Source organism: Pseudomonas sp. QD4 (assembly GCF_049199125.1).
Classification (GTDB): Bacteria; Pseudomonadota; Gammaproteobacteria; order Pseudomonadales; family Pseudomonadaceae; genus Aquipseudomonas.
In genome coordinates, this window is record NZ_JBLZOM010000013.1 from 1 (window position 1) to 57671 (window position 57671).

General features: G+C 61.8%; 51 protein-coding genes (1 of these 51 running past the window's edge). 20 read left to right on the forward strand and 31 right to left on the reverse strand.

What is annotated here, in order from left to right; all coding sequences use genetic code 11:
* From ACOZJV_RS33945 to ACOZJV_RS33960, 4 genes are all read left to right on the forward strand, one after another.
* Nucleotides 1-1850: T6SS effector BTH_I2691 family protein (locus tag ACOZJV_RS33945; RefSeq protein WP_421549542.1), on the forward strand; the 1850-nt coding region annotated here is incomplete at its 5' end.
* The gene (locus tag ACOZJV_RS33950) at nt 1847-2623 is read left to right on the forward strand and encodes a DUF6708 domain-containing protein (protein ID WP_421549543.1); all 777 of its coding nucleotides are present in this window, start codon (nt 1847-1849) and stop codon (nt 2621-2623) included. The genes ACOZJV_RS33945 and ACOZJV_RS33950, both read left to right, overlap by 4 nt.
* A 354-nt stretch (nt 2624-2977) precedes the next feature.
* The gene (locus tag ACOZJV_RS33955) at nt 2978-3466 is read left to right on the forward strand and encodes a DUF6708 domain-containing protein (protein WP_421549544.1); all 489 of its coding nucleotides are present in this window, start codon (nt 2978-2980) and stop codon (nt 3464-3466) included.
* Nucleotides 3467-3933: 467 nt separating this feature from the next.
* Nucleotides 3934-4428, forward strand: coding sequence for a DUF6708 domain-containing protein (locus ACOZJV_RS33960; RefSeq protein WP_421549567.1), 495 nt, complete (start codon nt 3934-3936; stop codon nt 4426-4428).
* A 324-nt stretch (nt 4429-4752) separates the two neighbouring features.
* On the opposite strand, the gene ACOZJV_RS33965 is transcribed toward ACOZJV_RS33960, so the two are convergent.
* The gene (locus ACOZJV_RS33965) at nt 4753-5706 is read right to left on the reverse strand and encodes a GlxA family transcriptional regulator (RefSeq protein WP_421549545.1); all 954 of its coding nucleotides are present in this window, start codon (nt 5704-5706) and stop codon (nt 4753-4755) included.
* A gap of 98 nt (nt 5707-5804) precedes the next feature.
* Here ACOZJV_RS33965 and ACOZJV_RS33970 point away from each other — a divergent pair, with 98 nt between their 5' ends.
* From ACOZJV_RS33970 to ACOZJV_RS33990, 5 genes are all read left to right on the forward strand, one after another.
* Nucleotides 5805-6599 carry an MBL fold metallo-hydrolase gene (locus ACOZJV_RS33970; protein ID WP_421549546.1) on the forward strand — a complete coding sequence of 265 codons (795 nt, stop codon included), beginning with the start codon at nt 5805-5807 and terminating at the stop codon, nt 6597-6599.
* A 78-nt stretch (nt 6600-6677) separates the two neighbouring features.
* Nucleotides 6678-7187: a sigma-70 family RNA polymerase sigma factor gene (locus ACOZJV_RS33975; RefSeq protein ID WP_421549547.1), complete on the forward strand. Its 510-nt coding sequence runs from the start codon at nt 6678-6680 to the stop codon at nt 7185-7187.
* Nucleotides 7184-8167 carry a DUF4880 domain-containing protein gene (locus tag ACOZJV_RS33980; RefSeq protein WP_421549548.1) on the forward strand — a complete coding sequence of 328 codons (984 nt, stop codon included), beginning with the start codon at nt 7184-7186 and terminating at the stop codon, nt 8165-8167. The genes ACOZJV_RS33975 and ACOZJV_RS33980 overlap by 4 nt, the downstream gene beginning before the upstream one ends.
* A 134-nt stretch (nt 8168-8301) precedes the next feature.
* On the forward strand, nt 8302-10719 hold the full coding sequence (locus ACOZJV_RS33985) for a TonB-dependent siderophore receptor (RefSeq protein WP_421549549.1): 2418 nt from the start codon (nt 8302-8304) through the stop codon (nt 10717-10719).
* A gap of 182 nt (nt 10720-10901) precedes the next feature.
* Entirely contained in the window at nt 10902-12137 is a 1236-nt protein-coding gene (locus tag ACOZJV_RS33990; protein ID WP_421549550.1) for a dienelactone hydrolase family protein, read from the forward strand.
* Between the two features lie 25 nt (nt 12138-12162).
* Here the strand turns inward: ACOZJV_RS33990 and ACOZJV_RS33995 are convergent, their stop codons facing one another.
* The 22 genes from ACOZJV_RS33995 to ACOZJV_RS34100 all read right to left on the reverse strand — a co-directional run bounded on the left by ACOZJV_RS33995 (nt 12163) and on the right by ACOZJV_RS34100 (nt 34192).
* Nucleotides 12163-13167 carry an AraC family transcriptional regulator gene (locus tag ACOZJV_RS33995; RefSeq protein ID WP_421549551.1) on the reverse strand — a complete coding sequence of 335 codons (1005 nt, stop codon included), beginning with the start codon at nt 13165-13167 and terminating at the stop codon, nt 12163-12165.
* A gap of 584 nt (nt 13168-13751) precedes the next feature.
* Complete coding sequence (locus ACOZJV_RS34000) at nt 13752-14462, reverse strand: hypothetical protein (RefSeq protein ID WP_153050297.1); 711 nt, start codon at nt 14460-14462, stop codon at nt 13752-13754.
* Nucleotides 14463-14723: 261 nt separating this feature from the next.
* Nucleotides 14724-15257, reverse strand: a complete 534-nt coding sequence (locus tag ACOZJV_RS34005) for a fimbrial protein (RefSeq protein ID WP_078474001.1) — start codon at nt 15255-15257, stop codon at nt 14724-14726.
* A complete protein-coding gene (locus ACOZJV_RS34010; protein ID WP_078474000.1) occupies nt 15254-15739 on the reverse strand; it encodes a fimbrial protein in 486 nt (161 codons plus the stop codon). Before ACOZJV_RS34010 ends, ACOZJV_RS34005 begins: the two co-directional genes overlap by 4 nt.
* Nucleotides 15740-15753: 14 nt before the next feature.
* Nucleotides 15754-16284, reverse strand: coding sequence for a fimbrial protein (locus ACOZJV_RS34015; protein ID WP_238596252.1), 531 nt, complete (start codon nt 16282-16284; stop codon nt 15754-15756).
* A gap of 22 nt (nt 16285-16306) precedes the next feature.
* Entirely contained in the window at nt 16307-17059 is a 753-nt protein-coding gene (locus ACOZJV_RS34020) for a fimbria/pilus periplasmic chaperone (RefSeq protein ID WP_078473999.1), read from the reverse strand.
* 102 nt (nt 17060-17161) lie between these two features.
* Nucleotides 17162-19708, reverse strand: coding sequence for an outer membrane usher protein (locus ACOZJV_RS34025; protein WP_102047972.1), 2547 nt, complete (start codon nt 19706-19708; stop codon nt 17162-17164).
* 385 nt (nt 19709-20093) lie between these two features.
* Complete coding sequence (locus ACOZJV_RS34030) at nt 20094-20621, reverse strand: fimbrial protein (RefSeq protein WP_078473998.1); 528 nt, start codon at nt 20619-20621, stop codon at nt 20094-20096.
* Between the two features lie 437 nt (nt 20622-21058).
* Nucleotides 21059-21682: an NIPSNAP family protein gene (locus ACOZJV_RS34035; protein WP_201131767.1), complete on the reverse strand. Its 624-nt coding sequence runs from the start codon at nt 21680-21682 to the stop codon at nt 21059-21061.
* Between the two features lie 96 nt (nt 21683-21778).
* Nucleotides 21779-22771 (reverse strand): 3-hydroxybutyryl-CoA dehydrogenase, encoded by a 993-nt coding sequence (locus ACOZJV_RS34040; RefSeq protein ID WP_421549552.1) that lies wholly within the window; start codon nt 22769-22771, stop codon nt 21779-21781.
* Nucleotides 22768-23886 carry an NAD/NADP octopine/nopaline dehydrogenase family protein gene (locus tag ACOZJV_RS34045; RefSeq protein WP_421549553.1) on the reverse strand — a complete coding sequence of 373 codons (1119 nt, stop codon included), beginning with the start codon at nt 23884-23886 and terminating at the stop codon, nt 22768-22770. The genes ACOZJV_RS34040 and ACOZJV_RS34045 overlap by 4 nt, the downstream gene beginning before the upstream one ends.
* 102 nt (nt 23887-23988) lie before the next feature.
* Nucleotides 23989-25176: an alpha-hydroxy acid oxidase gene (locus ACOZJV_RS34050; RefSeq protein WP_421549554.1), complete on the reverse strand. Its 1188-nt coding sequence runs from the start codon at nt 25174-25176 to the stop codon at nt 23989-23991.
* A 104-nt stretch (nt 25177-25280) separates the two neighbouring features.
* Entirely contained in the window at nt 25281-26558 is a 1278-nt protein-coding gene (locus tag ACOZJV_RS34055) for an OprD family porin (protein WP_201131770.1), read from the reverse strand.
* A gap of 277 nt (nt 26559-26835) precedes the next feature.
* On the reverse strand, nt 26836-27327 hold the full coding sequence (locus tag ACOZJV_RS34060) for a flavin reductase (protein ID WP_078473992.1): 492 nt from the start codon (nt 27325-27327) through the stop codon (nt 26836-26838).
* A gap of 19 nt (nt 27328-27346) precedes the next feature.
* Nucleotides 27347-28306: a PDR/VanB family oxidoreductase gene (locus ACOZJV_RS34065; protein WP_201131771.1), complete on the reverse strand. Its 960-nt coding sequence runs from the start codon at nt 28304-28306 to the stop codon at nt 27347-27349.
* 76 nt (nt 28307-28382) lie between these two features.
* Nucleotides 28383-29123, reverse strand: coding sequence for an SDR family NAD(P)-dependent oxidoreductase (locus ACOZJV_RS34070; protein ID WP_201131772.1), 741 nt, complete (start codon nt 29121-29123; stop codon nt 28383-28385).
* 10 nt (nt 29124-29133) lie between these two features.
* On the reverse strand, nt 29134-29610 hold the full coding sequence (locus tag ACOZJV_RS34075) for an aromatic-ring-hydroxylating dioxygenase subunit beta (RefSeq protein WP_078474010.1): 477 nt from the start codon (nt 29608-29610) through the stop codon (nt 29134-29136).
* 19 nt (nt 29611-29629) lie between these two features.
* The gene (locus ACOZJV_RS34080) at nt 29630-30904 is read right to left on the reverse strand and encodes an aromatic ring-hydroxylating oxygenase subunit alpha (RefSeq protein WP_078473989.1); all 1275 of its coding nucleotides are present in this window, start codon (nt 30902-30904) and stop codon (nt 29630-29632) included.
* Nucleotides 30905-30956: 52 nt separating this feature from the next.
* Nucleotides 30957-31475, reverse strand: coding sequence for a nuclear transport factor 2 family protein (locus tag ACOZJV_RS34085; protein ID WP_421549555.1), 519 nt, complete (start codon nt 31473-31475; stop codon nt 30957-30959).
* Nucleotides 31476-31490: 15 nt separating this feature from the next.
* Nucleotides 31491-31850, reverse strand: a complete 360-nt coding sequence (locus ACOZJV_RS34090) for an IacB protein (protein ID WP_078473987.1) — start codon at nt 31848-31850, stop codon at nt 31491-31493.
* Nucleotides 31851-31880: 30 nt separating this feature from the next.
* Nucleotides 31881-33053: an acyl-CoA dehydrogenase family protein gene (locus tag ACOZJV_RS34095; protein ID WP_078473986.1), complete on the reverse strand. Its 1173-nt coding sequence runs from the start codon at nt 33051-33053 to the stop codon at nt 31881-31883.
* A 26-nt stretch (nt 33054-33079) separates the two neighbouring features.
* The gene (locus ACOZJV_RS34100) at nt 33080-34192 is read right to left on the reverse strand and encodes an amidase (RefSeq protein WP_078473985.1); all 1113 of its coding nucleotides are present in this window, start codon (nt 34190-34192) and stop codon (nt 33080-33082) included.
* Nucleotides 34193-34984: 792 nt separating this feature from the next.
* Between ACOZJV_RS34100 and ACOZJV_RS34105 the strand changes: the two genes are divergently transcribed.
* From ACOZJV_RS34105 to ACOZJV_RS34135, 7 genes are all read left to right on the forward strand, one after another.
* Nucleotides 34985-36136: an ABC transporter substrate-binding protein gene (locus ACOZJV_RS34105; RefSeq protein ID WP_201131774.1), complete on the forward strand. Its 1152-nt coding sequence runs from the start codon at nt 34985-34987 to the stop codon at nt 36134-36136.
* A gap of 107 nt (nt 36137-36243) precedes the next feature.
* The gene (locus ACOZJV_RS34110; RefSeq protein ID WP_201131775.1) at nt 36244-37281 is read left to right on the forward strand and encodes a branched-chain amino acid ABC transporter permease; all 1038 of its coding nucleotides are present in this window, start codon (nt 36244-36246) and stop codon (nt 37279-37281) included.
* Nucleotides 37278-39080 (forward strand): ABC transporter permease subunit, encoded by a 1803-nt coding sequence (locus tag ACOZJV_RS34115; RefSeq protein WP_421549556.1) that lies wholly within the window; start codon nt 37278-37280, stop codon nt 39078-39080. Before ACOZJV_RS34110 ends, ACOZJV_RS34115 begins: the two co-directional genes overlap by 4 nt.
* Nucleotides 39081-39103: 23 nt before the next feature.
* Nucleotides 39104-39907 (forward strand): ABC transporter ATP-binding protein, encoded by an 804-nt coding sequence (locus tag ACOZJV_RS34120; RefSeq protein WP_078474009.1) that lies wholly within the window; start codon nt 39104-39106, stop codon nt 39905-39907.
* Nucleotides 39908-39989: 82 nt separating this feature from the next.
* Complete coding sequence (locus ACOZJV_RS34125) at nt 39990-40976, forward strand: ketopantoate reductase family protein (protein ID WP_421549557.1); 987 nt, start codon at nt 39990-39992, stop codon at nt 40974-40976.
* Nucleotides 40977-41001: 25 nt separating this feature from the next.
* Nucleotides 41002-41778, forward strand: a complete 777-nt coding sequence (locus ACOZJV_RS34130; protein ID WP_201131777.1) for a class II aldolase/adducin family protein — start codon at nt 41002-41004, stop codon at nt 41776-41778.
* Nucleotides 41779-41791: 13 nt separating this feature from the next.
* Nucleotides 41792-43363 (forward strand): methyl-accepting chemotaxis protein, encoded by a 1572-nt coding sequence (locus ACOZJV_RS34135; protein WP_421549558.1) that lies wholly within the window; start codon nt 41792-41794, stop codon nt 43361-43363.
* A gap of 20 nt (nt 43364-43383) precedes the next feature.
* Here the strand turns inward: ACOZJV_RS34135 and ACOZJV_RS34140 are convergent, their stop codons facing one another.
* Nucleotides 43384-44364 (reverse strand): AraC family transcriptional regulator, encoded by a 981-nt coding sequence (locus ACOZJV_RS34140; protein WP_078474008.1) that lies wholly within the window; start codon nt 44362-44364, stop codon nt 43384-43386.
* 321 nt (nt 44365-44685) lie between these two features.
* On the opposite strand from ACOZJV_RS34140, the gene ACOZJV_RS34145 reads away from it, so the two are divergent.
* Both ACOZJV_RS34145 and ACOZJV_RS34150 read left to right on the forward strand, forming a co-directional pair.
* Entirely contained in the window at nt 44686-46029 is a 1344-nt protein-coding gene (locus ACOZJV_RS34145) for a spinster family MFS transporter (RefSeq protein WP_078473978.1), read from the forward strand.
* A 177-nt stretch (nt 46030-46206) separates the two neighbouring features.
* Nucleotides 46207-46683: a MarR family winged helix-turn-helix transcriptional regulator gene (locus ACOZJV_RS34150; RefSeq protein ID WP_078473977.1), complete on the forward strand. Its 477-nt coding sequence runs from the start codon at nt 46207-46209 to the stop codon at nt 46681-46683.
* Between the two features lie 12 nt (nt 46684-46695).
* On the opposite strand, the gene ACOZJV_RS34155 is transcribed toward ACOZJV_RS34150, so the two are convergent.
* On the reverse strand, nt 46696-47481 hold the full coding sequence (locus tag ACOZJV_RS34155) for a sulfite exporter TauE/SafE family protein (protein WP_078473976.1): 786 nt from the start codon (nt 47479-47481) through the stop codon (nt 46696-46698).
* A 365-nt stretch (nt 47482-47846) separates the two neighbouring features.
* Between ACOZJV_RS34155 and ACOZJV_RS34160 the strand changes: the two genes are divergently transcribed.
* Nucleotides 47847-49106 (forward strand): MFS transporter, encoded by a 1260-nt coding sequence (locus tag ACOZJV_RS34160; protein WP_421549559.1) that lies wholly within the window; start codon nt 47847-47849, stop codon nt 49104-49106.
* A gap of 61 nt (nt 49107-49167) precedes the next feature.
* Here ACOZJV_RS34160 and ACOZJV_RS34165 read toward each other — a convergent pair whose 3' ends face one another.
* From ACOZJV_RS34165 to ACOZJV_RS34185, 5 genes are read right to left on the reverse strand one after another with little or no spacing between them, the layout of a single operon-like run.
* The gene (locus tag ACOZJV_RS34165) at nt 49168-50094 is read right to left on the reverse strand and encodes a DUF6708 domain-containing protein (RefSeq protein ID WP_421549560.1); all 927 of its coding nucleotides are present in this window, start codon (nt 50092-50094) and stop codon (nt 49168-49170) included.
* Between the two features lie 59 nt (nt 50095-50153).
* Nucleotides 50154-51146: a DUF6708 domain-containing protein gene (locus ACOZJV_RS34170; RefSeq protein ID WP_078473973.1), complete on the reverse strand. Its 993-nt coding sequence runs from the start codon at nt 51144-51146 to the stop codon at nt 50154-50156.
* Nucleotides 51146-53719, reverse strand: coding sequence for a T6SS effector BTH_I2691 family protein (locus ACOZJV_RS34175; protein WP_421549561.1), 2574 nt, complete (start codon nt 53717-53719; stop codon nt 51146-51148). Before ACOZJV_RS34175 ends, ACOZJV_RS34170 begins: the two co-directional genes overlap by 1 nt.
* An 8-nt stretch (nt 53720-53727) precedes the next feature.
* Nucleotides 53728-54600, reverse strand: a complete 873-nt coding sequence (locus ACOZJV_RS34180; RefSeq protein WP_421549562.1) for a DUF4123 domain-containing protein — start codon at nt 54598-54600, stop codon at nt 53728-53730.
* Nucleotides 54597-56717: a type VI secretion system Vgr family protein gene (locus ACOZJV_RS34185; RefSeq protein ID WP_201131783.1), complete on the reverse strand. Its 2121-nt coding sequence runs from the start codon at nt 56715-56717 to the stop codon at nt 54597-54599. Before ACOZJV_RS34185 ends, ACOZJV_RS34180 begins: the two co-directional genes overlap by 4 nt.
* A gap of 393 nt (nt 56718-57110) precedes the next feature.
* Here ACOZJV_RS34185 and ACOZJV_RS34190 point away from each other — a divergent pair, with 393 nt between their 5' ends.
* Nucleotides 57111-57371, forward strand: a complete 261-nt coding sequence (locus ACOZJV_RS34190; RefSeq protein ID WP_078474112.1) for a hypothetical protein — start codon at nt 57111-57113, stop codon at nt 57369-57371.
* 15 nt (nt 57372-57386) lie between these two features.
* On the opposite strand, the gene ACOZJV_RS34195 is transcribed toward ACOZJV_RS34190, so the two are convergent.
* On the reverse strand, nt 57387-57671 hold the 3' portion of the coding sequence (locus ACOZJV_RS34195; RefSeq protein WP_078474113.1) for a DUF3087 family protein. Its footprint extends 249 nt past the window's final position; 285 of the gene's 534 nt are visible here — the last part of the coding sequence; its start codon lies off the right edge, out of view — the gene reads right to left on this strand; its stop codon occupies nt 57387-57389.

Genomic DNA, 57671 nt, shown 5'->3' on the forward strand with positions numbered 1-57671 from the left:
TTTATCAGGCCTTGCTGGCCAAGGACCAGGCACTGTTCGACCAATTGAAAACAGCGCTGGCGGGCGATGATCTGGGCAAGCTCTACGACACCCTGAAAAGCATCATTGCCACCCACGAAGGCAAGGATCTGATGATCGCGCCGGTCAAGCACGCCATCGGCCAGATACTGGCGGCCACCACCAACGCCAGTAATGCCCTGATGCAACAGCTGTCGGCACAGACCCAGACGCTGATCGGCCATGTGCACAGCGCGGCCTTTCTGCGCTACGCCGGCCAGCAGGTGACCCAGGTTGTGGTGTCCCTGAGGCTTGGCGAATACCTGTCCCTGCTCAACGAGGCGATGCAAGAGCGCACCGATCAATTCATCACCCAACTCGACCAGAAGTTTCGCAAACCCGCAGAGCGAAAGATCCGCGCCATGGTGGTGAGCGGCGCCATTGCCATCGCCGTGTCCGGCAACCACGGCAAATTGGTCGACGTCATGCTCTGGTCCCTGGAAAGCGCCCAAGACCTGCAAGCCCGCCTGGAAAAACTGCGGGCCAATGCCAGCACCAACGTTACAGAGGCGCTGCGCAGCGTCAGCATCGGCGCCGCCACGCTCCACAGCGGCAGCACCCGGCTGCTGCATACGCTGGCTATCAGCATGGACGACGCCCAAGCGCTGGCTAGAGGCGCCATGCAACGGATGCGCAATACCGCTATCTCCGCAGCCCCTGCCGGCGCCAACCTGCTGCTGGGCCTGGGCAGCCTCTGGTTCCAGCAAGACAGTCTGCGCAAAAACTTTGAGACCTTCCTCAACACCCCGGGCAGCGGCAATCCCGAAGCGCTGGCGGCGGTGTGGTCGTCGTCCATCGGGGTAATGGGAGTGGGAGTCGAGATTGCGGGTGTAGGGACTCAGCTATTGCGGCCGGGGCTGACGACCACGGTGCGGGTGGCAGGTCAGGTGCAGACGGTGATGATGGGGGCGCGAATTGCGCAGTATGGGGGGGCGATTGCTGCGATTGCGGGGGTGATGGATGGAGTTCAGTACTCATTTGCTGCTACTCGCGCTAGAACACAAGGCGATCATGACGCTGCGACTAAATACACATACGCGACATTTTTATCCCTAGGCGGAGCCGTTGCAGGGGCATGGGGAGCGCTCGCTATCGAATCTATTTTGTTAGGACCAATAGGCGTGGCAATTATATGTGGTTTGGCTGCATACGCCGTCGCAACATATGCCAAAAAAAACGAATCATCGCCACTAGAACTATGGGCGCGCCACTCTAAATGGGGAAAGCCATTTGAATTTTCTCGCTGGAAATCATCTTTAGACTTCAATACTGCCGTTGGCGAGCTTAATGCTTCTGTATTGGGAGTGACAGCGGATCTATCTATTAATCTTCGACCAGTGCGTGAATCAGACATTAGGGCGTCTGGCGAAGATTACGCGGCTTACGCCGAAATTAGACCTGTACCATATGGTTATTTCTTGGAGTATAAATTTTCTCTTCCGGGATACGACTCGGCTTCATCTAGTTATGCGTGGAGTATGAAGGTATATCGCCCCGGGCTAGATGAGCAGATTATCGTTTCAGGTAATAACGGTAGTCCAGCGGCGGCGACCGAATCACGACATTCTTTAAAGCGAACTGACTACAAAACTGAGACGACAAGACCGTCAATTAGTTTCAGCGAGGTCACTTCCACCCTAGTAGTAAGCGGCGCCATCTGGCTTTACGATATTCATGGCATACATGCAGCGGACCTTGAAGTGTCATTTTGGCCTGACAGGAACGATGAGTCCGGAGTGGCACGCATATTGGCACTAGAGGATAAAGTTGATTGCAAAAGGAATAAACAGTGAAACTAAATACCCCCAATCTTGTACCTCCTTGTTCAGGATGGCAGGAGGACTTGCCAAGGCCAGATGTTCATCCCGCCGCCGAACCAACTCTGACAATTGGCGTTGTAAACTTCCAAAATGAAAATCTTCTAGAGATATCAAGAAGTCCATCTCGCATGAGAGGACTTATGTTTTTTTTCGGCGTTGTAATCATGCTTTGGACATGCAAAATGACCTTAGATACGATTTATTATTTTAAGTACCTAGACGTAAGCACGATACTAATAGGCATCGGATGCATAATATTGTCCATTTGGATAGTCTCATTCACAATCCGAGTAGACATATCTCAACCGCGAGATCTTCCCATACGCTTCAACCGCTCCCGCCAACGCATCTACGCCTACAACTTCAAATACCGCTGGTGGAACCCTTTCGAACGTTGGCGAGTTATCCCCGTAGCCTACGATTGGTCACAAGTCCGCGCCGAACGCTGGAAAAAGCGCGGCGCCACTGCCCAAGGCGCGCTCATCATCAAATGGGGCGTGGTCCTGTCCATCGTCGAGCCCGGCACCAATAAAGTCATCGACCGCTTTCCCCTGAGTACCATGGGCGCCGATGAGTTTGCCTGGGCTTATATCTGCACTTACATGCAGCAAGGCCCTTCAGCCCTGCCACCGCAAGGACCACCGCGCGACCATAACGATGTGCCCTGGTACAACTTGACCCTGCGCCTGGCACCGAAGGTGAAGTGGCCTGCCGACATGGATCGTGAGTCGCGGACGGAGCCATGAGCAGAAACCATCAGGTGGCGTTGCCACCCTGCAAAATAAAAAATTTAGACGATAAGGCAGAGAGTTTTTGAATATGGAAAAACCAGAACTTGAACCTCCTTGTTCAGGATGGCAGGAAGACTTGCCAAGACCAGATGTTCACCCTCTCGCCGAACTAACTTTTACAATTGGTATTGTGAACTCCCAAGATGACAGCTTTCTAGAGATATCAAGAAGTCCATCTCGCATGAGAGGGTTCATGTTTTTTTCGGCGTTGTAATCATGCTTTGGACATGCAAAATGGCCTTAGATACGATTTATTATTTTAAGTACCTAGACGTAAGCACGATACTAATAGGCATCGGATGCATAATATTGTCCATTTGGATAGTCTCATTCACAATCCGAGTAGACATATCTCAACCGCGAGATCTTCCCATACGCTTCAACCGCTCCCGCCAACGCATCTACGCCTACAACTTCAAATACCGCTGGTGGAACCCTTTCGAACGTTGGCGAGTTATCCCCGTAGCCTACGATTGGTCACAAGTCCGCGCCGAACGCTGGAAAAAGCGCGGCGCCACTGCCCAAGGCGCGCTCATCATCAAATGGGGCGTGGTCCTGTCCATCGTCGAGCCCGGCACAAATAAGGTCATTGATCGCTTTCCCCTGAGCACCATGGGCGCCGACGAGTTTGCCTGGGCTTATATCTGCACTTACATGCAGCAAGGTCCTTCAGCCCTGCCGCCACCGGGGCCACCGCACGATCATAACGATGTGCCCTGGTACAACTTGGCCCTGCGCCTGGCACCGAAGGTGAAGTGGCCGGCCGAGATGGATCGTGAGTCGCGGACGGCGCCGTGAGAAGAAGTTCATACCTTAAAGAAGATGCCAAGTCACACACGTTGAGCATCAGTGGCTCCATTGCTGAAAACCCAACTCATAACATCTATGCCATTGAACTACAGGTCTCATTTTTGCCGAATGTAAGATATGAATCCAGTGTGGCGCGCCTAGTAGCCAAAGAAGATAAAAAATATAATTAAACCAAGGATAACAGAGTGACATTCCCTCGACTAAAACCACCTTGCTCTGGATGGCAAGAAGACCTTCCCGAGCCAAGCGAGCCATCTACCGCAATGATCTATCTTGATACTCCAAACCATCAGAATGATATTTATTTGGAAGTTAGTCGAAACTCTTTAGCTAAACGAGGAGTTGTCACTATAGCTTGCTTGCCAGCAATGATTTGGTTCTTAACCACTCCCACCCTAATCATAGATACATTAGCTCTTGGCAATATAGAACTGATAGTTATCGGAATAACAAGCATGGCTGCCGCTATTTGGACGATTACGCTAGGACTACGGATGGACATCTCTCCCCCACGTGATGAACCAATTCGCTTCAACCGAGCCCGCCAACGCATCTACGCCTACAACTTCAACTACCGCTGGTGGAACCCCTTCGAACGTTGGCGTGTTATCCCCGTAGCCTACGACTGGTCACAAGTCCGCGCCGAACGCTGGAAAAAACGCGGCGCCACTGCCCAAGGCGCGCTCATCATCAAATGGGGCGTGGTCCTGTCCATCGTCGAGCCCGGTACCAATAAAGTTATCGATCGCTTTCCCTTGAGTACCATGGGTGCCGATGAGTTTGCCTGGGCTTATATCTGCACTTACATGCAGCAAGGTCCTTCAGCCCTGCCACCGCCAGGGCCACCGCGCGACCACAACAACGTGCCCTGGTACAACTTGGCCCTGCGCCTGGCACCGAAGGTGAAGTGGCCGGCCGATATGGACCGTGAGTCGCGGACGGCGCCATGAATTGAAGGTCATGACGGTATCGGACAGGCGTTAGTCGGGGCGGTGGTTTCCTGTAGTTCGATGGAGTCTGGCAAAAGCAATAAGCCACTTTGTATGGGTAATGAAGTGCTTATCACACAGTCAAAAAGCAGCGGTCATGGGCTAATGCCGATCAGTTAAGAATGAACAGGGTATTTGTAGTGAAGGAGCTTGCTCCCGCTGGACCGGCCGGTGCGTCGGTGCATGGCAGTCTCATTGTTGGGGCCGCTACGCGACCCAGCGGGAGCAAGCTCCCTCGTCACAGGTTACTTTGCGTTCGATCTATCGATTAGCATCACCCGCACCCTACTCGCCACCCCCGTATCGCTGCCGATAATCCTGCGGTGCCAGGCCGGTCAAGCGCTTGAACATGCGGCTCAGGTTGGAGTCGCTGCTAAAGCCCAGTTGTTCGCTGATCTGGCCGATGGAGGCGCGGCTGTACAGCAGGCGCTGGCTGACCTGGTTGAGTTTGATCGTGCGCACCCAGGTCGCCAGCGGCTGGCCTTGTTCGGCAGCGACGCGGCGCGCCAGGGTGCGCTCGGCCAGGCCCAGGGCGGCGGCCAGGCGCGCGACCGTGGCCTGTTCGGCCGGGGTGTCTTCGACCCACAGCTGCACCTGGCGCAGCAGCGGGCTGGCGTGTTCGATCAGGCTCAGGCCCAGGAAGGCCGGGTGGGCCTGGACCGGGCGTGGCAGGACCATCAGGCGCTGCAAATCCTGGAACACCTCGGCCCCCAGATGCTGCTGGATCAGCTCGCTGGCCAGGGGCAGGTAACCGTTGACCCCGCAGGCGCTGGCCACGTCCTGGTCGAATACCCACAAGCGTTCGTTGCGCCACTGCACCTCGGGGAATTGCCGACTCATGGCGTCCACCAGCCACCAGGTCAGGGTTGCGACCCGGCCCTGCAAGCGACCACTGGCCGCCAGCAAGCAGACCCCGGTGCAATAGCTCCAGAGCGGTACCGGCAAGCGTGCCAGTTGCCGCAGCAAGGGCTGATTGTCGGCCAGCAAGGTACTCACCTGCTGCACCGATTCGGCCCAGAAGCTGGGCACCAGCAGTGCATCCAGGGCCGCGTCGTCCAGTCCTTCGGCGGCGCTCAGCAGCACGCCATGGGCGCAGACGATCGCGCCGGGTTGGTGGGCGACGTAGCACAGGCTGAACGCTTCATGCCCGGCGCGGCGGTTGGCGGCGAGCAGCAGGTCGGCAAACGCCAGCAGGCCGGCGGGCATGCAATCGGGGTAGAGCAACAGGCCGATCTTCATCGCGCCTCCGGCAGAATTTGAATGAGATCTGTCAAAGCTGGCCATTCTGCAAGCCGTCGCCGCTGTCGACAATAGGCGCTCTGCCACGGAGGTCTTTGATGCGTATCCACCAGCTTCGCAATGCCACCCTGATCATTGAGTCCGGCGCCTTTCGGATTCTGGTCGACCCGATGCTTGCCGCGCGCCATGGCCTGCCGCCGCTGTGCCTGCGTGGCGGCTGGCAACGCAACCCGCTGGTGGGCCTGCCGCCATCCGCCGCGGCGGCGCTGGATGGGGTCACCCATTGCCTGATCACCCATTGCCGCAAGGGCCATTTCGACCACTTGGACCGGGCCGGCGTGGAGTTTCTGCGGGACCGGCAGATTCCGCTGATATGCACCCCACACGACGCCCCCTACCTGGCCCGGCGCGGTTTGCGGGTACAACCGCTGCCCCGGGATCACCAGCGGCCCAGCGCTTTTCTGGGTGGGCAGATTCGCACCCTGCGCTGCACCCATGGCCGGGGCCTGGTGGGACGGTTGATGGAGCACGGGGTCGGCTACTTTATCCAACTGCCCGGCGAACCCAGCCTGCACCTGTGCGGCGATACCGTGCTCAGCCCGGTTTTGCGCCGGTTCCTGACCGAGCAGCAGCCCGATGTCTGCGTGGCCCCGGCCGGTGGCGCGCGCCTGGACCTGGGAGGCGAGATCATCATGGGCCTGGACCAGGTGCTGGAACTCACCACTCTGCTCAAGGGCCAGGTCGTGGCCAACCACTTGCAAGCCCTCAACCACTGCCCGGTGACCCGCGACGCCCTGCTGGCCGCGGCCCGCGGGGCCGGCCTGAGCCAGCGGTTGTGGGTACCTGAAGACGGCGAGGTGCTGCATTTCGAAGCACGCGAATCAAGGCACTGAAAAATCCCGAGCACAACTTAATGAGAAGCATTACCATAAACGCCCTTGTCGCTCGCGCTGGTCATGGAATCTTCTTCAATGCTGTCCACCCCTTCCCTGCATCGCGTCGTCGGTGAGCTGTACGCCCAGCACCATGGTTGGGTGGTGCAGTTGCTGCGACGCAAACTCGGTAATCAGGATCAGGCCCTGGACCTGGCCCAAGACACCTTTGTGCGGATCCTGCGCAGTGAGCAGGTGCCGCTGCTGCGTGAGCCCCGGGCCTACCTCAATACCGTGGCCAGCCGTTTGTGCGGGCAGTACTTCCGGCGCCAGGCCCTGGAGCGGGCGTACCTGGAATCCCTGGCGGCGCTGGAGCCACAGTACCTGCCCTCGCCGGAAACCCGATTGCTGGTGCTTGAAGCCCTGGACGCCGTGGGCCAGGTGCTCGACGGCCTGGGCGCGCGGGTGCGCGAAGTGTTTTTGCTGTCGCAGCTGGACGGCCTGACCTACCCGCAGATTGCCGAGCGCCTGGACCTGAGCGTCAACGTGGTGCAGAAAGCCATGCTCAAGGCCTTCCGCCATTGCTACACGGCGGTCTACGAAGCATGAAGCCCTTCCCGTCGCTGGACCCTCGGCAACGCCTCGATCCGCAGGTGGTGGAGCAGGCGATGCTATGGATTGTGGCCCTGCAATCGGGCACCAGCGACGCATCGGAACACGCCGCCTGCCTGGCCTGGCGCCGCCTGGATGCGCAACACGAACTGGCCTGGCAACGGCTGGCCGGGCTCGGCCATGGCCTGCGCGAGAGCGTCGGGCCCTTGCCGGCCGCCGGCGCACGCAAGCTGCTCCAGGCACGCGGGGCCAGCTCGCGGCGCAACGTGCTCAAGGGCCTGGCCGGCCTGGGCGTGGTGGCGATGGGCGGGCTCAGTGTGCGCGAGCGCCTGTTGTTGCCGGAGCTGTTCAGCGACTACCGCACCGCCACCGGCGAACGCCGCGACCTGCAATTGGCCGCCGATGTGCGCCTGCAACTGGACACCCACACCGCCCTCGATATCCGCGGCGACGCTGCCCAGCGCGAAGTGCTGTTAAGCCTGGGCCGGCTGCTGCTGGAGGTCGGTGCCGGCACCCCGCTCAGGGTCCGTACCGAAGATGGCTGGGTACACCCGGCGCCCCTGTCGAAGCTGATGATCAGCCTCGCCGAGGGCAACCCGTCAGGCACCCGGGTCCAGGTGCTGCTGGGCAGCGCAGCGATCAGCCCTCGCCAGGGCACCAGCGTGCAACTGGCGGCGGGCCGGCAATTGCTGTTCGACCCGCACGCTGCCGGCCCCAGCGAGGACCTGCCGGCGTCCGCCTCGGCCTGGACCCGTGGCCTGCTGATCGCCGAGCGCATGCCTCTGGGCCAGGTGGTGGCCGAACTCAACCGTTACCGCAGCGGCGTCTTGCGTTGCGACCCGGCGGTGGCGGCGCTGCCGGTCTCCGGCTCGCTCTCCCTCGACCGCCCCGATGCCAGCCTCGATCTGCTGGCCCGCACCCTGCCGATCCGCATCCAGCGTGTGCTCGGTTACTGGGCCAGCGTGGTGCCGGCCTGAGCACCTGCCCCCGATCCGAGGCGCAAAACTTTTTTCACCCCGGGCGGCAGTTTTTTCGTTCTCACGCATCAAGACCAGGGAAGACGCTGAAAAACAGCGCATCGCCTTCCCTTCTCAACCTATGGACAGTCTTTATGCACAGCCGCCTCACCCCGCTTGCCGGCGCCCTGCGCCTGGTCCTGTTCGGCCTCTCCCTCGGTGGCGCCAGCCACAGCGCACTGGCGGCCGACAGCAGCGCCCAGCACCAACCCCAGGCCTATGACATCCCAGCCGGCAGCCTGGACCAGGTGCTGGGCGCCTTCGGCCAGCAATCCGGGGCGATGATCGCCGCCGATTCGGCACTGACCCAGGGCCTGCACAGTGCCGGCCTCAAAGGCCGGATGGACGTGACCCAAGGCCTGGAGCGGCTGCTCGCGCCCCTGGGCCTGGCCGCCGTGGCCGATGGCGCCGGCTACCGCGTGCAGCCGCGCCCGGCAGCCAGCGGCACGGCCCTGGAACTGGGGGTGACCAACGTCGGCGCCAACCAGTTGGGGACCATCACCGAAGGCACCGGCTCCTACACCCCGGGCACCATCGCCACCGCCACGCGCCTGGTGCTGACCCCGCGTGAAACCCCGCAGTCGATCTCGGTGGTCACGCGCCAGGTCATGGATGACTTTGGCCTGAACTCGATCGATGACGTGATGCGCCACACCCCGGGCGTCACCGTCAGCACCTACGACAGCGACCGCACCAGCTTCAATTCCCGGGGTTTTGCGATCAAGAACTTCCAGTACGACGGCATCCCGACCCTGCAGGATGCGTCCTACTCCGCCGGGCAGACCCAGACCGACATGGCGATCTATGACCGCATCGAAGTCCTCAAGGGTGCGCCGGGCCTGCTGGCCGGCGCCGGCGGCCCGGGCGGGGTGATCAACCTGATCCGTAAAAAGCCGACCGACGAGCTCAAGGCCAGCGTGCAGCTGGGCGCCGGTTCCTGGGACAGCTACAGCGCGCAGCTGGATGTCGGCGGGCCGCTGACCGACAGCGGCAATGTCCGCGGCCGCGCAGTGGCGGTGCAACGCGACAAGCACTCGTTCATGGACCACTACGAGCGCAAGACCAGCGTCTACTACGGCATTCTCGAAGTCGACCTGGACCCCGACACCCTGCTGACCCTGGGCGCCGACTACCAGGACAACGACCCCAAGGGCTCCAGCTGGTCCGGCAGCGCCTCGCTGTATGACAGCAAGGGCGAGCCCATCAGCACCCCGCGCTCCTACAACAACGGCGCCAATTTCAGTGGCTGGGCCCAGTACACCCGCACCGCCTTCGCCACCCTGGAACACAGCTTTGAAAACGGCTGGGTCGCCAAGGGCCAATACAACCACCAGATCAACGGCTACCACGCGCCCATGGGCAACCTGATGTCGCCCAACGCCAGCACCGGCCAAGCCTCGCTGCTGTCGCGCAAATTCACCGGCGAAACCGTCAGCGACAGCGGCGACCTGTACGTCAGCGGCCCCTTCAGCCTGCTCGGCCGCGAACACCAGTTGGTGGTGGGCAGCTCGGTGTCCAAGGCGGACTGGACCGGCAAGAACTACACCGACGCCATTCAGGTCGACAACAGCTACGACTACTACAACTGGGACGGTGACGGCCGGGTGCCGGACTGGGGCAAGGTCAGCCAGGTCAACGACGAAACCACGCGCCAGAGCGCCGGTTACGTCGCCGCACGCTTCAGCCTGGCGGACGACCTGTCGCTGCTGCTCGGCACCCGGGTCGCCAACTTCCAGGTCACCGGCAACACCGACCTGCAACAGAGCGGCAAGGTCGTGCCTTACGCCGGCCTGGTGTACGACCTCAACGACAATTTCTCGGCCTACACCAGCTACACCGAAATCTTCCTTCCGCAAAACTCCCGCGACCGCAACAACAAGATGCTGCGGCCCAACGAAGGCAAGAACTATGAAGTCGGGATCAAGGGCGAATTCTTCGGCGGCCGCCTGAATTCGAGCCTGGCCTACTTCGAAGTGCACGAAAAAAACCGTGCCGTCCCGGACGAGGCCTATAACGCCAACCCCGACTACAGCGTCATCGACTACGCCGAGATGGGCATCACCTCCAAGACCAAGGGCTACGAAGCGGAAATCTCCGGCGAACTGGCCCCCGGCTGGCAGCTGCAAGGCGGCTACACCCACAAGGTCAGCCGTGATGAAAGCGGGGCCAAGGTCGGTACCTCCGAGCCCGAGGACCAACTGAGCCTGTACACCTCCTACAAACTCGGCGGCAGCCTCGACAAGCTGACCCTCGGCGGCGGCACCCGCTGGCAGGGCGAATCCTGGCGCGTGCTGACCAACTACTCGAAAAACGGCGCCAAGGAAAAATTCTCCCAGGACCCGTACTGGCTGGTGGACCTGATGGCGCGCTATCAACTGACCGACAACCTCTCGGCCACCCTCAACCTCAACAATGCCTTCGACAAGAAGTACCTGACCAACATCGGTTTCTTCAACGCCGCCTACTACGGCGACCCGCGCAACCTGATGCTCACCACCCGCTGGGACTTCTGACCCCGCCCGCCCCGCGCCGTGGCAAACGGCGCGGGCGCATTCTTCTCCCTGCTTGCCGCACTTCTGCACGATCCGGCTAACGACTTGCCAATTCCGGCTTTTTTCGCCCTGCCCCTCGCTCCTAGAGTGCCTGCCACGGCCACGCAATCGCGGGCCGACCCGTCGACAACGAGGAAAGTGCCATGGGCAAGATGATCGAGATCCAAGCCACAGACGGCAGCGGCCGCTTCAGCGCCTACCTGGCCCTGCCAGCCTCGGGCAAAGGCCCCGGGGTGGTGATCGGCCAGGAGATTTTCGGGGTCAACGCCACCATGCGCGGCGTAGCCGATTTGTATGCCGAGGAAGGCTACGTGACCCTGGTGCCCGACCTGTTCTGGCGCCAGCAACCGGGGATCGAGCTGGGCTACACCGAGGCCGATTTCGCCCGTGCCATCGAGTTGTTCCAGGGGCTCGACCTGGAGCTGGCGGTGCAGGATATCGACGCCGGCTTCCAGGCTCTGCGCCAGATGGAGCAGGCCGAGCCCGGCGGGCTGGGCTATGTCGGGCTCTGCATGGGCGGCAAGCTGGCCTACCTCACCGCGACCCACACCGACGTGGCCTGCGCGGTGGGTTACTACGGCATGGGCATCGAGCACCTGCTGGACCAGGCCGAGCAGATCAAGGGCCGCCTGGTGCTGCATTTCGCCGAACAGGACAGCTACTGCGACGCCACCGCGCGGGCGCAGATCCAGACCCGCCTGGGCGGGCGCGAGTCCGTCGAGATCTACACCTACCCCGGGGTCGACCACGCCTTTGCCCGCAGCGGCGGTATGCATTACGACAAGCCGGCCGCACTGATGGCCCACCAACGCAGCATCGCTGCGCTCAAGCGCGAAATCGGCCCGCACTACAACCTGTCTGAGCTGTGGGACAAACACGTCAAATACGAATTTGCCCTGCGCGATGTGCCGGCAACGATGGCCACCATGGTTGCCGAACCCTACGTCAACCACATCCCGACCATGACCGGCGGCGTCGGCCAGCGTGAGCTGAGCCGCTTCTATCAGCATCACTTTGTCCACGGCAACCCGGAGGACATGAAGCTGGTACCGATCTCGCGCACCGTCGGCTCGTCGCAGATCGTCGACGAATTCATCATGAGTTTTACCCACACCAGCGCCATCGACTGGATGCTGCCCAACGTCGCGCCCACCGGCCGTTACGTGGAAATCCCCATGCTCGGGGTCATCAAGTTTCGCGGCGACAAGCTGTGCCACGAACACATCTACTGGGACCAGGCCAGCGTGCTGGTGCAGATCGGCCTGCTGGACCCCACGGGCTTGCCGGTGGTAGGGGCCGAAGCGGCGAAAAAACTGCTCGACGAGCAATTGCCTTCCAACACCCTGATGCATAGCTGGACCGCCAGCGCCGGGCAGTGAGCCACAGCCGACGCCCGCCCGGCGCCTAGCGGCTGCGGGTGTGGTGCGGCAATTCGCCGAAACGCTGGTGATAGTAATGGGCGAAACGGCCCAGGTGCGCGAAACCGTGGGCCAGGGCAACCTCGGTGATACTCAGGTCGCGCCGCGCCAGCAAGCGTTCGCGGGCAGCCTCCAGGCGCAGGGCGCGCAGACGTTCCATTGGCGTCTGGCGGTAGCAGCGCTGGCACAGGCTGTTGAGGCTGCGCACGCTCATGCCGCCCACCGCCGCCAGCTCGGCCAGGGTCAGGGCTTCACCCAGGCGCTGGCGCATCAGGGTTTCGATCTTCGCCAACTGGCGCAAGGCCTGGCGCTGCCCCGCCGATTCCGGGTCCGGCAAGCGCGGCGCCAGGCCCCGGGGCGGATGCGTCAATAAAAACAGGGCCAGACTGTGTTCCAGGTGCTGCACCCAGGGCTCGGGGGAGGCCTGCTCGCCGTGCAGGGCCATCTGGTCCAGCACGTTGCCCACCAGACGCATCCAGACCCGGGTCTGCATCGGGTCCAGGCAATAGGCCGATGGCAGTGGCTGATCCACCCCTCCCGCGTCGAGCACCTGCTGCCGGCCCTGCTCCAGCAGGCTGCGCGGAACCCGCAACATCAATTGCTCGCAGCCGCGCTGCCAGACCAGGCGCGCCGCCTGGCAGCGGGACAGGACCACCACCTGCCCGGCTTCCAGCTCCAAGCTCACACCGTCGCAGTCGACCCGGGCACGGCCATTGAGGAGCATCTGCACCAGCACAAAATCGCTGAACGGGCGCAAGCGCACTTCAACTTCCGCGCCATAACGCAGGGCGAACACCTGGCAACGCCCCAGATAGCGGCGAAACAACGCGGTGTCGACCCCATCGCCGCGCCACAGCAGGTCATGCTCCACCAGCTCCCGGCTCAGCAGTTGATGGCTGTGCAAAGGCGCCTGACTGGTAAATACCGGCGTCTGACACAGGTACGACAGGTCAAGGTCAGGGGATTGGGCGGTACTGGTGAATGCGGCCACGGTTCAGCACACCGCCCTTGTTCGCTGCGCAGCTGGCTGCAAGGTTGCAGTGGTCACCAGGGGCATCCACGGTGATAAGCTGCGCGCCAACTGTGCTATGCCGCAACAAAAGTCTGAAGGAGTGTGATCAGGGCGTTGAGCAGAAGTCATCGAAACGGCCTGCGTTAAATGGGACACGGGTTGAGAGGCACATCCCTATGGCCGATGAGTCTAATCCTTCTCGCCTACAGCGTGTGCTAGTCGTGGGTTTTCTGTTGGTAGGCGATCAAGGAAGCGTCACGCTGGCCTCGGCGCCGGGAGGCTGCAGCTGTCACCGTTCTCCCCCTGACCTGGTGCTATAGAACGTCGAGTCTCAATACCGTCGCTCCCGAGTAAGTGCCAGCTCGAGCATTCCCGGTGTCGGTTGCTTTGATCCGTACCACGTCAGCGCCGGGACCCGTTTCGTCGCTTGGAGTTATCAGGCCTGCGAGATTGCCCGCAAACCACTGGCGTCCAGGTTTCGCCAGGGCTTCCTTCGCAAGCCAACCACAGACAGCAAAGCGAGACGACACGCTTCAATCATCCAACTTACGCCCCATAAAAAGTCAGGGAATTTCAAGTGTAATCACACCACTGCCACTAAAGTCGCCACTTCTGACGGCACCCGAAGAGCTCAACACACTGGACACCGTTATATATTTTATTACCGGCCCTACCTTATTCACTCTGACATTCCCACCCGTCACGCCATTTAAAACAATCGTTGATTTCAGGCCGCTATTACTGCCTAGCGCTATGACGCCATTATCGGGAATTTTCAACACCACATCCGACTCCCGACTGCACTCCATCCCTATTTCTGAAGACGCGGTATGCCCGTTTACTTTTACTGTACTAAGCGACCCATGTTCCAATGTAACAGGCCCGTAAATTTTACACGAAGCAGGTATCAACGGAGGGGGCGACACCGGGCCTGCAAACCGCCACGCCGAACTTGGACCGCTCATGCACGCTATTTCCACAATCGTATTCGGCGAAGGCGCGTCGATTAAGATAGCCCCGGTCAACATCATTCTAAATCGGCGAATAGCTTCAGCGGCTGTCGGGCAGTAAACCGGCAAGGTCCCCCATGCTGCGCCACTACAGGCGGTGAACTCTCCTGGTTGATATCCCTGCCGGCACTCGACACTTCCCGCCGGTGAAGTAAAAGAAAAATAGACACCCAGCACCTGTGGCCGGGTATTACTCAGCTCCCCAGCCGATATATTAATGTTTGCCACATAATACAACTTCGAACTGGCATTGTAGGCAACCATTATAGAGGCCCCCTGACTTAGCGCCGGCATAAAAAACGTTATTAATCCACTTATAAAACTGCATACAAGCAGCGTTTTAAGGCGTTTAAAAACAGTACCAGGCACCCGGTCTGCTGACGCATTGATTCCCATTAAACACCCTTGTCAAAATAGTTAATCACTGAAAAGTTTCGATCATGTTCCGGCCTGCCCCTGTACCTAAATGGTCTTCGCGATCCGCTACACCAACGTGTTCTCGGCAACCGCCAGTCAACAGCCGCCTTATTCATATTCCAGGCTGAAAGTTGCAATGGCGCTGAACGGCCCGTGCTGGATATTGTGCTTGGCGATGGCTTGCGGTTCTCCCTGCACATACGCCAACACAGTCAGGGTGTTATTGCCGTTGACCAAGCGGATGCCTTCTCCGCTGGTGTTCAGCGGCAGTTTCCGACCGGCCTGGGTCTCCATGCCGATAGCGATGCCACTGGCCTGGCTGTTGCCCTCTATCGCCAGCAACCCTTCAAGATGTGGATTCTCAACACCGCTGAAGGTCATCTTCACCGTCTTGCTCAGGCTCGGGTCGCAGGCCATCAGGCGGATGTCAAACGCCTGGCCCCGGGTGCGTTGGTTGGCATACAGGTATTTGTCGATCACCGTGCCAAAGTTCAGTTGCACGTTCTCGTCCCCGGGTACGATCACGCAGGGCTCCGCCACCAGGGCGCCGTGCAGCCGAACGTTTTCAGCCTGCGCCGTCAGGCTATGCGCCAGCATCAACGCCAGCGGTATGGCTGATAGGCGCATTTTTCTCGTGCTCATGGGTATCCCACCCTGAGGGTCGCGGTAGCCTCGAACGGCCCTTCGTTCAGCACTGCCCCCAATCGCTTTACCGGCACCGCCGACAGGACGGGCGGGCTGCCCCGCGTAATAGGAATAGGTTTGTTCAGTTCAAACGGCTGACCGTTCTGCTTGATCTGGATCGCCAGATCCTTAACGTCGCTGACCACCGCCGCCGAGTCGTAATCGGCTTGAATACCGACGACTTCCAAAGTCATGTCCTGGGTACTCGCATTAGGATCGCAGGTAATGCGGTAACTCATCGGCTGCCAGTAGTTCACGCCGTCCACCTTGTTCACGCCGATCCGGTTGCCAAAATCGACATCCACCTGGCCGCCGTCGTTGATGGTGCACGCCGCAGGTTCTATCAGCGTGCCGAACAGTGTCATGTTCTGCGCCGCCTGCCCCTGCGCACTGATTGCGCCACCGGCCAGCATCAGCAGCAGCCCGGCATAACCTTTCATCGCGCTGATCCTGCTCACCGGTATTCGACCTTCATGGTCGCTGCGGCGGAGAAGACACCGGTGGCCAGGGTGGCGCCGGGGCGCTTGACCGGCACTGCTTCAAGTGATGGCCAATCCGGATAGGTAAAATCTACCCAGCTGTCGATGGGCAGTTGCTTTCCGTTCGCACGTATTTCAATGCCAAAATCGGTGATTTGGGTCAGCAGCACCTTGCCGTCAAACACCGCACCATTGCCCTCGATCCGCATCCTCATCGAGCTGGGGGCGCCCAGCGGACAGCTCACAGAGTATTGCACCCGCCTCTTTTTATAGTCGCCGCCCACCCGGGTCGTGAGTACGTCGTTGCCAAAGTCGACCTCAATCAAATTGTTGTCGTTGATCTCGCACGGCGCTGCCGTGACGGTGACCTTAACGGTAATGGTGCTGCTCGTGGCTGCCAATGCCGACGGGACCATGACCATGCTCAGCAATGCCAGGCATACGGCACATAACACCTGCTGTGTTTTATGTGGCTTTTTTATGGCCAGGCCGCTCTTTTCATTCATCGTCAAACCACGATACCCGTTCTCAATTCTGCGTGATGGGTTTGGCCTTGCAGTCGACTGCACCACAGGTGAACTGCAGCTGCGGGCGACCGCCGTAGTCATTGATGTAGGTCAGCACCGGCGCTGCGCCTAGCACCGACACACCCAGGTTCAGCGTCTCTTTGCCGTAAGGGGCCACCATCACCGGGTCAAAACCCTGAGCACCTTCAGAACCGGGCTTGTTACCAGCATCGACTATCGTCACGTAATACGGCGTCGGGTTATTCACCTGGTATTTATCGCCCTGCCTGATCAGGGTCAGTTGTTCCTGCCAAGGCACCATCCCGGGTCTAACGCCCAGCGCCTTTGGCCGATAGTACAATTTGATCCGCGTCTGCAGCGCCAACTGCAAGGTGTTGGGCTTTTCGCTCTTTGGCGGGATTTCACGCAAGTTGAAATAGAACAACGTCTCGCGGTCCTGTACTAATAAATTGGCAGCCGGGAGGGCCTGCACCTTGATCTGGCTTTTTGCCCCAGGCTCTAGGCGCTGCAAGGGCGGTAGAACCGTCAGTGGGCTGTTGATCTTGTTGCCCTGCGCATCCTCCAGCCAGCCTTGCGCCAGGTAAGGCAGGGTCTTGTTTTCGTTGCTGATACTGAGGCTGATGGACTTCTCGCCACCGTCGAACACGGCCCGGGTACGGTCCAGTGCCACGGCCGCCTGCACCTGTTGCATGTTCAGCACACTTGATAGCAGTGCGCCAACCACGGGGAAAAGAGGATTACGTTGCCTGTTCATCGTTGTTACTCACTGTCTGCATGTTTGAAACATCAAAAGTGCGCCGCTCAATAAAACGGCGCATGGGCCTGCCACGGGCTGAAAGGTGTGTGTGGTGCGCAGTCAACCCTGCGCCTTTTGCGGCGAATGACTGTCGGAAAACTCCCCGCACGGCAACACTAACTCGGCCATGTCTGCCTGGGAGACCTGCTTGGGCATCAGCAGCGCACACTGCGCCTGGCCATTCCAATGCACAGTCATTGGCCTACCCGGGTGGATACCGCTGAGGTAGACGTTGCCATCGTCACCGACTATGCCGACATCTTGTCCCTTGTCGTTGGTCACCGTGGCCCCAAAAGGTGCGGTTGAACCATCGGCCAACTGGATCACCACCATTGCCTTCTCACCGGACACCACCTCGAACCGCCGATAGCCAATAGCCCCTTCGGTCAACGTGGCCTGGATCACCGAGTGCGCCACCTCGGCGTTCTCCGGCAACTTGTTCACGTCAATACTCACCTGGTTGCGGTGATAACTGTTGACGTCGGTGACCACGGCTTTACCGAATCGGTTGGTGCGGGTGACGGCGCCATACCCCGAGATGGGGATACCCACCGCGTCGTCGGTGTCCACCAGAATTCGAGTGCCGCCAATCATGCTTGAACGGTGCATGGCCGCGCCCTCCAGGGTGGCCGTCGCCCCACCCTGTAACGACATGCCAACCGAGGTGTAGCGCCCCTCTTGATAGCTGGTATTAGCATTGACCTGGGCCAGATCCCCCTCATGGGAGTAGAAACCGCTGGCCGTCGCGCCGGTGCTGTTCTGGCCGCCATTGAGCTGGTAACTGTCGCCATTTTCGAGACGGTCGTAGTAACCCACCTGATGACTGTTTGCATCGCGATCATAGCTACCGCTGTAACTGATATAACCCCCACCACCCCCCAGCGGCACTGAGAGCGAGAGATACATGCCGTCATCATCGATACCGTTGTATTTATTCCGGTACGCCGTCACCGACAGGCTTAGATTCCTGAACTGGCCGACGCTCATGCTTTTGGCCAGGCTGAAGGTGTAGCGATCGCTGGCCCTAGTGTTCCAGTAGGTCTGGTGGTCGTAGTTGAGGTAGGTACTCAGCCCACTGTCACTGAAGTACTGCCTAAAACTGACGCTGTACAACTCCTTGCTGTTTTCATTGCGCGTGCCAAAATTGCGGGCACTCATGTAATCACTCATCGACATGTAGTCTTTCTCCGAGAAGCGGTACCCGGAGAAGGTCACCTGGGAGTCGTACTTGTCGAAGTTCTTCGAATAGCGCAGCCGGTAAGAGGCCCCGCTTAACGTGTCATCCTGCCATTGCGGCAATCGGGTGCGGGACTGGGTAACGTCAAATGACAACGCGCCAAAGATCATCAGGTCGCGACCCACGCCCAGCGCCAGGGCCTTGTAATCCCCGCCTTCCACGCCGCCGCCATACAGCGACCACCCATTGCTCACACCCCAGGAAGCCTCGCCCGTGACGAACATCGGACCTTCGGCGCCGTGGTTGAAATCCGAGGGACGGCCGCTGCTGACCTTGTAACGCAACGATCCGGGCCGGGTCAGGTAGGGAACGCTGGCGGTCTCTACAGTGAATGACTGCTGAGTGCCGTCCTGCTCTTCCACCCGCACATCCAGTTGCCCGGAAACCGCGTCGTTAATGTCCTGAATGCGAAACGGCCCCGAGGCGACCTGGGCTTCATAAATCACCCGCCCCTGCTGGCTGATCACCACCTTGGCGTTAGTTCGCGCCACGCCGGCCACCTCCGGGGCATAACCACGCAGATTAGGCGGCAGCATGTTGTCATCGGTGATCAGGCTCGCGCCAGTAAAGCGAAAGCTGTCAAAAATGTCGGAATACAGGAAATTCTCGCCCAGCGAAAACCGCGCCCCAAGGGTCGGAATAGCCCGGTAAGCGTAGTAACGGCTCCAATCCCAACTATTGCCCGGGCCCTGGCCATTGCGGCGACGATCCAGCCGCGTCTGCCAGTCGGCACGCAGCCGCCAGGCGCCCATATTGGCGCCCACCGTGCCGTTGCCGCTCAAGTTGTAGGAAGTGCCACCGTCCTGCTCCTGGTATTGGCTTTGACCGTTCAAGTAATAGTCGACCAACACCCCCGAGATACCTTCGTCCCAACGCGACGGCGGATCCCAGGTGTCGACGGTGTACTCCAGATAGGCCTGCGGCATGTTCACCATCAGGCTCGAACTGCTCAACTCAGCATGCGCCGTCGCACCCGGCAGGCTATCCAGCGCCAGGCACTGCCCTTGATGCCACCAGGTCAGTGTTTTGCTGATGTCCGGTTTCAACGCAACCTGCTCGACCAGCGTCGGGCTCAGACACGCCACACTGTCGCGGGCATCCTGCTCGGAGGGATAGAACGTCACAGACTGTTCAGGCATTTCCTGCCTGTTGATACGTACTCGCATGGTGTACTCGCCCGGCATGATGTAAGCGCCGCGGGAAAATTGGCCTAAATCAATATTGGCGCGATCCTTAACATCCAGCACATCAAGATTAAACTGCACTTCTTGCGCGTGGGCCTGACACCAAGTACCCGAAATTGCACAGACTAAAGAAATACCCAGTAAGCGCGGACGAAAAGATATTCGTATCCCGCTTGTCGCCTTCACGCTTGATTAGTCCGTTCCATTTTTATCCATACCACAGAGGATTTCAGCCACTTACCAGATATCGACTTCACTCGGCCACCCTGTACGGCACAACACAAGGCGTGAATAAACACACTGGCGGCATGCTCTATTAATTACTGACCCAGCGCAGGCAGTGGGGAATGCGTCGATCTCTTGGGGAAATCCCTGCAGTGGGTAAAGTTGGCTTGAAACAGCAGCTTTGTGCGACAGGTAAAACACACCTGCATAAACCGATTATGCCAATCAGCTCTGGCGCGCCCATCGCCACCTATTTTCGACTTCACCACCTACTACAAGCCATGCATATTGAACACTGTGCATGTGGGATAGACCCACATGCACCGCTCAGGGTGTCAAAACCAAATTAGATGTAGGTCAACATAAAGTTGACCACACTGCTGAACTCACCCGGCGTGATGCTCTCGATGTCTCCACCGTTACCTTTCAAGTAAGCACTGAAGGCCAGAGTGGCCTCGGTCGCGCCGACACTGATCAGTTGCCCGGCAGTGGCGGTGCCCAGCACGATCGGGGTACCGCTACCATCAGTGAGCACAATGCCTGCACCCGCAGCGTCACCGGTAATACCCAGCATGCCGGCAGTGCCCGCCGAACCGTTGAAGGTCGTCTTGACCGTTTTAACGGTGGTCATGGTGCATTTTTCGAGACGGACTTCAAAAGGTTGCGGAATTGAGTTACCGCCGTCTGCCAGAGTCAGGTTAGACACGGCGCCCAACGGGACCGTTTGATCAATGGAGTCCGGATCAATAGAGCAAGGCGCTTCAATGATAGAACCGGTAAACCGGACTATGCCTTTGCCTTGGTCAGCAGCCTGCACACCAGAAACAGCACCAAGTGCCAATGCGACAACCATGGCAAGTTTATTAAGTTTCATCTGATTTTTCCCTTCAATGCCGATTTATCCAAAGTTCGCGACCATGCATCTATATCCAAATAGATGCTGTATCCCAATAAAAAAGGGAACACAGTAGCAAGCGTCCATCGCTCAGATATTGCTATACGCTGAGCTTGAAAAAGAATAAAAGTCTGAAGGGCAGAAGTAAGTAGGACGTTTCCGAACGTAGGCAAAGCGCTACGGCCCCACCTGGGGGGCAGACAGAATGGGCTGAAGTATTCAAACGGTTCCGTGAAGCAAGAATTGGCTCCGTCTTATCACCGACGGATGGAGCGTACGACCCCCATGGCCTGGGGGTGGCGGTAGGTCCATCACCGGCGCTGCGATCCAGCGGTGCGTACCCCAAGGCCGCCCAATGGGTGAGCAGGGTATGTATGGCACAAGGTCATTAGCCGCCAAGCGCCATACAGTGCCCTTCACTGCAACGGCGAAAACGCCGCCGGCAGATACAGCGTGGAATGCATGTCGCGCAATTGCGGGCCGGAGTTTTCCGGCGGCCAGACCCCGTCGCGCACCGCGCGGCTACGCACTTCCAGGCGTTGTTCGAGGCTGGCGTAGGGCCAGATGTGCAGGTAGCGCGGGGTGCGGCCGTCGGTGGCGTAAAAGGCGGCGTACACCGCTGAATAGCCCTCGCCGGTGCGCGGACCGATGGCCTGGCGCCAGCCATCCAGGGTCGGTGTCAGGCCGGTGGGCACCAGGTCATATACCCGAAACTCGTAGAACGGCCCGTGGGCGCCGGCAGGCAAGGGTTCCAGGAACGGAAACAGGCTGTAGTTCTCGACCCGCATATCCGTGAGCCAGGGCGCTACGCCAAAGGCGTCGGCCGTGTGCAAATAGCGTTCGCGCTCGGCCTGGCGTGCGCGCTCGTCGACAAACCCGCGCAGCACCGCGATCTGGTTCAGCGGGCCGATCTCCGAGGCCCAGCAGCCCATCAATTGCACGCCCTCGGCGCATTCGCCCAGGCGCCCCTGCAACTGCTCCATGGCATGGCCGACGGTGCGCACGCGCAGGGTAAACGTGATCAGTTCATACAGCTTCATGACAACCTCTAGCGGCGTCCGAGGGCCTGCGCCAGCACCCGCGAACCTGGGTAAAGGCCGGCGCAGACAGGCCGCTCCGACCGGATAAAACGGGTTTCAGGGGCCCTCCAGGGCACCGTTGAAACGCGGTGCCAGGCCCATCAGTTCCAGGCGCTGGGTGAAGGTGGCGAGGCGTTCGAGCTTGTAGGCATCGAGGTCGACCTCGCGATAATCGTAAAAACCCTGGCCTTCGCGCAGGCCGTTGCGCCCCTGGGCCATGTGCTCGGCGATCACCTTGGGCGGCAGGAAACGCGGGTCGATGGCGCCGGCCAGGTAATGGGAGGCGTAGTACAGGATGTCGCCGCCGCCCCAGTCGATGAACTCCAGCAGGCCGAGTACCGAGAAGCGCAGGCCGAAGCCGACGCGAATCGCCGTGTCGATGTCTTCAGCGCTGGCCACGCCCTCCTCGACCATGCGCGCCGCCTCATTCATGGCCAGGGCCTGGATCCGCGGCACGATGTAGCCGGCGGCCGGCGCGCATTGCACCGCCACCTTGCCGATGCGCTTGAGCAGGCTCATCAGGCGCTCGACCACGGCCGGGCTGGTGGCCGGGCTGCGGCTGACTTCCACCAGCGGCATCAGCAGTGCCGGGTTCAGCCAGTGGGCATTGACGAAACGCTCGGGGTGGCTGACCAGCGCCGCCAACTCGGTCACCAGGAAGGTCGAGGTGGTGGAGGCAATGATGCTGTCGCTGGCGCAGGCAGCGCTGAGCCAGGCAAAGGTCGCGGCCTTGACCTCCAGCACCTCGGGCACCGCTTCCAGCACCAGGGGCGTGGCTTCAAGATCCGCCGCACTGTGCTCGCGGTCGCACAGCCGCAGGCGGCCCATGGCCTGTTCGGCCTGGTGCGCCTGCAACACCTCCAGGCGCACCAGGCTGGCCAACTCGCTGCGCAGGTGGCAGATCACCTCGGCAAAATAGCTGGCTTGCTGCGCCGCACTGCGGGGCTTGATATCGATCAGGGTCACCTCCAGCCCGGCGTGGACAAAGGCCAGGGCGATGCCCTCGCCCATGCGCCCGGCGCCGACCACGCAGATCCGCGCGCCGTTCACGAGGCCAGGTCCTGCACCAGGCCCTGGCTCAGCAAGCGGGTCATCTGCTCGCGGCTCAGGTGCGCCAGCCCGAGGTTTTCCAGGGTCCGGCCCTGGGCATACAGGTCGATGCCGCTGACCACCGTGGCCAGGCTCAGCAGGCCCTGGGCCACCGGGGTCGGGACCTGCGCCCAGCGCCCGACCGAAACCAGGAACGACAAGCCCAGGCGCGTGTCTTCGAGCATGTAGCGGTGGGTCTGCAGATCGATGTCTTCGCGCCAGTCGCCGCTGTCGGTCAGCTTGCCGTGGGCGCCACGCCCGTACATCCATTCCTCGCCGTCGCTGGCGTAGTGATCGGCCAGGGGAAAGTGCGGCGCGCCGTAGCCCAGGGCTTCGCGGATGGCCATGCGTTCGGCGTCGAGGGCGCTGGTCACGCGCCGGATCGACGGCACCGTGCCTTCGTTGTGGATATCCCAGGCCGGGAAATGCTCCAGGGGCCCGGCGTTCATCAGGATCAGCGGCGGATGGATGATCGGGCCGGCATTCATCAGGGCCCCGCTCAAGGCATCCTCGATCGGCTCGACACTGGGATAGGCCTCGCGCAGCACGGCAAACGCCGCGTCGCTCAAGCGGCTGGGAAAGACCCCGGTCGGCAGGCGCGTGGCGTAGCCGCTGATCACCAGGCGCTCGGCGCCATGCTTGCGTGCCAGGTAGGGCAAGGTGCCGGTTTCGGCAAAGGCGACCTCGGCGTGGTTGCCGGCCGTGGCCATGGCCTGGGCAAACACCAGGCTGCCGAACGTGCCGGGCGGCAGGAACACCACCTGGCCCTGTTGCAGCAGGGGCGCCAGCTCATCGGCCAGGGCCGGGTGCGAGGTCGAGGGCAAGGCAATCACCAGCAGTTGCGCGTGGTCCACGGCAGCGGCCAGATCGCTGCACAGCTGCAGGCAATCCCCCGGCTGGCCCACGCTCAACTGCCGCTCGCCGCGATAGTCACAGACCTGCAGATGGCCGATGCGCTGCAACTGTTCCAGGGCCTGCGCATCGCGCCGCCAGAGCCGCACCTGATGGCCTTTTTCCGCCAGTTCCACTGCCGCCGCGTAACAACCGTGGCCACCGCCGATCACACTGATATTCATAAGCACGCTCCTGTAAAAAGAGCCTTGATCCTAGCGGCCACGCCCCACCGCGACTGCGCGAAACGCGCAAGCACTGTGCCGATTCTGCAAGCCAATGCGCACCTAGGCACCCTGGCCGGGACGGCGGAACAAGGCCTCGCGGTCCAGGTGTTCCAGGTGGCTGCACCCCATCAGATTGAGGGTCAGGCGCAGCTCGTCACCGAGCAGGTCCAGGGCCCGTCCGACGCCGGCTTCACCGGCCACCGCCACGCCGTACAGGGTCGAGCGCCCGAGCAGCACCGCGTCCGCCCCGAGGGCCACGGCCTTGGCAATATCACTGCCGCGACGGATGCCCCCATCGAGCAGCAGGCACAGCTTGCCGGCCGCCACCGGGGCAATCGCCGCCAGTGCCTCCAGGCTGCTCATGGCGCCGTCCAGCTGGCGCCCGCCATGGTTCGACACCACCACCCCATCCAGGCCCAGGGCGATGGCACGCTCGGCATCGGCCGGGTGCAGCACGCCCTTGAGCAGCAGGCGCTCGCCCCACTGATCGCGCAGGCGCTGGAGCATCTCCCAGTCGAGCAAGGTGTCCATCTGCCGGCCGATAAATGCCATCGAGCCCAGGGCATTGCGCTCGCCCTCGGGCAGATAGGGATTGAGGTTGCCCATGCCCGGCAGGCCGTGGGGCCACATCACCTGCTTCAGCCAGCGTGGGTGGCGCAGCACGTCGAACTTGTTGCGCCAGGCCAGTTGCCGTGGCCGGGCAAAATTTCGCCGGTCCCATTCACGGTTGCCCAGGACCATGGCGTCGCAGGTCAGCAACAACGTCCGGCTGCCGCAGGCCTTGGCCCGGTGTAACAGGTCCGCCTGGACCTTGGGCTCACCCATGGCATACAGCTGGAACCACAGCTCGACGCCGGGCACCGCGGCGACGATCTGCTCCATGGAGTTGTTCGACGCCGTGCTCAGGCTGAACGGCAGGCCGCGCGCGGTAGCGGCACGCGCCAGGTGGATATCGGCGTCGCGGTGCAGCAGGCCGTTGTAGCCGGTGGGGCCGATCAGCATCGGCAGTGGCAGACTGCGCCCCAGCACATTGCGCCGGGTCGCCGGCGGGTGGCACGGCACCAGCGCCCGGGCGTGCAAACCATAGGCACTGAACGCCGCCTGATTGTCACCCAGGGTCAGCTCGGCCTCGGCGCCACCGCTGAGGTATTCCCAGGCGAAATGCGGCAGGCGCCGCCGGGCCAGTTCGGCCAGCTCGGCAATACTGTGGACCCGACTCAAGTCGGTGCCGGTGTAGAAACGGCGCATAGGCACTCCGTAGACTCGCGAAAAAAAGACCCGGAGGAGCAATCCGGGCAAGAGGGAAGCGGATAAAAACGCCGCCCGATGCGCGGGCGGCGAGACGCGGTGTTTTAGAACTTCCAGGTGTAGGTGGTGATCAGGCGGTTCTCCTGATAATCCGGGCCCGCGGCCCGACCACTGCCATAGCGGGTCTTGACGTCGATGCGCCGCCATTCGAAGCCCAGGTCCTTGAGGGTGCCGCTCTGCACCACGTAGCCGAGGACGATGTTGCGTTCGCTCTCGACGTTCTGGTCCAGGGCATTGCTGCCACGGTCGACCCCGGTGCCACGGATGTAACGGGTCATCAGCTTCAGGCCGGGCACGCCCATGGCGGCGAAGTTGTAGTCGTAGCGCAGTTGCCAGGAACTCTCGTTGGGCTTGACGAAGGCCACGGTCGACCAGTTCACCAGGTACGGCTGCGGCGCATAGCCGTTGAGGGTGGGAAAGGTCGACTCGCCGAGCATGCGCTGGTAACCGATGCCGAAGGCATGGCCGCCTTTTTTCAGGGTGGTCATCAGCCCGTAGGAGCGGTTGTCGATCTCGCCGTACAAGGCCTTGCCGTCTTCCTTGTTATTGAAGTAACGCAAGTCGGTCTTCAACCCATAACCCGCGCCCAAGTCATGGTTGTACATCAACCCCAGGTAGTGCTGTTGATAGATATCTTCCAACTGCCCATAGAAGTAAGTAGCCGATAAGTTGGGACTGAAGGCATAGGTACCGCCCCCGAAGTTGAGGCCGTCACTGCGCCGCTGTATATCCGGGCCGTTAAACAGGTACATCTTTTCCCGATTGGAAGATTCCCGCGAACTGATCTCGGTAAAGCGCCCGCCGGTCAGGGTCAAGTTGTCGATTTCCTTGGATTCGATCTGCACCCCGTGATAGGTGGTGATCAACTGCCGCGAATCATCGATATACGCCACCGGCAAGGTCGGTCGCAGTTCGCCGATCTTGAGTTCGGTCTTGTTGTAACGCACTTTGCCGGTCAGCGCCGCGCGCCCGTAATCGCGAACCTGCTCTCCCTTGCTGTCGTCGTAGGGGATGATGCTGTCGGGGCCGCGACCGCCACCGCCGTCCAGGCGATAGGCGTATTGCGCCGACAGATCGAGGCCAAACTGCAGCGTGCCCTCGGTATAGCCGGAGATGGCGCGAAAATCGAAACCTTGGGTCCAACTGCCGATCCGCGACTTGGGCGCGTCCGATTGCTTGAAGTCACGGTCGATGTAGAAGTTGCGAGTTCCCAGGCTGATCTGTCGATCATCGACAAAATCGGCCTGCGCAATCAATGGCGTGAAGATCCCCATCACAGCCGTGGTGCAAAGGCCACGGTTTACCCAGCTCTTCTGAAACATGAAACTTTCCTTTCTTTTTATGACATGCACAAAGGCACGACGAGTGGAAGCAGATCAAATGAGCAAAAGAGTAACTTTGGCAGTCAACCTGCAATATTGTTTTTATAACCACTAGAAATGAAAGCAGCTGCAAGTTGCCAGCCTCAACCTTCGAGCTGAAAGAGGCAAACTTACAACATGACACTCACTACTTTCACGCAGCTTATAGAGCCTGCTTATTGTTCTTGTTTCTTGTTTCTTACTTATTGCTTCTACCTTGCAGCTTGTAGCTGGCAGCTCAAATCTGCCTCTGCCCTATTTCGTGATAAGCACGGTTGAAATAGACCAGGCCCTGCTGTCCTTCGCTGTTGCGAATCCCCAGGACCTCGCAATAGAAAATCGTGTGCGACCCCACTTCATGGGCCTGGGCGATGCGGCAGTCGAAGCTCACCAGCGCTTCGTCCAGCAGCGGTGCACCGCTTTCCAGGGTGGTCCAGCGGGCGCTGGAAAAACGCTGTTCGGCGTCCAGGTCGCGGTTGGCGAACACCCCGGACACGTCGCGCAGTTCAGGGGTCAGGACGTTGACGCTGAGCACGCCATTGCTCTTGAAGTGCACATTGGAAAACGACGAGCGATTCATGCACACCAGCAGCGTCGGCGGCTGATCGGTAACGCTGCACACTGCCGAAGCGGTGAAGCCGAAACGACCGGCGGGACCGTCGGTGGCGATGATGGACACCGCGCCGCCGAGCATCGCCATTGAGTTACGAAATCCAGTTGTATCGACCATGGTATTAACCTCCGGTGTATCAGATATCCAGCACCAGCTTCTTGGACTTGGCCCGCGAGCAACACACCAGAATCTGGTCGTTGGCCTGTTTTTCTTCATCTGTGAGGTAGACGTCGCGGTGGTCCGGCTCGCCTTCCAGGACGTCGCACAGGCACGTGCCGCAGACCCCCTGTTCACAGGAAATCTCGATTTTTATCCCGACCGCGCCCAGGGCCTCGACGATGCTCTGGCCCTCGGCCACCTGCACCGTCTTGCCGCTGCGCGCGGCGTGCACTTCAAAGCCCGCACCCGAGGCATCGACGTCGACCTGGAAGTACTCGCGGTGCACATGGTCGTCGGCGTAACCCTGGGCGATGGCCTGGGCGATCACCCAGTCCATGAAGCCCGCCGGGCCGCAGACATATACGTGCACACCGGCTTGCGGGCTGCCCAGGACCTTGGCCAGGTCGAGCTTTTGCGCATCCGCTTCGTCATCGAAGTGGGTGTGCAGGCGCGGGGCGAAGGCGGCGTTGCCCAGCTCCTCGAGAAAGGCGCTGCGGCTGCGGGAACGTGCGCAGTAGTGCAGTTCGAAATCGCTGTCGCGGGCATTCAGGGCATAGGCCATGGCCACCATCGGGGTGATGCCGATGCCGCCGCCGATCAGGATCGAACGCCGCGCATCCGGTGCCAGGGGGAAGTGGTTGCGCGGCGCGCTGATCTCGATTTCACGGCCTTCAAGCAACAGCTCGTGGACCGCCAGCGATCCGCCGCGCGAGGCCGGGTCCTTGAGCACGCCCAGGCGATAGGCCAGGGGCTGGGCCGGGTCGCCACACAGCGAGTACTGGCGCACCAGCCCCGGCTTCAAGTGGACATCCACATGGGCCCCGGCCTCGAACGCCGGCAACGGCTGCCCCAGTGGGTCGGCCAGATCCAGCACGACGACGCCGTCGCCCTGCTCTTCGCGCTTGCGCACGACGACTTTCAATACTTGATCGCTCATACAGGATCATCCAGATTTCGTGGTAACGGGCCGCGCCATGGCGGCCCTGCGTGTGGGTTCGCGACCCCGATCGGGGTCAGCGCATAAAGAGCCCGCCGTTGACATCCCAGGTTGCGCCGGTGGTGAAGAAGGCCTCTTCGCTGGCCAGTTGCACCACCACGCGGCCGATAAAGTCGGCACTGCCCAGGCGCTGCACTGGAATCCCCTTGATCAGGGTTTCCAGGCGCTCGGGTGGCACCGCCGCACGCACCGCCGGCGACTCGATCGGCCCCGGGGCAATGGCATTGACCGTGACCCCGGACGCCGCCAGCTCCTTGGCGAAGATCTTGGTCAGGGTGATGATCGCGCCCTTGGAGGCGGCGTAATGCGCGCCGGTGGCGGTGCCGCCGTTCTGCCCGGCCAGGGACGCCATGTTGATGATGCGCCCGTAGCCCTGGCTGGCCAGGTAGCCGCCCAGCACCTGGCAACCGACGAAAGTCCCGCGCTGGTTGACGCTGGTCACCCGGTCGAACTCCTCCGGGCTGATCTGCATCAGCGGCGTGGTCATGGTCATCGCGGCGTTGTTGACCACCACGTGCAGCACGCCCCAGGTGCGCAGCACCGCCGCCAGCGCCGCCTCGAAATCGGCCTTGCTGGCCACGTCCAGTTGCAACGCCAGGACCCGCTCGCCGCTGGCGTCGAGTTCCCGGGCGGTGGCCTGGGCCGCGGCCAGAGAAAGGTCGCTGAGCACCACCCGGTACCCTGCCGCCAACAACTGTTCGGCGATGCTTGCACCCAGCCCGCTGGCGGCGCCGGTGACCAATGCTACCTGTGTCATGCCTGGCTCCTCAGAGGATGTAGCCGATACCGGCGAGGGTGTCGGTGGAGTTGATCAACTGGATCAGCTTGCGCTGGATCTTGAAGCTGTCGCCGCTGCGCACCAGCTGGAAAGTGACATCGGCGGTGTACTGCTTGAGCACGTCCTTGCGGAACTCGCGCAGGTTCTGCGCGCAGCGCACGGTGACCACCCCGCCCTCGTCGGCCAGCAGGCGAAAGCGCGACTGGCTGCGCACAGTACGCGCCCGTGGCGTGGTCGAGATCGACTCGCCACTGGTCAGGCGGGTGACCCGCAGCTGGCGCATATGGTGGTTGTCATAGGCGTAGTTCAGGGTGTTCTCGAAATCGGTTTCCAGCGGGTCGATGGGGATGATGTAGGTCGCATCCTCGGTCCACAGGTCGAGCCAATCGACGAAATCGCCATGGTCGAGCATGTCCGCTTCCTGCCAGATGAAGGCAGTGACTTGGTTGAGCAATTGCAGATTGATCATGGGGTTCTCCGTCGACTCAGGCCGACATCATCTTTTTCCACTGCTGGTAACCAGCGCGCATTCCGGTCTCGGCACTGACGTCGCTGACCAGGCCATCGGCGCTCGGGGTTTCGCCCGGCAGGCCACGGTTGAGCATGATCCACAGGTCGGTGCCAGCACTGGCGCCACGCTGTACCCGCTCCCAGGCCTCGGAGTCGTCCGGGGTGCCAAAGCCCATCGGGCCCTGGAAGTGTTCGTGCAGGCGCAGGCGGTAGCGGTTGGCCACGGCCGGGCCGCCGTCCATGGTGATCACTGCGTGATGGATCTCGGTTTCATCCACCGCGATCGGTTGCAGCACGCGGAAGAACGCCATCGAGCAGGCGATGTTGGGGAACAGATTGAGGTTGAACCCGGAGCCACCGACCGCCCGCACGATGCGGCGCACGGCCTCCTCGTCCTGGCCTTCGGCGCGCAGCTGCTCGGCCAGTTCCTGGAAGCGTTCCGGGATCGGCAGGTCGAGGTTGGCTTCCAGGTCCACCAGATCGGGGATCATCACCATCACGCTGTGGCCGTTGCCCAGGTCTTCGACATAGCCCGGGCCTTCGACGAAATCGAACAGTTCCAGGGTCTGTTCATCCACCGAGGACAAGAATGACTTGTGCACCAGCGGGAAGTGGTAGGCATCGGTGGTGTTTTCGAGCTGGATCTTCCAGTTGCCCGGGAAGCGGAAACGGTGTTCGCCGCCGACTTTGACCGGGTAGCCGGCGCCCTGCTTCATGAACAGATCAATCCACTTTTTGGCCGGGCCGAGGAAGTCCGACAGCGGTTCGATGTCGTCCTTGAAGGTGGCGAAGATCATGCCGTTGTACTGCTCGACCCGCAGGCTCACCAGGGGCAGCTCGCTTTTGTCCAGGCAATCGCCATAGCTCTCGGGGTGCGGCACGCCGCGCAGGCTACCGTCCAGGGCGTAGCTCCAGCCGTGGTACGGGCAGACAAAGCTGTTGGTCTTGCCCTTTTTGTGCTCGCAGACCGTGGCCCCACGGTGGCGGCAGCGGTTGAGCAGGACGTGCACATCCTTCTTGCGGTCGCGCACCACGATCACCGGCTGCTTGCCGACGTAGGTGCTCTTGTAGCTGCCGGAGTCGGGAATCTCACTGGCGTGGGCGACCCAGATCCAGGTGCTGTAGAAAATCTTGTCCAGTTCCTGGTCGAAGATCCGGCCATCGGTGTAGAGCGAGGTGTGCACGCGGTCGTGCAGCACCAGGTCGGCCGGGCTGGATTCCAGGGTTACGGTGTTTATCAGGTTATTCACGATCACTCCTTGTCGGCGTGTGGCGCCGACTCTAAGAATTCTGGGGCTATGCCTAGGCCGGCACCGGCAACTGGGCGTCGCTGTTCCAGCGGTCCACCGGACGGCTGAACAGGTTTTCGGTCTGGAAATGCGCCATGCGCCATTGCCCCTGCTCCCGGGCGAAACGCACCGTCAGGCGCGCGCTGTTGAGGTGCGAGGCGCCGCTGGCGAAGGTCGAGGTCTGCAACATCACCCAACTCGCGTCTGCGGCATCGCCCTGGACCTGGATCAGCTCCGAGGTCAAAAAGTGCACGTTGAGGGCAAAGTGCGCGGGCTCGACCATGTAGGTGGAGAACATGGCGCTGATCGCCTCGCGCCCCCGGTAGCCGCCGAAACTGTCGCGGTACTTGGCGCCCTTGCCTTCCCACACCGCGTCGACGGTAAACAGCCCCGCCAACTCGGCGAGCGGCGAACCGACACCCAGTTCGTCGCACAGCAGCATGTAGCGGTTCATGCAGGCCCGGATCGCGTGCTCGCTTTGCAACTGGTCAAGTTGCTGCTCCAGGGCCTCGATGCGCTCTTGTGATGACATGGGGTCGGCCTCGGCTCAGCGCTGGATGATCAGTTCGCGGCCGGTACGGGCCTCGACCTTGCAGTACTTCCAGAGTTTGTACGGGCCATCGCCCACCGACGTGGTGCGGAACAGGTTGCAGGCGGCGTGCACGGTCTCGATGTCCGGCACGTCGGCCAGCAGGTAGGTGGTCCAGGGCCAGCCGGCGGACGGCCCGACCATGCTCTGGTCGTCGTCCATATTGCCGAGCACGGTGACCCCCGGCAGGTCGGCGATGCCGTGCCACATTTCGCCGAAAGCGGCCCAGACCTCCAGGGCCTCGGGGCGCGGCGCGTCGAAGAAGTTCTGGTTGATGCCAATGCAGAACAGCACTCGCAGGGCTTTTTTATCGGTCATGAAATTCACCAGTCAAAGGTTGGAAAAAAATTACAGGTAACCCGGCAGCGGCTTGTTGCCAAAGAAAATGGCGCCGGCGTTCTGGTAGGTCATGTCGCCCATGAAGGCGTGCTGGGTGATGACCTGGGTGTCGTTGACGAAGCGCGACAGCGGACTGCTGCGATACACCCCGCTCATGCCCGAGAGCATCTGCGCGGTGCGCGCCACTTCGGCGGCGACGCGGGTGGCGTGGGTCGACGACAGGCGCAGCATGTTGGTCTGCTCAAGGGTCACCGGGTCGCCGGCCAGGACACTGCTCCAGGCGTCATCGATGGCCTGGTAGAACCAGGAACGCGCGGCGCGCAACGAGGCTTCGGCCTTGGCCATCTCGACCTGGGCCAGGGGCCGGTCGGACAACGACGGCGCACCGGTCACCGAGATGCGCCCGGAGGCCATGCCGCTCAGTTCATCCAGGGCCGCGCGGGCCACACCGAGACCGACCACCGACAACACCTGGGTGGCGAACGACAGCGACGGGTAGCGGAAAAACGGCTCATCCAGGTTCGCCGGCCCGCCGCGGACGAAGGTCCACTCTTCGGGCACCACCACGTTCTCCACCACCACGTCGTGGCTGCCGGTACCGACCAGGCCGACCACGTTCCAGGTTTCCTCGATCCGCACCTTTTCCCGTGGCATCACGGCCAGGCGCGGCAAGCCGAGCATCTCGCCGTTTTTCGGGGCGATGCCGACGCCGATCAGCGAGGCGCCCATGCAACCGCTGGAAAATTTCCAACGGCCGTTGACCTCCAGGCCACCCTCGACAAAGGTCGCCGGCTGCGGCGGGAAGATACCGCCGGCGAACACCACGTCCGGGGAGTCGGCGTAGATTTTCTTGATCGTGTCCAGGGGCAGCGCCGCCAGGTACACCGGGCTCATGCCGAAGCTGGCGACCCAGCCGGCCGAACCGTCGGCGATCGAAATGTCTTCGACCATCTGGCAGAACTCGGCAGGGGAACGCTCGTCGCCGCCAAAGCGCTTGGGCACCAGGGCGCGGTACACGCCGAGGGTGCGGAAACGCTCGATCACGTCGGCTGAAATGAACTTCTGGCGATCGAATTCTTCGTCCCGGGCCCGGGCCCGGATCTCCACCAGCAATTGCTGGAATTCTTCACCCGCGGTGATCGGCGCGCCGCGCTGATGGTCCAGCTCGCTAAGCACAGTCATGGGTTTCTCCAATGTAAGCATGACGATTAGTCTTCCAGACGCCGGACCAGCTCGCGGGCCACTGCACAAAGCAGCTCGTCCGCGCCGTGGGCGGCAATGAGTTGAAGGCCTACCGGCAGTCCTGAAGCGCCTTCCAGGGGAAGACTCAGGGCCGGGTGACCGGAAAGGTTGAACGGCCGCACCAGGGCGGTCATGCCCAGCACCGCACGGGTGTCGGCCGCATCGGCCAGGGCCAGCGGGTAGTCGGGCATGGTCGGCATGGCCAGGATCGGGAAGCGCGCCAGCGCCGCATCGACCTCGGCGCTAAAGGCCTGGCGCACGCGTTCGGCCTCGGCCAGGGCGGCGGCGCTGGTCTGGCTGGCGGCCTGCAGGCGGCCGGCGATATCGGCGCCAACCCGCCCACCGGGCAACAGATGGCCACAGGCGGCCCAGGTCTCGGCATTGATCACCACCATGCCGGCGTCATAGGCCGCCGCCATGCCGGGCAATGGTTGCTCGCCGAGGTGCAAGCCGCAGCGCTCCAGGGCCTGGTTGACGGCCGCCTGGATCTCGGCGGCAGCCACCACCGGCACCACGCCGATGCTGATGTGGTCGACGGTTGGCAGTGGGCCAAAGCTGGGGTCGATGACCTGCATGGCCTCGATCAGGCGCTCGATGCTGGCGGCCAGCGGGCCGACGCAGTCCAGGGTGCTACGGGCCGGCATCACGCCTTCACGGCTGACCCGGCCAAAGCTTGGCTTGAGCCCGAATACCCCGCAGCAGGCGGCCGGGATGCGCACCGAACCACCGGTGTCGGTGCCCAGGGCGAAATCACACAGGCCGGCTGCCACCGCGGCGGCCGAACCGCTGGATGAGCCGCCGGGAATACGCCCCGGGTAACGCGGGTTCGGCGGCGTGCCGACCCAGGCGTTGATCCCGGTGGTACCAAAGGCCAGCTCATGCAGGCTGGTCTTGCCGCTGATCCGGCAACCGGCCGCGAGCAAGGCCTGCACCACCTGCGCATGCTCGGTGGCAGCCGGCGCATCGGCCAGTGCATAACTCGAAGCGCGGGTCGCATAGCCGGCGATATCAATGGTGTCTTTGACCATTACCGAGCTGCCGCTCCCACCTAACGCTAATTCTTCGACGACGATCGACATGCCTTTCACCTGCTTCCTAGATCACTGGCCAACTCTCGCCAGAACGGATGTACCCGACCGCAACCGGGGGGCAATCGCTTAAATCTAAAATCATAATATTTACGTGAAATGTCAATTGAATTTTCCCAAATAAAAGAGTGTGTATTTTCGGTGCATTTTTTACCCGATCGCACCAGTGGCGTGCACTTTGGTAACAGACCTTAAAAAACCCTAAAAACCCATAAATCAGTCTTTTTATCGTTATTTATCAACAGCATACGAACATGATGAAAATCACTCTCAACAAACAAAAGGCGCAGACACAGCTCGAAACACGCAAAAAAATACGTTCCGATTCAATAAAAAACAGAGCTCAAAACAGGCCATTTTCAAGCCTTAAAAAACACCATTTTTTGCACTTTTCAGAGGCCGCTTCCAGCCCTGAAAATGCCCTTCCTTGATCCAGATCAACGCCTTGCTCCACACGGTGTGCATGGGCTTTTTGCGGGCCCGCCAGACACCTCGATCCAGCCCCCGCCACCGCCCCTTCAACCGACCCTCGATTGCCCCATCGTCAGCAAGGCGCGGTAACACCCGAGGCGCCGTGCTTCAGATTTTTCTGGCATGCAATCTGCTTTTGCCGTCCTCGCCTCCTGGCCGATGAGTCATCGGTCGGTCAGCACAGGCGGCGTCAGGTGAGCCACCACGACGCCCATGCCACTCGATAAAAACAGGCCACCCCCGTCGCCCTCGGGCGTCGGGAGGGCTAGCCACTCGCCCCTTGCATCGCCTTGCAACGCTTCGGAGAAAGTCATGTTCTTCAGAAAAGCCGTGTCCACGTTGTTGTTGAGTGTCGCCTGCGCCAGTGCCGCGCAGGCTGAAGTGAAAGTCGGGGTGATCACCTCCTCCACCGGCCCCATCGCCCTGGTCGGCTTGCCGCAGAAGAACACCGTCGCCCTGCTGCCGACCCAGGCCGGCGAGCAGACGGTGAAGTACATTTCCCTGGATGACGCCAGCGACCCGACCGCCACCGTCAAGGCGCTGAAGAAGCTGATCGACGAAGAAAAAGTCGACGCAATCATTGGCCCAAGCGGCTCGCCCAACGCCATGGGGGTGATCCAGTTCGTCGCCGAAGCCGGCGTGCCATTGCTGGCGCCAGTCGGCACTGCCGCAGTGGTGCTGCCCATGACCGAGCAGAAGAAATGGGTGTTCAAGACCACCCAGAACGACGACCTGATCGCCAAGGCGCTGTTTGAGTACATGAGCAAAAAGGGCGTGAAAACCCTGGGCTTCATCGGCACCGCCGACCCCTACGGCGAGAACTGGGCCAAGGTCATGGGCGGCCTGGCGGCCGAGCACGGGATCAAGGTGGTGGCCAATGAGCGCTTCCAGCGCCAGGACACCTCCGTCACCGGGCAGAGCCTGAAAGTGCTGGCCGCACGCCCCGACGCGGTGCTGGTGGCGGCCCCCGGCAGTTCGGCGGTGATGCCTCAGACCACCCTGTTCGACCAGGGCTATCGCGGCCAGGTGTACCAGACCCACGGCGCCGCCCTGCCGGACTTCCTCAAGCTGGGCGGGAAGAAGGTCGAGGGCACCATCCTCGCGGCGAGCCTGATGCTGGTGCTCGACGAAATCCCTGATTCCCACCCGTCGAAAAAGATCGCCAGCGACTACACCGCCGCCTACCAGAAACTCACCGGCAGTGCGCCCGCGACCTTTGGCGGCAACACCTTCGACGCCGGCCTGCTGTTGCAGAAGGCGATCCCGATCGCGGCGCAGAAGGCCGCACCCGGCACCCCGGAATTTCGCGCGGCACTGCGTGATGCCCTGGAGCAGAGCCACGAACTGGCCGGCACCCAGGGGGTTTACAACATGACCCCGCAGGACCACAGCGGCTTCGATGAGCGCGGTCGCGAGCTGATCGTGGTCAAGAACGGCAACTGGACCCTGTTGCGCGACAACTGATCGAACCCGGGGCACGTCATGCCTGACGTGCCCGACCCGCCTCGCGGCCGCCCCCGCCGAGGCCGGTCCAGCGTGATATTCAACCGGTAGAAAAAAGAGCTCTCATTATGAATTTCCAGATAGCCATGCTGCTGGGCCAGGACGGCATGACCAATGGCGCAATCTATGCGCTGCTGGCCTTGTCGATCCTCCTGGTGTTCACCGTGACCCGGATCCTGCTGATCCCCCAGGGTGAATTCGTGACCTATGGCGCCTTGACCATGGCCAGCTTGCAGGCCGGGCAACCGACCGCACTGATCTGGCTGCTGCTCGGGCTGACGCTAATCGACTGCCTGCTCGACCTGTGGGCCGCCGCGCGTTCGAGCCGGGCCTTTGCCTTTCCGAAACGGATCCTGCTCAAGCTCGGCTATGCCCTGCTGATCGCCGGACTGATCCGTACCCTGCCCCTGGCCGAACTGCCGATGGCGATCCAGGCCCTGCTGACCCTGGCGCTGGTGGTACCGCTGGGCCCGCAGATCTACCGCCTGGTGTTCCAGCCGATCGCGTCGGCCAGTTCCCTGGTGCTGCTGATCGTGTCGATTGCGGTGCACGTGAGCATGGTGGGTATCGCTCTGCTGCTGTTCGGCCCTGAAGGCGCGCGCACCGCGCCGTTCTCCGAGGCCGGCCTGGAGCTGGGCCCGGTGACGTTCAACAGCCAGACCCTGTGGGTGCTGGCGGTGTCCCTGGGGCTGATCGTCGGGCTCTACCTGTTCTTCGAACGCACCCTGTACGGCAAGGCCCTGCGCGCCACCGCGGTGAACCGCATGGGCGCGCGACTGATGGGCATCTCGCCGACCCTGGCGGGCAAGTCGACCTTTCTCCTGGCGGCGCTGATCGGCACCTTGTCGGGGATCCTGATCGCGCCCATCACCACCCTGTATTTCGACTCGGGCTTCATCATCAGCCTCAAAGGTTTCGTCGGCGCCATCATCGGCGGCCTGGTCAGCTACCCGGCGGCCGCCCTCGGCGCCCTGGCGGTAGGCCTGATCGAAGCGTTCTCGATGTTCTGGGCCAGTACCTACAAGGAAATCATCGTGTTCACCCTGATCATTCCGTTCCTGCTCTGGCGTTCGCTCACCAGCCGTCATGTGGAGGAAGAAGAATGAACCCGCGCTACCTGTTGCTGGCCCTGGTGCTGATCCTCGGCATTGCGCCGCTGGCCTTGCCGCCCTACTACGTGACCCTGCTCAATTACATCGGCCTTTACACCCTGGTGGTGCTGGGGCTGGTGCTGCTGACCGGCGTCGGCGGCATGACCAGCTTCGGTCAGGCGGCCTTTGTCGGCCTGGGCGCCTACACCTCGGCCTACCTCACCACCACCGAGCAACTGCCGGTGTGGCTGGCCTGGGCCGGCAGCTCGCCGTGGCTGAGCCTGCTGGTGGGGGTAGTGCTGACTGCCGGCGTGGCGCTGCTGCTGGGGGCGCTGACCCTCAAGCTGTCAGGGCATTACCTGCCGCTGGGCACCATCGCCTGGGGCCTGTCCCTGTATTACCTGTTCGGCACCCTGGAGTCCCTGGGCGGCCACACCGGGGTCAGCGGCCTGCCGTCGATCTCGCTGTTCGGCCTGCAACTGGACAAGGGAGAAAAGATTTTCTACCTGATCTGGGTGATTCTGCTGGTGGCCATCGTCATCACCCAGAACCTCCTCAACTCCCGGGAAGGCCGGGCGATCCGCGCCCTCAAGGGCGGCCAGTTGATGGCCGAGTCCATGGGGGTCAACACCTTCCGCTCGAAGATGGTGATCTTTGTCATATCCGCTGTGTTCGCGGCGATCTCCGGCTGGCTGTACGCCCACACCCAACGCTTCGTCAACCCGACCCCGTTCGGCCTCAACATGGGCATCGACTACCTGTTCATGGCGCTGATCGGCGGGGTCTCCAGCGTCTGGGGGGCACTGCTCGGCGCCGGCATCCTGACCATGCTCAAGCAGTGGCTGCAGGACTTGCTGCCGCACTTGCTGGGTAACACCGGCAACTACGAGACCATCGTCTTCGGCGTGCTGATCGTGCTGTTGATGCAACGCGCCCCGGGCGGCCTGTGGCCCATGCTGGTGAGCTGGCTGCCGGCGCGCCTGAAGATGCGCCGGGCAGCACCTGCGGTCGACCTCAACGCCGCCGCCCTGCCGCGCCGCGAGTTGCCGGCCCATGGCCAGAAGATCCTCGAAGCGCTGCATGTGACCAAGCGCTTTGGTGGCCTGGTGGCCAACAACGACATGAGCCTGGCGGTGCACAGCGGTGAAATCCTGGCCCTGATCGGCCCCAATGGCGCCGGCAAGAGCACCCTGTTCAACCAGCTGTCCGGGGTCGATACCCCGACCTCCGGCGATGTGCTGTTCATGGGGCGCAAGGTCAACGGCCTGAGTTCACGGCAAGTGGCACGCATGGGCCTGAGCCGGACCTTCCAGCACGTCAAGCTGCTGCCGGACATGAGCGTGCTGGAGAACGTCGCCATCGGCGCCCACCTGCGCGGCCGGCAAGGGGTGATGGCGGCTGCGCTGCACCTTGAGCGGCGTGAAGAAGCCGAGCTGCTCAACGAAGCACGGCGCCAGCTGGAACGGGTCGGCCTCGGCGACTGCCTGCATGAACAGGCCGGCAGCCTGGCCCTGGGCCAACAGCGGATCCTCGAAATCGCCCGCGCCCTGTGCGCCGACCCATGCCTGCTGCTGCTCGACGAGCCGGCGGCCGGCCTGCGCCTGAAAGAAAAAGAAGCCCTCGGGGTGCTGCTCAGCCGCTTGCGCAGCGAAGGCATGGCGATCCTGCTGGTGGAGCACGACATGGACTTCGTCATGGGCCTGGTGGACCGGGTGGTGGTCATGGAGTTTGGCCAGCGCATCGCCCAGGGCCTGCCCGAAGACGTACAGAAAGACCCGGCCGTACTCGAAGCCTATCTGGGAGGCGTGGAATGAGCAGCGCAATGATCAATACGCCGATGTCGGTGCCCTCTGAGCCCCACGGTGCAGCCCTCGCGCAGCCGCGTAACCTGGTCAGCGATGCGGTGCTGGAAATCCGCGACCTGAGCGTGGCCTACGGCAAGGTCGAAGCCCTGAGCAACGCCAGCCTGAGTGTGGGCAAGGGCCAGATCGTCACCGTGATCGGGCCCAACGGCGCCGGCAAGACCACCCTGCTCTCGGCGATCATGGGGGTCCTCGGTTCCCGGGGACAGGTGCACTTCGACGGCAGCCTTGAAGGCCTGCCGGAGGTCGAGGTCATGGTCGCGCGCGGGCTGGGCCTGGTGCCGGAAAAACGCGAGCTGTTCACCAGCATGAGCGTGGCCGACAACCTGCTGCTGGGCGCCTTCCAGCGTCATCGCCGGGGCGATCGCGATTACGCCGCCACCCTCAAGGAGGTCTATGACCTGTTCCCCCGGCTGTGGGAGCGCCGCGAGCAACTGGCGGCGACTCTTTCAGGTGGCGAACGGCAGATGCTCGCCGTGGGCCGGGCGCTGATGGCCAAGCCCAAGCTGCTGATGCTCGACGAACCGAGCCTGGGCCTGGCGCCGCTGATCACCCGCGAGATCTTCCGCATCATCAGCGCCCTGCGCGAACAGGGGGTGTCGATCCTGCTGGTGGAACAGAACGCCCGCGCCGCGCTGCGGGTCGCCGACTACGCCTATGTGCTGGAGACCGGGCAGATCGCCATGCAGGGCCCGGCCCGGCAACTGGCCGACGACCCTCGGGTGATCGAGGCCTACCTGGGGCTGGCCAGCAAACACCAGGAAATGCTCGCCACCTGAGCCACCCTGGCGCCGCCCCCTTGCAGCGCCCGCCCTGGCCAGTCATCGGCCAGGGCGGCCTGCCCTTGAAACTGGAGTCGCAATGAACACGTCCCCCATGCGCATCTGCATCGCCGGTGCCGGCGCCATCGGCTGTACCCTGGCCGCACGCCTCGCCGCCAGCGGCCAGGCGGTGAACGTGCTGGCCCGTGGCACCACCCTGGCCAGCATCCAGCGCGACGGCATCCAGCTGTCGGACCTGGACGGCGAGCACCGGGTCCGGGTCAATGCCAGCGACGATCCCCGGGCCTTCGGCGAGCAGGACCTGGTGCTGCTCTGCACCAAGGCCCCGGCGCTGGCCCAATTGCTGCCGCAGATCCAGCCGCTGATCGGCGCCGACACCGTGGTGGTGCCGGTGATCAACGGCGTGCCCTGGTGGTATTTCCACGGCCAGGAGGGGCGCTTCAGCGGGCAGCGGGTGAAGGCCGTCGACCCGCAGGGCCTGTTGACCGACGCCCTGGACCTGCGCCATGTGCTGGGCTGCGTGGTGTTTATCACCGCCCACTGCCCGACGCCTGGGGTGGCCCTGGCGAACAACCCGCACCTGATGATTTTCGGCGAGCCCGACAACCGCCTCAGCCAGCGTCTGGAGCGGGTACGGGCGCTGATGGAAAGCGCCGGCATCGAGGCCCGGGCCACCGACCGCATCCGCGACAACCTGTGGACCAAAATCATCGCCAACATCACCTCCAACCCGTTGTCGGTGATCACCGGCGCCACCCTCGAACAGCTCTACAGCCTGCCGGAACTGCGAGCACTGGTCAGCGCCTCGCTCCACGAAACCCTGCTCACCGCCGCCGCCCATGGCGCCCGGGTCAGCATCGACCCGCAGACCTTTCTCGAACTCGGGGCGGGCATGGGCCCGGTGCGCACCTCGATGCTGCAGGACTACGACAAGGGACGCCCGCTGGAGCTGGCGGCGATTGGCGACGCGGTACTGGAACTGGCCGAGCACATGGCCATCGCCATGCCGATCACCCGCAACCTGATTGCCCTGGCGCGTTTTCGCGGCGACCAGGCGCGCCACTGAACCTCACCCGCACAAGGACTTCGACATGTCGCAACTGACTTCCCCCACCGCCTCGCAGCCCACGCAAAATTGCAGCACCGAAGAATGGGCCCTGCGGGTTCAACTGGCCCACTGTTACCACCTGGTGGACTTCTTCGGCTGGACCGAAACCATCTTCAACCACATCTCCGCGCGCCTGCCCGGGCCGGCGCACCATTACCTGGTCAACCCGTTCGGCCTCAACTACAGCGAGGTGACCCCGGCCAACCTGCTCAAGGTCGACCTCGACGGCAAGAAGCTCGAAGACTCGCCCTACGACGGCAACCCCGCAGGCTTCGCCCTGCACAGCGCGGTGCACGGTGCACGGGACGACATCCAGTGCCTGATCCACACCCACACCACGCCGATCTCGGCGGTGGTGATGAAAAAAGCCGGCTTCGGCCACAACGATTTCTACGGCGCGCAACTGTACGGCCGCGTGGCCTATCACACCTTCGAAGGCATCACCCTGTTCGACGACGAGAAGAGCCGGATGATCGACAGCCTCGGCGACAAGCACATCCTGGTGCTGCGCAACCACGGCATCGCGGTGGGCGAAAGCAGCATCGCCAAGGCGTTTTTCCTGTTGTGGACGGTGCAGCGCGCGGCGGAAATCCAATGCCAGGCCGGCGCCCTGGGCGGCGAAGACAACCCGTTGAGCGCCGAGATCGGCGAGAAGTGCGCCGACCTCACGGCCATGCTGATCCGCGACAGCGGCTTTGCGGTCAAATTCTTCGACGCCATGGTGCGCAAAATGCACGCCGAGCGTGGCCCGCGCCGCTGACCAGGAGCCTTGTATGGCCAACCCTTTATTGCCAGCAGTCAGCGGCACGTCCCTGGCCGAGCCGGAGATGCCGATCTCGCGCCTCGACCCCCAGGGCACGCTGCTGTGGTGCAACGACGCCTACCTCGAGCTATGCGGCTACAGCCGCGAAGAGCTGCTGGGCCAGCCGCACCAGATGATCAACCACCCGCAGATGCCGACCCGGGTGATCGAGCGCATGTGGCCCACTTTGCGCAGCGGCACGCCCTGGACCGCGCCGCTGATGGGCCGGCACAAGCAGGGCGGAACCTTCTGGTGCAGCCTGTATGTGGTGCCGCTGTACGACGCCGGGCAGTTGACCGCACTGGGCACCACCTACCACCCGCTGCCCGGCGAACTGCTGGCGCCGACGCAACGCCTCTACCGCCGCCTGGGCGCCGGGCAGCACCCACAGGGCCTGGGCGCGCGCCTGGTGCAACACGCCCGCAGCCTGGGCCTGAGCTGGCTGCTGGCGCTGGCGGTGGGCGGCGCCGTGCTCGGTGGCTGGCTTGCCCCCGGTGCCGGGCTGCTGGTCCTCGGCGGGCTGCTGGCCGCCAGTTGGCAATGGCGCGCCCGGCAACGGGCCGATAGCCGCCAGGTGTTCAGCCGCCACCCACAGGTCTACAGCGACGGCCTGCTGGCCGCCCTGCACGGCGACCACCCAGGCCACGCCAGCCGCTTCGGCATGGCCCTGGACACGCAGAAAACCCGCATGCGCACGGTGATGGCGCGCATTCGCATCAACGGCCAGACCCTGCGCCAAAGCGCCGAGGAATCGTCGCTGCTGGTCCAGGCCCAGGCCGGGCAGTTGCAGCGCCAACTGCAAGAAGCCGAACAATCGGCGGCGGCGATCCACCAGATGAGCGCGACCATCCAGGACCTGTCGCGCAACCTGCATCAGGCCGCTCAGGCCACCCAGGCAGTGGACCGCCTGGCCCACGACGGCGAGCGCATCGCCGAACAGAGCCAAAGCTCGATGACCGGCCTGGGCACCTCGGTGGAAGACATCGGCCAGGCCGTCAGCCAACTGGCGGAGTCCATCGAGTCCATCAGCGGCATCGCCCAGGTGATCCGCAGCATCGCCGAACAGACCAATCTGCTGGCCCTGAACGCCGCCATCGAGGCCGCTCGCGCCGGGGAAACCGGGCGCGGCTTCGCAGTGGTCGCCGATGAGGTGCGCAGCCTGGCCACCCGCACCCGCGAGTCCACCGAACAGATCCAGCACTCTATCGAGCGCTTGCGCAGCGGCAGCGCCCACGCCCTGGCTACCGCCCAGCGCGGCCAGTCGGCGACGCGCCAGTCACGCAACGATGTGGAGCAACTGCAACAGGCGCTGCACCGGATCGGTGGCGAGGTCGGGCAGATCACCGGCATGAGCTTGCAGATGGCCACAGCCATCGAACAGCAGGGCCAGGTCGCGGAGCAGATCAACCAGCAGATCACCCAGATCGTCAGCCTGGCGCAAACCAGCAGCGAGCAATCCCGGCGCAGCACCCAGATCGGCCAGGAACTGCACCGCCTGGCCAATTCCCAACTGGAGTTGGCGGAGCGTTTTATCGACGGTTGAGGCGCTGTCGACAGCGCAGGTCAGGCCTGGCGACGCAGGGTCGCGGACGGCAGGCAACCGTACTGGCGGCGGTACTGGGTGGCGAAATGGCCGAAGCTGCTGACCCCGTGGTTGAGCAGGATATCGGTGACGCTGCCCGCCGGCCCGGCCTGTTGCAGGGCGGCGTGCACCAGGGCCAGGCGCCGGGTGCGCAGGTAGTCACTGGGGGTTTGCTGGAGGAACCGGGCGAAGCCGTTCTGCAAGGTGCGCACCGAGACTTCGCAATGCCGCGCCAGCTGCGCCAGGGCGATCGGTTCCCCCAGGTGCTGTTCGATGTAGTCCCGGGCCTTGATCACATGGCGCGGCATCGGTTGGCGCTGCTCTTGCAGCAGGTCCGCCGAGTAATTGTGGGGCAACTGGGTCAGCAGCACCGACAGCAGGTAGTCCGACAGGCCGCCGCCCATGGCCGAGGCCAGCAGGCTCTGGCTGGCCTCGCCATGCAGGCGGCAGATGTAGTCCAGGGTGGCGCGCACCACGGCCAGGCCCGGGTGCCCGGGGTCGACCTGGATCTCGAACACCAGGGGCTGGCGCAAGCGGCGGTTGAGCAACTGCTGCAACTGGCGCTCCAGGGCTTCGCGCTCGATGCGCAGGATCAGGTTGCGGCAGTCCTTGTCGATGCGGATAAAACTGCGCTGGGACGGCGAGGAGATGGTCAGCCCACCCTTGTGCAGCACCGCACTCTGCTTGCCCAGGGAGACCATGCCGCCCCCTTCGAGGGTGACCCGGATCAGGTAGAAACTGGTGATGTCGCCGGCGTCGATATCCACCGGCGCGCCGTAATGCAGATCGAACAACGCCGAGCTGCCGAAGAACACCCCGTACAGCCGCGAGTGCAAGGCCCCGCCCTGCTGCATGCGCATGTGGTGCGGCCACAGGTAGTGGCTGACCTTGTCCCTGACCTCGCCAAACCCGGCGGAATTCAGCAGGCAGTGACGGTCGAGCAAGGACAGGTCATCAAGCATGGAAAAAACCTCGGCAAGCCGCCGGCCAGAGCCAGCGAACAGGTGAAAAATTACTGGAAACGGAAAGCAATTTTCACGCCACGCCACGGCTTTTTGCATCTGCGGAACAGGCCCTGCGCCTGGCGCATAGAGCCGCGCCCGGCAAGGGCCTAAAAAGGTTCCGGGCCCGCTGCCAATCCCTCGCAGCCCCGCCCATTTGCCCAATAACAACACTCCCGTGCACCCGGCACAGGCACCCGGGTAACGCCGACGTCACCGATTCACCCATTGGCAAGACCTGCTGCCGCCGACCGCTCAGCCACCCACAAGGGGCCAACGTACATGACCAGCACCGCCACCACCCGGGTCACCGCAAAAAGCTACGCCTACGAATGGTACGTCGTTGCCATTTGCATGCTGGCCTACATGTTTTCCTTTATCGATCGCCAGATCCTGGCGCTGATGATCGAGCCGATCAAACAGGATATGCAGCTTTCGGACACCCAGTTCAGCCTGCTTCACGGCCTGGCGTTCTCGCTGTTCTACGCCTTTATGGGGATGCCCATCGCGCTGCTCGCCGACCGTTTTTCCAGGCCGCGGATCATCGCCATCGGCATCGCGTTCTGGAGTATGGCCACCGCCCTGTGCGGGCTGTGCACGACCTTTGCGCAGATGTTCCTGGCGCGCATTGGGGTCGGCATCGGCGAAGCCGCGCTGTCCCCCGCCACCTACTCCATGCTCAGCGACATGTTCCCCCGGGAAAAACTCGGGCGGGCGGTGGCGATCTATTCCATCGGCTCGTTTATCGGCGGTGGCATGGCCTTCCTGATCGGTGGCTATGTCATCGACCTGCTGAAAAACCTCGACAGCCTGATGGTGCCGCTGCTGGGAGAAATGCGCCCCTGGCAGCTGACGTTCGTCCTGGTCGGCCTGCCGGGCCTGCTGGTGGCGCTGCTGATTGCCCTGACCGTGCGCGACCCGGCGCGCCAGGGCCTGAAACTCGATGCCGACGGCCAGGTACGGGCGCCGAGCATGGGCCAGGCGCTGCGCTTTCTGACGCTGCATCGCAAGACCTTCAGTTGCCATTACCTGGGGTTTTCCTTCTATGCCATGACCCTGTTCTGCATGCTCAGTTGGTCGCCGGCTTTTTACATGCGCAGCTTCGGCCTGGCCCCGAGCCACGTCGGTTACCTGCTGGGGGGCATCGTGTTGCTGGCCAACACCAGCGGGGTGTTCTGCGGCGGTTGGCTGGTGGACTGGCTGGCCCGCAAGGGCTACAGCGACGCACCGATGCGCGCCGGGGTGATCGGCGCCCTGGGCATGGCGCTGCCGGCGGTGCTGTTTACCCAGGTCGGTGATTTGGGCTGGTCGCTGGGGCTGCTGGCGGTGGCGATGTTCTTCGCCTCGTTCCCGATGCCGGCCTCGACGGCGGCGATGCAGATCCTGCCGCCGAACCAGATGCGGGCGCAGATCTCGGCCCTGTTTTTACTGATATCGAACCTGATCGGCCTGGGCCTGGGCACCAGCCTGGTGGCCCTGGCCACCGACCGTCTGTTCCACGATCCGTTGCAGGTGGGCGCCTCGATCTCCCTGCTCAATGCCGGCGCCGTGGTCCTGACCCTGGTGCTGCTGGGCAAGGGTTGCGGCCACTTTCGCGCCAGCCTCAAGCACGAAGGGCTGGCCTGAGGCCGCGCTCCAAGGGCCTGCGCGCGCGGCTGTGTTGCGGGTGGGCTCGCTGGTTTTTTGCCAGGCCCGGCGCGACAATGGCCGCCGCGCTACGCCATGCCCGGGCCTGCTGCGGTCGACAGCCCGCGTGCAACCCTCTATAAAGCCAGCTCATCAGAAAAGACTACGCGACCCTTTATGACCACCCCGAAAAAACGCCTGAGCCGCTACAACCCCGCCAGTGAAGATTTCAAGAAAGAAGAGTTTCCCTTCTATTGGCTGGCGCGCCTGCACGGTCGTTATTCCATGGCCATGGAAAAGGCGCTGAAGAAAATCGACATGGACATTCCGCGCTGGCGGATCCTGTTTATCCTCAAGGAAAACGGTGAGTCGAGCATTTCCGAAATCTCGATCCACGCCATCGCCAAGCTCTCGACCATCACCAAGATCGTCTACCGCATGAAGGCCGACGGCCTGGTGGAAACCAACACCAGCGCCAGCGACGGGCGGGTAACCCAGGTGTCGCTGACCGACCTGGGCCGCCACACCATCGAAGAGATCCAGCACGGCACCAGCGATATCTTCCGCACCAGCTTCAAGGGCCTGACCGAAGCGCAGATCACCAAGCTCAACGGGACCCTGGAAAAGATCTTCAACAACCTGCCGGAAGACTGATTCCGAACCGGCTTAGAACGCCAGTTTGTAGCCGATGGAAAACAGCATCACCGCCAGGCACGGGCGCAGGATTTCATCCGAGACGCGCCCGGTCATATGGCTGCCGACCCAGATCCCGGGCAGCGACCCCATCAGCAGGAACCCCAGCAGGTGCCAGTCCATGTTGCCCATGCTGGCGTGGCCCAGGCCGGCGACCAGGGTCAGGGGCACGGCATGGGCAATCTCGGTGCCCACCAGGCGTTTGGTGGCCAGGAACGGGTAGAGAATAAACAGCGCCACGGTGCCCAGCGCGCCGGCACCGATCGACGTCAGGGCCACCATGGTCCCCAGCACCAGGCCGGTGACCACGGTCAGGGCATTGAGCTTCGAATCGCTGAGCTGGTAGTGATCACCGGCATGCCGTTGGGCGAAGGCCAGCAACTTCTTCTTGAACAGAATCGCCAGGGCCGTCAGCAGCAGGACCACACCCAGCGCCTGCTTGATCACCGAGTTCAGGGCCTGGGGATCGCCGTCCAGGTTGTTCAGGAACCACAGGGTCGCGAGCACCGCCGGCACACTGCCCAGGGTCAGCCAGCCGGTGATCTTCCAATCGATGTTTCTGTTCTTCTGGTGTACCAGCACCCCACCGGACTTGGTGATGGCTGCATACAGCAGGTCGGTGCCCACGGCAGTCGCCGGGTTGATACCGAACCACAGGAGGATGGGGGTCATCAACGAACCGCCCCCGACGCCGGTCATGCCGACAATAAATCCGACTACCAAGCCTGCAATCACAAACCCAAAATTACCGACATCCATTAACACATGTCCTACACATCACGCGGCTATATAAAATTCTGGCGGCAGCATAGCGATTTTTCTTATAACCACTTATATCGATATGATCTGACTTTATAACCAATCAACCATAAGCCGTGGTGAGGGAGCTTGCCCCCGCTCGGCTGCGCAGCAGCCGCAAACCCCGAGCCCGCCGTGGGCCCGGAGCAATCACGGGACAGCCATCGACGCCCCCGCGCGCTGAAGCGCCACCTTGGCCCAGCCGGAGCAAGATCCCTCCCCCTCATTAACCAGAGCAGCGCACATTGATACTTCGCTGGGCAACGAAGTGTCAGCCCTTGCTGGCCCGCAGACTGTGGCTTCCACACCGTCCAAGGCAAAGCGCAATGAATCGAGCAGTATTCTTCGGCAATAAAGTGCTGCTCACGGCCTTTGTCCTGGCCATGCTCGGCTGGGGCATCGGTTTTTATGGGCCGCCGATTTTCATGTACGCGGTGATCCAGCGCAGCGGCTGGTCCCTGAGCCTGTGCTCGGCGGCCGTCACCGTGCATTTTCTGGCCGGAACCCTGGTGGTCGCCAACCTGCCCCGGCTGTACCGGCGCTTCGGCCTGCCGCGCGTCACCTGCCTCGGCACCCTGCTCCTGGCCCTGGGCCTGCTCGGTTGGGCCCTGGCCCGCGAGCCCTATCAGCTGTTTATCGGTGCCCTGCTCAGCGGCCTGGGCTGGGTGACCCTGGGCGCGGCGGCGATCAACGCGATCATTGCTCCCTGGTTTGTGCGCAAGCGCCCCGCCGCCCTGGCCATGGCCTACAACGGCGCGAGCCTGGGCGGGGTTATTTTTTCATCGGCCTGGGTCTACCTGATCAACCGCCTGGGCTTTGCCATGGCCGCGCTGCTGGTGGGCGCCCTGGCCCTGGTGACAGTGGCGAGCGTCGCGCGCCGGGTGTTGAACAAAAGTCCCGCGCTGCTCGGCCAGCATCCCGACGGACTGGAACCGCAGCCCACGCCTGCAGCGCCGACCACCCCTTCCACCGACGCCCCGGTTTCCCTGTGGCGCAACCGCCAATTTCTGACCCTGGGCGCCGCCATGGCCTTGGGCCTGGTGGCGCAGATCGGCCTGATTGCCCACCTGTTTCGGGTCCTGGTGCCGCGTTTTGGCGAACAGCAGGCCGGCCTGGCCATGGGCCTCGCAACCCTGAGCGCCATCGCCGGCCGCACCCTGGTGGGATGGCTAATGCCCCCCGGCGCCAACCGCCGGCATATCGCCTGCCTCAGCTACGGCGTGCAACTGACCGGCTGCATCGCCCTGGTCCTGGCTGGCGCCCATGACAGCCTGATCTGGCTCGGGGTGCTGCTGTTCGGCGCCGGCATCGGCAACGCCACCTCGCTACCGCCGCTGATCGCCCAGGCCGAATTCAGCAGCCAGCACAGCCAGCGGGTGGTGGCCCTGATCGTGGCCTTCGCCCAGGGCTGCTACGCCTTCGCTCCGGCACTGTTTGGCGCCTTGCTGGCCATGCCGCAAAGCGCCGGGTCGAGCAGTGGGTTGTTTATCGGCGCGGGGCTGATTCAGGTACTGGCGATGGGGGTCATGGCCTGGGGCGGACGCTCCAGCAGCAGGCAAGGCGAGCGGACGGCGACCCATGCCTGAGTCGCACTCCTCGTAGGCCACCTGCCTTTTGGAGCATTGAAATCCCATTCGTATAGATACATCAGCGACCAGCCTCCTCGATAACACGGGGAAACCTGGGCTCATAACACAGCAACAACGACAACCAGTGGCCCGTGCCGTGAATAAGAACGACCGGCAGTAGCAGCAAGTTGATCAGGACAAATACCCACAGGCCACTGTGTTGCAAAAAGCGGGTATCAAGCCCCCAAGCGGCCTTGAACGAGTTCCAGGGCCAGGGAAACTTGCTGATCAGTTTTTTCGGGGGCGGGGCCGCCGCAGGACCGTCTTCCATATAACGGCGGATATATTCCCAGAAGGCCAGCAGTTCGCTGGCATTGCGGGTGGGCTTGCCGACGAAGGCCATCTCGATATCGTCAATTGGATTGCCCTGCAGATCTACGCCGTCGCCTTTGTCCCACGCCAGGATTACAAATCCGCCCGTACCTTCCAATTCGGTCATATTCTTATCGATGATGGGCTGAGTCTTGTCCCATTCCAGAATTCGAATGCCCCCCAGATGCTTGGGACGCAGCAGGTATACCTTACGAGTGATGCGATTAAAACGAATAATCAGACGGCGCGCGGTAAAGGCCTCCAAGCGAAAATAATGGAATACATACCTATAGAATAGATAAAGAGCCAGCACCCCAGTGAGCGGGGCTAGAATCAGCCCAAAGATATAAAACTCCCAACCCAAACTAACGTTCATCGGATCCAGAAGATCGCTAATCGCTAGCCATATTGAAGCAAGCGCACCCCATAACAGCATGCTTCCCAACACACCCAAAAAGATAGTAATAACACCTCTTTTCTCGTCACTGGGAGTTCTTAAATCAATATATGTATTGCCATAACAATACAGAGAGCAGTTATCGCAAATAGATTTTGAAACTGACTCATCTATACCCTCCGGGCCGTTGAGTTCGGCTTGGCCAGGTTTGCGCTGTTGGTTCTTGACGGCCTCCATGCTCTCCTCATGGGACATCTGTCTTTTAGAACATTGAAACCCCCATTCGAATAGATACATCAGCGCCCAGCCTCTTCGATAACACGGGGAAACCTGGGTTCATAACACAGCAACAACGACAGCCAGTGGCCAGTGCCGTGAATAAGAACGACCGGCAATAACAGCACATTGATCAGGACAAATACCCACAGGCCGCTGTGTTGCAAAAAGCGGGTATCCAGCCCCCAAGCGGCCTTGAACGAGTTCCAGGGCCAGGGAAACTTGCTGATCAGTTTTTTCGGGGGCGGGGCCGCCGCAGGACCGTCTTCCATATAACGGCGGATATATTCCCAGAAGGCCAGCAGTTCGCTGGCATTGCGGGTGGGCTTGCCGACGAAGGCCGCCTCCATATCGTCGGTGGGGTTACCCTGCTGGTCCGCGCCATTGCTCTTGTCCCAGGCCACAATGACAAACCCGCCAGTACCATCCAGCTCCGTCATGTTTTTATCAATAACGACTTCGGCCTTATCCCAGTCCATTATCCGAATACCCCCCAGATACTTGGGGCGTAGCAAATACACTTTACGGGTGATGCGATTAAAGCGGACGATAATACGACGTGCAGTAAACGACTCTAGGCGTAGGTATCGGAAGGCATATTTTAAATAGATGAAAAGCATCCCCCAAAAAAACAAAGGAAATCCTATCAGGAAAAAATACTCGGACCAATTTATTGGATCTTCAACACTATAAAAGCCCGCGAAAATCCTTGTAATAGATATATAGGCAGTAGCAACCAGCGGATAAAAAACAAGCCATCCAATCCCCCCAAGAAAGATCGTTATTAATCCGCGCTTTTCATCGTTAGGCGTACGCAAATCAATATAAGTATCGTTGTAGGCATATAAGGAGTCGTTGTCATAAACAGATTTTGAAACTGACTCTTGAATGCCGTCAGGGGCATTGAGTTCAGTCAGTCCGGGCTGGCCTTGTCGCTTCTTAGCGGCTTCGATGCTCTCCTCATAGGTCATCAATTTTTTCGACCATTGAAATCCCCATTCGTATAGATACATCAGAGTGTGCTCCCTATCGCGCGCTGCAAGATTTCAAGTTCCTTTTGTTCGGTATCGGCGATGCCGTTGCTGCGGTTTTTGCGAAAGGCGCTGTGGGACAAATAACGCTCAAGTGCATTGGGAAGAAAGAAAATTTCGATAACAACCAGAGCAATAAACAGGACATTAAGCCCGAAGAAAATGCGCAGCATCGGCAGCATTCGTAGTGCCAACATCGAAGAGGCTCCTGATAAACGCGAAAGAAAGGCGCCCAAAAAATGTTTGGCGCCATGCTTTTTGATCAAATATTCTAGATACGGGCCAGCAGAGGCCAGACCAATTGCAATTGAAAGAGACGCTGCCCCTGTTTGCGCACTTGCTCGCAAGAAATAAAATGCAGCAAATGTGTGCTCCCGTAATTTAAAGCTCTCGAGTCCATCTTGAATGTCATACCACGCCCCCACTCCCGCCGCCCCACCCGCCAATACCCCAGCCCCCAATCGCAAACCACTCTTGAACACTTTGGCGCCTTGCTGGACTGCCGCATTGCTGCTTTTTTCCGCAAGGCCTGCCGTCGATGCGCCTATTTCAAGACCCGCCGCCGCGAGCCCCACCATTGCGGCCGCGAGTTCGGCGTACTCTCGGCTGTTCTTGTCAGCGGCATTGAAGCGATTGTGCAGGTTCCACATTTCCAGCATGACCAGTAGACCGCCGAGACGCACCTCAGCCATGGGCCCTTTGGTACCGGCGCGCAGCGCCTCGTCAAAGCTGCGGGAGGTCGCTCGGTCCATGCGGCCCAACGTGCCGCGGCTCAAGGCCTTGCCGTCACGCATTTCCAGGCGGAAGTGCTGCGAGTAGTGGCCCAAACGCGATTTCAAGACCCTGGCCAACAACCAGTTCAGCGGTTTGTCCAGATTGCTCGCCAACGGGCCCTGGAACAGGGTATTGCCCAGGGTGTTGATCATCAGAGCGCCGGCCGCCAGGCAACTTGCCGGTGGCCCGGCTATGCCGCTCTGGGCCAGCGCGTCGAGAAGCGCACCGCTTTTTTCATAGAGGTCGGACAGCTTCTTGAATTTTTCCTGGAGTGTTTGCGGATCAAGGTGAACCAGCGAATGCTGCTGGGGGACCAGCGTTTTGACTTCGTCCTCGAGGGCGGTCTGGTTTTGCGCCAGGGAGCGCCAGAACAGGTTCTCCCGGGAGATATCCGCGGCGCGCCAGCGCTCCAGAAGCGCCTCGCCTACGGCGGTGGCATTCATCCCGACAATGGCTTTTCCCATCTGGTCTTCGAACAGCAGGGCCTGTTCGGTGTCGTTACGATCAAAGGCATCCAGCGCTTCGAGGAACGACTCGCTTTCCAGCCACCGCAGGTGATCGTCGGCGCGGGCATCCTTGGCCTGGTCCGCTTGATCGACCACGCGCTGATAGTCCTTCAGGAAAGCTTGGCGCCGGTCTTCATTGAGGTGCTCGGCGTATTTATTCCAGCTGTCTTGGCGTCGCTGCCGGGCGGTGGCCTGCTGCACTTCTTGCTGATGCGTAGGGTTGCGGTAATTACGATAGGTTCCCGCTGACTGCACGACGGCGTGCCGGTTGCTCATTTCATATTCGCGGTCGGTGTAGCGCACACCGATGTTCTGCTCTGCCTTGTAGTAGCTAGCCTCCGCCGCTTCGGCCAGCAACTGCTTGATGTTTTCTATGGCGAAGGCGACGGTGAGTTTGCGCTTATTGTCGAGGTTCTCTGCGTCCTTCTGCTCCATAAAGGTATCGAGGGGCTCTACGCTTGCATTGCGCCAGGTATTGAGTTCCTGGGTGATGCCGATCGCATCATGCACAACGATAGCCGCCCCCCGGTATTCCTTGCGTGTACCGGCAGGCCGTATTTCGGCTCGAGCCACCTGCAACGGTGGCGGCAACGTGGAATACGCCTGGGTCTTGAGCAGTTCTTTCAACCTGGGCTGGTCGAGCGCTGCAAACTCCGCCACCCGATTGAGTTGGTCCTGAGCCAATACACCGTCCATTACCGCAGGCTCTGCGCAAGCCAGTTTGGCGACGTCAATCGAGGTCAGGGTGTCACGGTAGCGTGGCAATGCACGGTACTTCTTCATTGAATCTTCGGTCAGCGGGGCCGGACTGTAGAGCAGACGAAGGTCGCTGATGTCGTCCACATCATTGACCTTGAACATCCAGGTCAAGCCCTTGATGCCGTCAGCGTCGACACTCGCGGAAGGGGCGGCTTGCCACGGCTTGTGCGCATCGATGTAGCTCAGGGTTCCGAGTTCCGAGATTCGGTACTGGCTATGCCAGGCGTAAGTGCCGTTACTGATGCGCTTGATAAGCACATACAAAAAGCCCTGGCGCAGCGGACGTATGGCGTAGCCTGCCGCACTCAGGGCCGCGACCTGTTGCGGCTTGCTCAAGTGTGCCGGCAAAGACGGCAGCAGTTTCAGTTGTGCAGCACTGCCGCCCACTGCGCCATAGCGCAAGGGGAGGATGGCAAAGGTTCGCGTGCAACTGACCTCTGGACCGCGATCGAGCGCACTGTCCAAGAGCGAGCGGTTTTCAGTGCATTGCTCAAAGGTCTCTTTCCAACTGAACATGGGTATCCTCAAGCGCCTTTCTTGCGCATGCGTAGTTGCAGGGCTTGTGCGAGTGGACGACCCTGGTCTCTGGCTTCCTGCAATGCCTCGTTCCAAATCGGCGAGCCCTGCAGGCTTTTGCCTTGCAAGGCCATCAGGGTGACGTAGTCAATTTTGTCGCTCTGGCGACTCAGCCCCAGGTGATGGGCCTGTGCCAGTAACTCGCGAACCAGCCCAAGCCGGGTGCCATGACAATTCTCATGCATCCCTGAGCGGGTCAGCGGCTCCAGCAGCTGGCCTGCCAAGCGGTAGCTCAGTGGGTCGCCTGCCAGTGCTTTCCAGCACGATGCATCAAGCTCAATCGTTGAAACCCCGCGCAGTGAAGGCTTGTCGTAGCCAGCGAAATGCCGCCAGGCTTTACGTTCCGGGTGCGGGGATACGACCCACCATGAGCGAATCGGCGCCAGCCAATCCGCAATTCCCGGCAAGTCGCGGCGGGCATGCAGCACGGGGAAGGCCAGCTCGGTATGAAAGCGCAGCAGATAGGCCGCACCATCAGGCCCTTGGGCGACGGTGGCCTGGCTCAAGTGCTCAGCCAGGTCAGGCGGGGGCAAGGCGCTGATAAGCCATCCGCAAATCGCATCACTGGTGCACTCAGTGAGGTCGCAGTGGAAATCGTATTGCCCCTGCAGGCACGACTCGGAAGACGCTGCAAAAAGCCAGGGCCCAACGTCCCGCAAATGGGCAAATTCGGGCTGTGGCAATAGCGGCCATCCCGCATACCGCTCGATGACATGCTGCCTGGCCGCTGCCTCCAGGCGGGCCATTTCAACGATGGCCGTCAGTCTGTGTGTCGGCAATGGTCGCAACTCATTCACAATGCCTTCGGCAAATGGAGTCATTGGGCTGTCTCCTCCAACCGAACGACACTGCGCCCTTGCGCAATGGCCTTGAGCAGGCAACCCAGGCAAATCGGCTCTCCCGGCACCGGTGCTGCATCGATGAGGATCGAGTTCGTGCTGCCTGTGGACTCCAGAGTCATTGCTCCCTTCATCCGAATGCTGATGCCATCGAGGACGATGCCAGAGCCGTCGATACGGATGCTGCCACCGGGCCCTCTGATCAGCACTTCATCGGCGGCCTGCAACTCGTAGACCTTGGTCCGATGCCGAATCCCCTGGCCCGCTTGCAGTTCGGATCGGCCTTCCACGCTGTGCTCCTGGTGCCCACCGATGCTGACCCAGTGGTTGGCCGTGGTCTTGTCGCGGCGATGATTGCCCACCTCTTCGAGGCGATCCTTGCCGGTGCGAATCGTCTGGTTGCGACCGATGCTCAGGTCATCGTCCTGGCCGATTTCGTGCCGGCGGTCCTGGCCGATATTGACCTGCTCGTCGTTGCCTACGGTTTCCTTGCGGTCGTGACCGATGCTGATGGTTTCGTCGTGTTCGACTTGTTCGCTGCGGTCATGGCCGACGAAAGTCGTCTCGTCGTGGTTGATGTGGATGTTCTGGTCTTTCTGCGCGTGGACGTAGATTTCTTCCTGGTCCTTTTCATCCTCGAAGCGCAGTTCGTTGAAACCTTCGCCCTTGTGGGTTTTGCTCTTGAGGGTCATCCGGGTTTTATGCCGGGGCAGTTCATAGGGTGGTAGCTGGAGGCGGTTGTAGGTGCGACCGGTGATGATCGGTTGATCAGGGTCGCCGTCGAAATGGTCGACGATAACCTCCTGGCCGATCCGCGGAATGGCCATATGGCCCCAGGTGGCGCCGGAGATGTTTTGCGCGACGCGGATCCAGCAGGAGCTGTATTCGTCTTGCTTGCCGTCGCGATCCCAGGGGAATTGAACCTTCACTCGGCCGTATTCGTCGGTATAGATTTCTTCCCCTGGTGGCCCAACCACCACCGCATTTTGCGGCCCGTCGATCAGTGGCTTAGGCAGCGGTTCGGCGCGCCATTCGGCATCATCGGGGACCAGTTCGGCCTGGTAGCTGTAGTGCGTACCCAACTGCGCCTCGGCACTTTCTTCAGACTGGCTGGTGTGCTGCTTTCCGTGGTGAACGATGCTCACCGGGCGCCAGCCTCGGTTCATATCTTCCCGCGGGTGGCCCGCGAGAGTGAAGGAAATGCCCGGCTGCAGGCGCGGATCATCGCCCTCTACCAGCGCCATGCGTGCATCGCGCCGATGACCGCGCAGGCGGTTCTCGGCGAAGGGTTTTCCGGCCTCGTCAAACTTGGCGCGTGCCGGGTAATCGTAGCGTTCGTATTGGCGACCTTGATGGTCGAGATCGACGCCATCACGGCTGTGCTGATGGCTGTAACGCGGATGGTAGAAGGTGTAATCGCGCTGGGTCTGGCGCGCCGTGCGTACGTTTTCGCTATAGGCGAAGCGGCGCAGAGCCGGTTGTGGCTGATCACCGCCGGGCGTTGGGTTGTATTGCACGGGCTCATCACCCACCCGACCGTGGATAAATAGTCGGTCGCTGTGGACCAGTTGGTGACCTTCGGCACTGTGCCGAAAGGAGTAGAAAAATCCTTCCTCGCGCATGATGCGTTCGACAAAGTGGTAGTCCGTATCTCCCGCCTGCACACAGTATTCGCGGGGCTGATGCTCGGTGGTGAGACGTTGTTCGTAGTCATGAATCAGACCATGGGCCTTGAGCACCGCCTCGGTAATCTGCGGCACGCTAAGGGTCTGAAAAATGCGCCAGTCGGAGCTGAGCTTCAACCGCGCCAGGCGCGGTTCGATCACTGCCGAATAACGGGTGCGCCTGAAGCCGCTGTCGTGCTGAACAAAGGAAGACACCGCGCCGTGCACATGGCGTACGGGAGTCTGGCCATGCCAGAGGGTCATCAGGGCCGAGCGATCGAGCACCTGGCCAAAGTCGATGGCCGGATTAGCACTGGTGAGGTCAACGGCGAGAAGGAAGGTCTCTGAGAGAGCTTCTTGCAAGGTGAACTCGACAACGTCAAAGGACTCATCGCCGATGCTGAAGGTAAAGCGCAAATCGGATTGGCTGGCCATCACTCACTCCCTGTCACTGGGTGCCCTGTTTGCTCCCCAAAGCCTGGGAGATATGCAGGGCTTGCCCCGGCGGCGGGAATTTAGGGCAGAGTTCAAGGGCGGGATATAAGGGCAGTCTGAAACTGACTCAGGTTGGGCAGGCCATGTGGACGCTGAAGAACGACAAAGCGTTTCGTGTCCCTAGGCTTCCACCTCGAGACGGGCATAAGTCGAGGCCGGATTGTTGGAGACGATGCGTCGACCCGAATCGGCAGGCATTGAACACAGGTTCCCGATCTGTCCCGTGATTGCAGGTGGCTTCCAGTCAGGACCCTGTACCCGCACCACACAGGGCGCGCACCACCCACCTTGGCTGTTTATACTGCGCGCCCTTCCCCTTCAATGGACTGAACCATGACCGACGAACAACTTTGCCTGGTTTTTATTCCGGCCCTGGTCGCCGTGCTGCACCACGCCGAGCAAGCCAAGGGCGCCCCGTTGAGCGAAAGCGAAGTGCTGGAGATTCGCGACGGCGCGGTGTGCATGGCGATGTCGTTCAGTACCGCGTTGCAGATGGAAGAAAAACGCGGTTACCCCGATATCGTCGCCGAAGATTGCTGGGCCCAGTGGCAGTTGGCACGGGCCGAGCTGAACGCCCCTGACACCGGTGAGTGACCTCGACACTCGGCGTTAGCGGGCGACCGCGATCTTTTTCACCGTCTCGATCCATTGCGGGTCCAGGCGTGGCTGATCGGTGTCCAGGCCCATGGCCTGCATTGCTTCCTTATGCTGGTCGGCCTCGCGCACCAGTTGGTCCTGGCCGCTGGAGTTGGCGTCGAGCTGGTGCATCTGGTGGATCCCCTGGTGGTAGAAACGCAGCAGCTTCATGGCCGCCGGGTCCCTCGCCTGCACGCCAGCCGTCACGTGGTGCATGACGTTGGTCACGCTCATCAGGCTGCGCTTGAGCTGCCAGCC

Excerpts from the sequence above, each read along its gene's own strand:
- ACOZJV_RS33960 (WP_421549567.1), top strand. The coding sequence starts at position 3,934 with ATGGCTGCCGCTATTTGGACGATTACGCTAGGACTACGGATGGACATC.
- ACOZJV_RS33965 (WP_421549545.1), bottom strand. The coding sequence starts at position 5,706 with ATGAAGATCGGCCTGTTGCTCTACCCCGATTGCATGCCCGCCGGCCTG.
- ACOZJV_RS33970 (WP_421549546.1), top strand. The coding sequence starts at position 5,805 with ATGCGTATCCACCAGCTTCGCAATGCCACCCTGATCATTGAGTCCGGC.
- ACOZJV_RS33975 (WP_421549547.1), top strand. The coding sequence starts at position 6,678 with ATGCTGTCCACCCCTTCCCTGCATCGCGTCGTCGGTGAGCTGTACGCC.
- ACOZJV_RS33980 (WP_421549548.1), top strand. The coding sequence starts at position 7,184 with ATGAAGCCCTTCCCGTCGCTGGACCCTCGGCAACGCCTCGATCCGCAG.
- ACOZJV_RS33985 (WP_421549549.1), top strand. The coding sequence starts at position 8,302 with ATGCACAGCCGCCTCACCCCGCTTGCCGGCGCCCTGCGCCTGGTCCTG.
- ACOZJV_RS33990 (WP_421549550.1), top strand. The coding sequence starts at position 10,902 with ATGGGCAAGATGATCGAGATCCAAGCCACAGACGGCAGCGGCCGCTTC.
- ACOZJV_RS34000 (WP_153050297.1), bottom strand. The coding sequence starts at position 14,462 with ATGGTTGCCTACAATGCCAGTTCGAAGTTGTATTATGTGGCAAACATT.
- ACOZJV_RS34005 (WP_078474001.1), bottom strand. The coding sequence starts at position 15,257 with ATGAGCACGAGAAAAATGCGCCTATCAGCCATACCGCTGGCGTTGATG.
- ACOZJV_RS34010 (WP_078474000.1), bottom strand. The coding sequence starts at position 15,739 with ATGAAAGGTTATGCCGGGCTGCTGCTGATGCTGGCCGGTGGCGCAATC.
- ACOZJV_RS34015 (WP_238596252.1), bottom strand. The coding sequence starts at position 16,284 with ATGAATGAAAAGAGCGGCCTGGCCATAAAAAAGCCACATAAAACACAG.
- ACOZJV_RS34020 (WP_078473999.1), bottom strand. The coding sequence starts at position 17,059 with ATGAACAGGCAACGTAATCCTCTTTTCCCCGTGGTTGGCGCACTGCTA.
- ACOZJV_RS34030 (WP_078473998.1), bottom strand. The coding sequence starts at position 20,621 with ATGAAACTTAATAAACTTGCCATGGTTGTCGCATTGGCACTTGGTGCT.
- ACOZJV_RS34035 (WP_201131767.1), bottom strand. The coding sequence starts at position 21,682 with ATGAAGCTGTATGAACTGATCACGTTTACCCTGCGCGTGCGCACCGTC.
- ACOZJV_RS34045 (WP_421549553.1), bottom strand. The coding sequence starts at position 23,886 with ATGAATATCAGTGTGATCGGCGGTGGCCACGGTTGTTACGCGGCGGCA.
- ACOZJV_RS34050 (WP_421549554.1), bottom strand. The coding sequence starts at position 25,176 with ATGCGCCGTTTCTACACCGGCACCGACTTGAGTCGGGTCCACAGTATT.
- ACOZJV_RS34055 (WP_201131770.1), bottom strand. The coding sequence starts at position 26,558 with ATGTTTCAGAAGAGCTGGGTAAACCGTGGCCTTTGCACCACGGCTGTG.
- ACOZJV_RS34060 (WP_078473992.1), bottom strand. The coding sequence starts at position 27,327 with ATGGTCGATACAACTGGATTTCGTAACTCAATGGCGATGCTCGGCGGC.
- ACOZJV_RS34065 (WP_201131771.1), bottom strand. The coding sequence starts at position 28,306 with ATGAGCGATCAAGTATTGAAAGTCGTCGTGCGCAAGCGCGAAGAGCAG.
- ACOZJV_RS34070 (WP_201131772.1), bottom strand. The coding sequence starts at position 29,123 with ATGACACAGGTAGCATTGGTCACCGGCGCCGCCAGCGGGCTGGGTGCA.
- ACOZJV_RS34085 (WP_421549555.1), bottom strand. The coding sequence starts at position 31,475 with ATGTCATCACAAGAGCGCATCGAGGCCCTGGAGCAGCAACTTGACCAG.
- ACOZJV_RS34090 (WP_078473987.1), bottom strand. The coding sequence starts at position 31,850 with ATGACCGATAAAAAAGCCCTGCGAGTGCTGTTCTGCATTGGCATCAAC.
- ACOZJV_RS34095 (WP_078473986.1), bottom strand. The coding sequence starts at position 33,053 with ATGACTGTGCTTAGCGAGCTGGACCATCAGCGCGGCGCGCCGATCACC.
- ACOZJV_RS34100 (WP_078473985.1), bottom strand. The coding sequence starts at position 34,192 with ATGTCGATCGTCGTCGAAGAATTAGCGTTAGGTGGGAGCGGCAGCTCG.
- ACOZJV_RS34105 (WP_201131774.1), top strand. The coding sequence starts at position 34,985 with ATGTTCTTCAGAAAAGCCGTGTCCACGTTGTTGTTGAGTGTCGCCTGC.
- ACOZJV_RS34110 (WP_201131775.1), top strand. The coding sequence starts at position 36,244 with ATGAATTTCCAGATAGCCATGCTGCTGGGCCAGGACGGCATGACCAAT.
- ACOZJV_RS34115 (WP_421549556.1), top strand. The coding sequence starts at position 37,278 with ATGAACCCGCGCTACCTGTTGCTGGCCCTGGTGCTGATCCTCGGCATT.
- ACOZJV_RS34120 (WP_078474009.1), top strand. The coding sequence starts at position 39,104 with ATGTCGGTGCCCTCTGAGCCCCACGGTGCAGCCCTCGCGCAGCCGCGT.
- ACOZJV_RS34125 (WP_421549557.1), top strand. The coding sequence starts at position 39,990 with ATGAACACGTCCCCCATGCGCATCTGCATCGCCGGTGCCGGCGCCATC.
- ACOZJV_RS34130 (WP_201131777.1), top strand. The coding sequence starts at position 41,002 with ATGTCGCAACTGACTTCCCCCACCGCCTCGCAGCCCACGCAAAATTGC.
- ACOZJV_RS34135 (WP_421549558.1), top strand. The coding sequence starts at position 41,792 with ATGGCCAACCCTTTATTGCCAGCAGTCAGCGGCACGTCCCTGGCCGAG.
- ACOZJV_RS34140 (WP_078474008.1), bottom strand. The coding sequence starts at position 44,364 with ATGCTTGATGACCTGTCCTTGCTCGACCGTCACTGCCTGCTGAATTCC.
- ACOZJV_RS34145 (WP_078473978.1), top strand. The coding sequence starts at position 44,686 with ATGACCAGCACCGCCACCACCCGGGTCACCGCAAAAAGCTACGCCTAC.
- ACOZJV_RS34150 (WP_078473977.1), top strand. The coding sequence starts at position 46,207 with ATGACCACCCCGAAAAAACGCCTGAGCCGCTACAACCCCGCCAGTGAA.
- ACOZJV_RS34155 (WP_078473976.1), bottom strand. The coding sequence starts at position 47,481 with ATGGATGTCGGTAATTTTGGGTTTGTGATTGCAGGCTTGGTAGTCGGA.
- ACOZJV_RS34160 (WP_421549559.1), top strand. The coding sequence starts at position 47,847 with ATGAATCGAGCAGTATTCTTCGGCAATAAAGTGCTGCTCACGGCCTTT.
- ACOZJV_RS34165 (WP_421549560.1), bottom strand. The coding sequence starts at position 50,094 with ATGGAGGCCGTCAAGAACCAACAGCGCAAACCTGGCCAAGCCGAACTC.
- ACOZJV_RS34170 (WP_078473973.1), bottom strand. The coding sequence starts at position 51,146 with ATGTATCTATACGAATGGGGATTTCAATGGTCGAAAAAATTGATGACC.
- ACOZJV_RS34175 (WP_421549561.1), bottom strand. The coding sequence starts at position 53,719 with ATGTTCAGTTGGAAAGAGACCTTTGAGCAATGCACTGAAAACCGCTCG.
- ACOZJV_RS34180 (WP_421549562.1), bottom strand. The coding sequence starts at position 54,600 with ATGACTCCATTTGCCGAAGGCATTGTGAATGAGTTGCGACCATTGCCG.
- ACOZJV_RS34185 (WP_201131783.1), bottom strand. The coding sequence starts at position 56,717 with ATGGCCAGCCAATCCGATTTGCGCTTTACCTTCAGCATCGGCGATGAG.
- ACOZJV_RS34190 (WP_078474112.1), top strand. The coding sequence starts at position 57,111 with ATGACCGACGAACAACTTTGCCTGGTTTTTATTCCGGCCCTGGTCGCC.